Below are 57671 nucleotides of genomic sequence, written 5' to 3' on the forward strand. Positions count from 1 at the left end.
GCCAGAATGGTGCCGTCCAGATCGCGTGCATTGCTGCCGCGCAGACGATAGCCGTTCAGCTGAGCGCCCTGGCCGCGTACGGCGGAGAAAAGTTCGTTACGCATCGGATCGTAAACCACCGCGACTTCAGTACGGCCTTTAATGCGCACGGCAATAGAGATCGCGAAATGCGGTAAGCGTTTAATAAAGTTGGTGGTGCCATCCAGCGGATCGATAATCCATTGTACATCCTGATCTTCTGCCGTCAGTTCACCACTCTCTTCACCGATAATAGTGTGCTGCGGATAAGATTTGCGAATCACCTCAATAATCAGGCGCTCGGCGTCGCGGTCAACATTGGTCACAAAATCGTTGCTGCCTTTCTGGCTAGCTTCAACGGCGTCGGGAGTTTCGTAGTTTTTGGCGATTAAGTTGCCAGCCTTGCGCGCAGCGCGCACGGCGATGTTGAGCATCGGATGCATCAGTATCTCTCACTGGATGTTAAAGAACGGGAAAACGGCGCGGAGTATAGCAGGGAGTTCGGAAAATGTCCTGCATTTATGTTAGTATCGATAAATTATCTCACCGACCTCCTTGAGTTATATGCTGCAAAATATTCGTATTGTGCTGGTGGAAACCTCTCACACTGGCAATATGGGCTCCGTCGCGCGCGCGATGAAAACCATGGGGCTGACTAACCTTTACCTGGTTAATCCGCTGGTTAAACCTGATTCGCAGGCCATCTCGCTCGCCGCAGGCGCCAGCGATGTGATTGGCGATGCGGTGATTGTCGATTCGCTGGATGACGCTATCGCGGGCTGTAGCCTGGTGGTAGGCACCAGCGCCCGTTCACGTACGCTGCCCTGGCCGATGCTGGATGCGCGCGAATGCGGGGTAAAATGCGTGGAAGAGGGCGCGCAGGCGCCGGTCGCCATCGTGTTTGGCCGCGAGCGCGTCGGCCTGACCAACGACGAACTGCAAAAGTGCCACTATCACGTCGCGATCCCGGCTAACCCTGACTACAGCTCGCTGAACCTGGCGATGGCAGTGCAGATCCTGGCGTACGAAGTGCGCATGGCGTTCCTGCAAAGCGATCGCGTGGCCGCGCCGCAGTATGAAGAGAGCCCTTATCCGCTGGTCGACGACCTGGAACGCTTTTACCAGCATATGGAACAGATGATGGTAAACAGCGGCTTTATCCGTCAGGCGAATCCGGGACAGGTAATGAGCAAGCTGCGCCGTCTTTACACGCGTGCCCGTCCCGAGCGGGACGAGCTGAATATCCTGCGCGGCATGCTCTCCTCTTTTGAGAAAAAGCGCGGCGAAAACTAAGCATCGGCAGAGGCAAAGCGCAGCGGCGAATACTTGAGTGTTTTACCAGGTTAAATAGTTGACCAAAACACTCAGGAATGTCAGACTTGCGACCATCATATATCACGCCAAAACAGGGTATAACCGAGGGTCGCCAAGCTATGAGACTGACATCAAAAGGCCGTTACGCCGTTACTGCGATGCTTGACGTTGCACTGCACTCACACGAAGGGCCGGTGCCGCTGGCCGATATTTCAGAGCGTCAGGGGATCTCTCTTTCTTACCTTGAACAGCTTTTTTCGCGCCTGCGTAAAAATGGCCTGGTGGCCAGCGTACGTGGGCCGGGCGGTGGTTATCTGCTGGGCAAAAGCGCGGCTGAAATTGCCGTTGGCGCAGTGATTACCGCGGTCGATGAGTCGGTTGACGCAACGCGCTGCCAGGGCAAAGAAGGCTGCCAGGGCGGTGACCGCTGCCTGACTCACGTGCTGTGGCACGATTTAAGCGTACGTATCAGCGATTTCCTCAATAACATTACGCTGGCTGAGCTGGTGAATAATAAAGAGATTTTGGATATCGCCGATCGTCAGAATAACGAAACGCGCCGGATGGCGAATGGCCGCACGCAGGAAACCATAAATATAAATCTGCGGGCCTGATCATTTTGATTTGAAGCGATGTACGGAGCTTAAGAGCAATGAAATTACCGATTTACCTGGATTATTCCGCCACCACGCCGGCCGATCCGCGTGTGGCGGAAAAAATGATGCAGTATCTTACGTTGGACGGAACCTTCGGTAACCCGGCTTCCCGGTCCCACCGTTTTGGTTGGCAATCTGAAGAGGCGGTGGATGTTGCCCGCAACCAGATCGCCGAGCTGGTAGGCGCTGACCCACGTGAAATCGTCTTCACCTCCGGCGCGACGGAATCCGATAACCTGGCGATCAAAGGTGCTGCCCAGTTCTACCAGAAAAAAGGCAAGCACATCATTACCAGCAAAACCGAGCATAAAGCGGTGCTGGATACCTGTCGCCAGTTAGAGCGCGAAGGTTTTGACGTGACTTACCTGGCGCCGCAGAGCAACGGCATTATCGATTTGCAGGCGCTGGAAGCCGCCATGCGTGACGACACCGTACTGGTTTCCATCATGCATGTTAATAACGAAATCGGCGTGGTGCAGGATATCGCGACCATCGGTGAAATGTGCCGCGCGCGCGGGATCATTTACCACGTTGATGCCACGCAAAGCGTCGGCAAACTGCCAATTGACCTCAGCCAGCTGAAAGTGGATCTGATGTCCTTCTCCGCGCACAAACTCTACGGACCGAAAGGCATCGGCGCACTATATGTGCGTCGCAAGCCGCGTATTCGTCTGGAAGCGCAGATCCACGGCGGCGGTCACGAGCGCGGTATGCGTTCAGGTACGCTGCCGGTGCATCAGATCGTTGGCATGGGCGAAGCTTACCGCATTGCCAAAGAAGAGATGGAAAGCGAGATGGCGCGCCTGCGTACGCTGCGCAACCGTCTGTGGGATGGCCTGAAAGATATCGAAGAGGTCTATCTTAACGGCGATCTGGCGCAGGGCGCACCGAACATCCTTAACGTCAGCTTCAACTATGTCGAAGGCGAATCGCTGATCATGGCGCTGAAAGATCTGGCGGTCTCATCCGGCTCCGCCTGTACTTCCGCCAGCCTGGAACCCTCTTACGTGCTGCGCGCACTGGGCATGAGCGATGAACTGGCACACAGTTCCATTCGTTTCTCGCTGGGCCGCTTCACCACCGAAGAAGAGATTGATTACACCATTGCGCTGGTGCGCAAATCCATCGGCCGACTGCGTGAGCTTTCTCCTCTGTGGGAAATGTTTAAAGCGGGCGTGGATTTGAACAGCATTGAATGGGCGCATCACTAATTTCAGGTTTCAGGAGAACAGATCATGGCTTACAGCGAAAAAGTAATCGATCACTACGAAAATCCACGCAACGTCGGCTCTTTTGACAACAACGATGCCTCCGTAGGCAGCGGCATGGTCGGCGCGCCCGCGTGCGGCGACGTGATGAAGCTACAGATCAAGGTTAGCGAAAGCGGCATCATTGAAGATGCGCGTTTCAAAACCTACGGCTGCGGTTCCGCTATCGCCTCCAGTTCGCTGATTACCGAATGGGTAAAAGGCAAGTCGCTGGATGAAGCCGCCGCGATTAAAAACACCCAGATCGCCGACGAGCTGGAACTGCCGCCGGTGAAGATTCACTGCTCGATCCTGGCTGAAGACGCCATCAAGGCCGCCATCGCCGATTACAAGAGCAAGAAAGACGCACAGTAAGGGGGAGTTATGTCTATTACCCTGAGCGAGAGCGCAGCCTCCCGCGTGAACAGCTTTTTGCACCATCGCGGTAAAGGCTTCGGCTTGCGCCTTGGCGTGCGCACCTCCGGCTGTTCCGGCATGGCTTACGTGCTGGAGTTTGTCGATGCGCCCCAGCCGGAAGATACCGTCTTCGAAGATAAAGGCGTTAACGTGGTTATCGACGCAAAAAGCCTGGTTTATCTCGACGGGACCGAGCTTGATTTCGTGAAGGAAGGCCTGAACGAAGGATTCAAGTTCAATAACCCGAACATGAAAGATGAATGCGGCTGCGGAGAAAGCTTCAACGTTTAGCGTTGGCGCAGTAGCAGGATAAATCGCTCCGGGAACGGAGCGATTCTTTTTATGCGTTCCTCTGTTATCAACTGAGTCTGCTATGGATTACTTCACTCTTTTTGGCTTGTCGCCTACTTTTGAGATTGATGCGGCACAGCTAACCGCCCGTTTTCAGGAGCTGCAACGTCAGTTCCACCCCGATCGCTTCGCATCACAGCCGGAGCGTGAACGCCTTCAGGCCTTACAACAGGCCGCGACCATCAACCAGGGCTATCAGGCGCTGCGTCAGCCGCTGCCGCGCGCGGAATATCTGCTGTCGCTACACGGTTTCGATATTAATAATGAACAGCATACGATGCGCGACACCGCTTTTCTGATGGAGCAGCTGGCGCTGCGCGAAGAGCTGGACGCCATTGAGCAGGCACCCGACGCCGAAGCGAAGCTGCAAGCCTTTATGCAACGGCTGGAGGCGATGATGCAACAGCGCAGCCAGCAAATGCAGCAGGAGCTGGCCGCCACCCAGTGGGATGCGGCGGCGGATACGGTGCGCAAGCTGCGTTTTCTCGCTAAACTGCGCAGCCAGACAGAACAGCTGGAAGAGAAGCTGCTCGATTTCTAACCGGGAAAACTAACATGGCATTATTACAAATTAGTGAGCCGGGCCTGAGTGCCGCCCCGCACCAGCGTCGTCTGGCCGTGGGCATCGATCTGGGCACCACCAACTCTTTGGTCGCCACCGTGCGCAGCGGACAGGCTGAAACCCTGCCCGATGCGCAGGGCCGCGATCTTTTACCTTCGGTCGTGTGCTATCAGGCGCAGCAAAGCTATGTGGGATGGGAAGCGCGCCAGCAGGCGGCGGCCGATCCGGTTAACACCATTAGCTCTGTGAAGCGTCTGATGGGGCGATCGCTGGCTGATATTCAACAGCGTTATCCGCACCTGCCTTATCAGCTACAGCCGAGTGAAAACGGTCTGCCGATGATCCAGACCGCGGCGGGCAAGGTTAATCCGGTTCGCGTCTCTGCCGATATTCTGCAGGCGCTGGCCGTTCGCGCGCGCGAAAGTTTGCAGGGCGAGCTGGATGGCGTGGTGATTACCGTGCCCGCCTATTTTGATGATGCGCAGCGGCAGGGCACCAAAGATGCCGCCCGCCTGGCGGGATTGCAGGTGTTGCGTCTGCTGAACGAGCCCACCGCTGCGGCGATCGCCTATGGCCTGGATTCGGGTCAGGAAGGGGTGATTGCGGTTTACGATCTTGGCGGCGGCACCTTTGATATTTCCGTGCTGCGCCTGAGTCGCGGCGTGTTTGAAGTGCTGGCGACCGGCGGCGACTCGGCGCTGGGCGGTGATGATTTCGACCATCTGTTGGCCGACTGGCTGCGCGAGCAGGCCGGGCTGCACGACCGTGGCGATCATAGCGTACAGCGTCAGCTGCTGGACAAAGCCATTGCCGCCAAAATCGCCCTCAGCGAGCGCGATAGCGTTAGCGTCACGCTGGGCGACTGGCAGGGCACGGTAACACGCGCCGATTTCGATAACCTGATCGCCGGGCTGGTGAAGCGCACGCTGCTCTCCTGCCGTCGGGCATTGAAAGATGCGGGCGTTACGCCGGAAGAGGTGCTGGAAGTGGTGATGGTCGGCGGCTCGACGCGCGTTCCGCTGGTGCGCGAAAAGGTAGGCGAATTTTTTGGCCGTCAGCCGTTAACCACCATCGATCCGGATAAAGTGGTCGCTGTCGGTGCCGCCATTCAGGCTGATATTCTGGTGGGTAATAAACCCGACAGCGATATGCTGCTGCTGGATGTGATTCCGCTTTCGCTGGGGCTGGAAACCATGGGCGGTCTGGTGGAGAAAGTGATCCCGCGTAACACCACCATTCCGGTGGCGCGCGCGCAGGATTTTACCACCTTTAAAGATGGCCAGACGGCGATGAGCATCCACGTGCTGCAGGGCGAGCGCGAGCTGGTGTCCGATTGCCGCTCGCTGGCGCGCTTCGCGCTGCGTAACATTCCGGCGATGCCTGCTGGCGGCGCGCATATCCGCGTGACGTTTCAGGTGGATGCGGATGGTTTGCTAAGCGTAACGGCGATGGAAAAATCAACCGGCGTGGAAGCCTCGATTCAGGTTAAGCCCTCCTATGGCCTGACTGAAAACGAGATTGCCAGCATGATCACCGATTCCATGGCTTATGCGCAGCAGGATGTGATGGCGCGTAAACTGGCCGAGCAAAAGGTGGAAGGCCTGCGCGTGCTGGAAAGCCTGACCGGCGCGCTGGCGGAAGATGCCGCGCTGCTGAGCGCGGATGAACTGCAAAAAATTCAACAGGCGCAGCAGCAGCTGCAGGAAACCCTCCGCGCCGAAGAGGCCGATGCCATCAGCGCGGCGGTAAAACAACTCGATAAAGTAACCCAGGATTTTGCCGCCCGTCGTATGGACAACTCTGTCCGTCGCGCGCTGGCGGGCCAGTCTGTGGATGAGGTTTGATCAATGCCGAAGATTGTCTTTTTACCCCATAAGGATTTGCTGCCGGACGGCGGCGTATTTGATGCCGCTCAGGGCGAAACGATTCTTGACGTTGCGCTGCGCAACGGCATTGAGCTGGAGCATGCCTGTGAAAAATCCTGTGCCTGCACCACCTGCCATTGCGTGGTGCGTGAAGGCTTTGATTCACTGCCGGAAAGCAGCGAAGATGAGGATGATATGCTGGATAAAGCCTGGGGACTGGAGCCAGAAAGCCGTCTCAGCTGCCAGGCGCGCGTCACCGATGAAGACCTGGTGGTGGAAATTCCACGCTACACCATCAATCACGCACGCGAACATTAATGAAGCGGGCCGGCCTGAAAACCGGCCCGTTTTCTTCTAAGGAGTAATTGTGGGTCTAAAATGGACTGACAGCCGTGAAATCGGCGAAGCCTTATACGATGCTTATCCGGATACCGATCCAAAAACGGTACGCTTCACCGATATGCATCAATGGATTTGTCAGCTGGAAGGGTTTGATGATAATCCTGATGCATCCAGTGAGAAAATTCTTGAAGCGATACTGCTGGTTTGGCTGGATGAATTCGAGTAACTCCGGCAGCTTCCATTCTCGTTTCAGAAAAATATAAAGGGACACAATCAATGACGACTGAAAAGATGAATATTGCGCTGTCGAACACGGCAGCGGATGCGCGCTGGGGCGAAAAAGCGATCCTCAGCAGCAATGAAGACGGGATGACTATCCACCTGACCGGTGGCGATGCGCTGGCAACGATTCAGCGTGCGGCGCGTAAGATTGACGGACAGGGCATTCGTCGCGTCGCGTTAAGCGGCGACGGCTGGGATCTGGAAAAAAGCTGGGCTTTTTGGCAGGGCTATCGCGGACCGAAAGGCGAGCGCAGCGTCGAGTGGGCGTCGCTCAGCGACGGCGATCGCGAAGAGCTGGATCGTCGCCTGAACATCATCGACTGGGTGCGTAATGTTATTAACCAACCGGCCGAGGAGCTGGGACCGGAGCAGCTGGCGCGACGTGCGGTTGATCTGATCAGCAAATACGCGGGCGATGCAGTGAGCTACCGCATTACCAAAGGCGAAGATCTGCGCGAGCAGAACTATATGGGGCTGCATACCGTGGGGCGTGGCTCGTCGCGCAGCCCGGTGCTGCTGGCGCTGGACTATAACCCGGGCGGTGATGAAAACACCCCGGTTTACGCCTGCCTGGTAGGCAAAGGCATTACCTTTGATACCGGCGGATACAGCCTGAAGCAAAGCGCCTTTATGGACTCCATGAAATCCGATATGGGCGGTGCGGCCACCGTGACCGGCGCGTTAGGGCTGGCAATTGCGCGCGGCCTGAAAAAACGCGTCAAACTCTATCTCTGCTGTGCAGACAACATGGTCAGCGGCAACGCTTTCCGTCTGGGCGATATTATTCGTTATCGCAACGGCAAAACCGTTGAGGTGATGAACACCGATGCCGAAGGGCGTCTGGTGTTGGCGGATGGCCTGATCGACGCCAGCCAGCAGCAGCCGGAACTGCTGATTGATGCCGCTACGCTGACCGGTGCCGCCAAAACCGCGCTGGGCAACGATTATCATGCGCTGTTCACCTTCGACGATGCGCTGGCGCAGGCGCTGTTGAGCAGCGCCGCCAGCGAAAACGAGGCGTTCTGGCGTCTGCCGCTGGCCGAGTTCCATCGTACGCATCTGTCATCCAACTTTGCCGATCTGAACAATATTGCCGGTGCGGCGCATACCGCCGGTGCCAGCACTGCGGCGGCGTTTCTGTCGCACTTTGTCAGCAACTATCAGCAGGGCTGGTTGCATATTGACTGCTCCGCGACCTATCGCAAAGGCGCGGTTGAGCAGTGGTCGGCTGGCGCGACCGGGCTTGGCGTGCGCACCCTCGCCAATCTGCTGCTGAAATAAGCGCCTGGGGCCAGGGAAATCCTGGCCCCGTTAAACAAGACAGAAGAGCATGAATGACATGGAAACAAACGCGAACGCACGCCTGGAAAAAGTGCTGGAGCTGGCGGCAACCGAGCCTGCGCATCGGCCGGAATTTTTTACTCTGCTGATGGAAGCCAGCGTCTGGGTGCCGGGCAGCAGCAGCAGCGAACAGCTGGACGCCAACACGCCGGTCGAGCTACAGCACTGGGAAAAGGAAGATGGTACCAGCGTTATTCCTTTTTTCACCTCTGAAGCGGCGATGGCGGAAGCGACGGAAGGCGAACAGCCTTACGTGATGTTGCCGGTCCGCACGCTGTTTGAGATGACGCAGGGCGAAGTGCTGTTCCTGAATCCGAAACTGCCGACGGGCAAAGAGTTTTCTCCGCGCGAAATTGCTCATCTGCTGGGCGAAGAAGGCGATGCGTTAAGCCAGCAAACGGTGCTGGAGGGCGGTACGCCGCTGCTGTTATCTGACATTGCCGAGCCGCCCGCACAGATGATCGATTCTCTGACTCAGCTGCTAAGCAAATATAAGCAGGTGCGTCGGGCATTTGTTGCGCATATCAAAGAGCAGGCGGACGATCGGCCCAATCTGCTGATTGCCATCGAGGCGGATGACGATATTGATAAGATCATTCGCGCCGTCGGTGCGGTAGCGACCGATACGCTGCTGGAAGATGAGCCGGTCGATATTTGCCAAATCGTTGAAGGCGAAAAGGGCATCAGCCACTTTTTTATCGCACATATCACGCCGTTTTATGAGCGCCGCTGGGGAAGCTTCCTGCGTGAGTTCAAAGGCGGACAGCGTATTATTTAAGCTGGCTTCACTCAGGCGCCGGTGCGGAAATAATGCAAAGCCGCTGAATGATTAAAGGGTCGCCTGCCGACCCTTTTTTACTGGCTTCAGGCTGCTGAGATCGCGCCTTATAGCGGCATTGCCTGGCGAGGTAGCGACCCGCCCCAGGCAAACTGTCAGCTACGCGGTGGCGATGGGTAAATCGTCACGGCTGCCCCATTCGCTCCATGAGCCATCATAAAGCTGCACCTCTTTGATGCCGAGCGCCGTTAACGCCAGAATAGCCACCACCGCCGTAACGCCAGAGCCGCAGCTGGCAACGATAGGTTTAGTTAAGTCCACGCCCTGACGCTGAAAAATGGCGCGCAGCTCCGCGTCCGGCTTAAGTTGACCGTTAACCACCAGCTCGCCCCACGGCACATTCAGGCTGCCGGGAATATGCCCGCGCCGCAGGCCCGGACGCGGCTCGTCCACTTCGCCCGCAAAGCGATTGGCCGGACGCGCATCAATGATCTGCGCGGAGCCTTCATGGCTGATTAACAGCACATCGGTTACGCTTGTTACCCATTGCTGATCGTAATGTGCGTCAAATTCCGCCTCCGGCAGCGCGACGTCACCGGTTTGCAGCGCGTAGCCCGCCTGTTTCCAGCCCGCAAGGCCGCCCGCCAGCAGGGAAACCCGCTCAACGCCGAACGCGCGCAGCATCCACCAGGCGCGCGGAGCCGAAAACAGATTGCCTTCGTCATACACCACCAGATGTTTTCCACTGTCGACGCCCAGCTCACGCATCGCCACCGCAAAGGTTTCCGCGCGCGGCATCATATGCGGATAAGGACTGTTGCGATCGGAAAGCCGCTCAATATCAAAAAAAGGCGCATTGGGCAGATGGCCTGCTGCGTATTCAGCCTGCATATCGCGCAGATGTTCCTGTCCGGCTGGGGCCATGCGCGCGTCGATAATCTGCAAATCGGCATCGTTTTGATGTTCGGCTAACCACTGTGCGGTTACAAAGAGAGCGGATGTCATAACAACCTCAATATTCATTGATGTGCAGTGAGTGTCGACGATCTCGCACGCCAGCTCAAGACCTAATCTTTGATGCTGCGGCCCTGATTACAGATTCGGAAAAGCGGCCGCAAAAAGCGCAACGGCCTGTTTGGAATTTGCATTTATTTTGCGGCGCTCACAGCAATAACCACCTTTCACCGTGATAAGCGCTTGCCAAAATTTAGCAGCAGCGCAATAACGTGCCCCGAAGGAAATTAATTAGGGCTGTTAATTTTTCCCGCGGTTCAGGCGATAATGCCGCTCTGATTTTACAAGGCACTTTTGCCATGGAGTAACTATGTCCGGGTTAAGGTATAAAGCAGGCGCCGCCTGGCTGCTGTCGCTGATGCTGTTGAGCGGCTGTGATGATAACCAGCAGGACGCGCCGCCAAAAACAGCTGCCAGCCAACCGGCGGCGGTTAACAACCGCGCGCCGGGCCTCAGCGCAGAGCAGCGGGCCGCTCAGCAGGCGCGCGAGCAGGGCAAGCCGCTGCGGGTTATCGATGTTTCCGAAGTGCAGCTCGACGGCGCCAGCACGCTGGTTGCCACCTTTTCCGTTTCTCTGGATGAGCAGCAGAACGTTAACCAATATGCGCATGTGACAGACAGCAAAAGCGGCGCTTTAGAGGGCGGCTGGGAACTTTCACCTAACCGAAAAGAGCTGCGTTTCCGTCATCTGGAACCGGCAAGAGAACTGAAAGTACGCATCGATAGCGGGATCAAAGCCGCGAATGGCGCTGTGCTGGAAACCAGCACGGAACAGGCGCTGACCACGCGCGATATACAACCCATGGTGGGCTTCGCCAGCCGTGGCTCGCTGCTGCCGACGCGCATCACGACCGGGCTGCCGGTAATGGCGCTTAACGTTAAGCAGGTGGATGTCGATTTCTTTCGTATTAAAAATGCCTCTCTACCTGCCTTTATCGCCGACTGGCAGTATGGCAGCAGCCTGCAAACCTGGCAGTCCGAGTCGCTGCTGCAAAAGGCGGATCTGGTCTATACCGGCCGCTTCGATCTTAATCCGGCGCGCAATACCCGCGAACAATTCCAGCTGCCGCTGAGCGATATCAAACCGCTGGCGCAGCCGGGCGTCTATCTGGCCGTCATGAAGCAGGCGGGAACCTATAACTATAACAATGCCGCCACGCTGTTTACGCTCAGCGATATTGGTCTCTCGCTCCATCAGTTCCCACAGCAGGTAGATCTGTTTAGCCAGCGACTGGAAGATGGCGCGGCACTGGATGGCGTGACGCTGACCATGCTGGATGAAAAAGGGCATACGTTAAGCCAGGCGAACACGGATACCCAGGGGCATGCGGCGCTGCCCTGGCAGAGCAAAGCAAAATTGATCCTGGCGACAAAAAACGATCAAACCACGCTGCTCGATCTTAGTCGTCCGGCGCTGGATCTGGCGGAGTTTGCCGTTGCTGGCCCGGAAGGGTATGACAAACAACTGTTTATTTTTGGCCCACGCGATCTTTATCGCCCCGGCGAGACGCTGATTGCCAACGCGCTGCTGCGTGATGCGGATGGAAAGCCGTTACCGCCGCAGCCGGTGAAACTGGATATTGTGAAGCCGGACGGTGATACGGCGCGTACGCTGACCTGGCAGCCGGAAAACGGGCTGTGGCAGCTGCGTTACCCTCTGGCGAAAGATGCGCCGACCGGACGTTGGATGCTGCGCGTGGATGTGGGCGATGGCCGCTCGCGTCAGTGGCCGTTCAATGTCGAAGATTTTATGCCGGAGCGTATGGCGCTTAACCTGACGGCTGGCGAGCAGCCTGTTTCGCCAGAGAGCGAGGTAAGTTTTCACGCCAGCGGACGCTATCTGTACGGCGCGCCCGCCACGGGCAATCGACTGCAGGGGCAGCTGTTTTTACGTCCCGATCGCGAGGCAGTGAAAACCTTACCCGGCTATCAGTTTGGCGATATCAACGAGCAGGGGCTAAAACGTAATCTGGATGAAATTGACCTGACGCTGGATAAGCAAGGGGAAACGTCCGTTACTGCGCCCACTTCCTGGCAAGAAATACATTCGCCTGCCCGACTCATTCTGCAGGCGAGCCTGTTGGAGAGCGGTGGACGTCCGGTAACGCGACGCGTCAGTCAGGCTATCTGGCCTGCCGAGGTGTTGCCGGGCATTCGCCCGTTATTCGCCAGTAAAGAGATATACGATTATCGCAACGACACCACGCTTTCACAGCCGGTAGTGGAAGAGAACAGCAGCGCAGAGTTCAGTATTGTGCTGGCGAATGCTCGCGGTGAGAAAATCACCGACCGCCAGGTTGAGGTGCGGCTGATTCGCGAACGGCGTGACTATTACTGGAGCTTTGCTGAAGGCGAGGGTTGGCAATCACGTTTCGATCAAAAAGATCTGGTGGAGGAGACGCGCCAGATAACGCTTAATCAACAGGGAGAAGCCAGAGTCGCTTTCCCGGTGGAGTGGGGTTCGTATCGTATTGAGGCGATAGCGCCCGACAGCGATCTGCGCAGCAGCATACGCTTTTGGGCGGGCTATAGCTGGCAGGATAATACCGACGGCACCGGTGCGGTGCGGCCCGATCAGGTGAAGCTGAAGCTGGATAAAGCCAACTATCAGCCCGGCGAGCGGGCAATGGTGCAGATAGAAGCGCCTGCCGCAGGCAAAGGTTATTTGCTGGTGGAGTCGAGCAACGGCCCGCTCTGGTGGCAAACGATTGATGTACCTGCTGAAGGAACAACGGTGGCGGTGCCCATCGATAAAGCGTGGCATCGTCACGATCTTTACTTCAGCGCGTTGGTTATCCGTCCCGGCGATAAAGCGCAGGGCACTACGCCAAAACGTGCCGTGGGAATTTTACATTTACCCATGCAGGATGAAGCACGTCGACTAAACCTGACGCTGTCGTCGCCGCAAAAAATTCGCCCGAACCAAAACCTTACGGTGGAAGTGAAAGCATCAAGCGCAGGCGGCGATCTGCCGAAACAGATAAATGTGCTGCTCTCTGCGGTTGATAGCGGCGTGTTAAGCATCACGGATTATAAAACCCCCGACCCCTGGGCCGCCTTCTTTGGGCGTAAGCGCTATAACGCCGATCAGTATGATGTCTATGGACAGCTGATCGAAGGGCAGGGCAGGCTGGCCGCATTGCGCTTCGGTGGGGATGGCGATGAGGGCGATCCGTTAACGCGCGGCGGGCAGCCGCCGGTTAACCACGTCAACATTCTGGCAACGCAGCTACAGCCGGTGACGCTGGATGCCAATGGCGAAGGCACGCTCACCCTGCCGATACCGGAATTTAATGGCGAAATGCGGTTGATGGCTCAGGCATGGAGCGACGATCGCTTCGGTCAGAGCGAAAGCAAAGTGATTGTCGCCGCGCCGTTAATCACCCAGTTGGCAACGCCGCGTTTTCTGGCGGGCGGTGACAGCAGCCGTCTGGCGCTGGATATCACTAACCTGACCGAGAAGCCGCAAACGCTTATGGTCAGCCTGCAGGCCAACGGGCTTGTGACGCTGGAGGACACCTCATCGCGTCAGGTGAGGTTGCAGCCGGGCCAGCGCACCACGCTTTATGTGCCGGTCAGCGCCGCGATGGGCTATGGCGAAGGCAGCATTGATGCGCTGATTACCGGTGTCGAGATCCCCGGCGAAACCGTAGCGCCGGGTAAAGGCCACTGGACGGTAGGCGTGCGGCCCGCCTGGCCTGCCCAGACGCGCAGCTTTAACGGCGTTGTGCGCCCGGATATGCCGTGGCAGATGCCTGCGGAAATGTTCAGCGGACTGGTGCCTGCAACGATACAGAGCCAGCTGGCGCTGAGTGGTCGTCCGCCGCTAAATATTGCGCGTTATATCAGTGAGCTTTACGCCTGGCCTTACGGTTGTCTGGAGCAAACCATCAGCGGCCTGTGGCCTTCGCTTTATACCAACCATGCTCAGTTGACGGCGCTGGGGATCAAAAGCGGTAGCGATAGCGAACGGCGGGCGGCAATTGATACCGGTATCGCGCGTATCATTCAGATGCAGCGCTATAACGGCGGCTTTGGCTTGTGGGGGAAAGAGAGCGCTGAAGAGTTCTGGCTTACCGCCTATGCGATGGATTTCCTGACGCGTGCAGGCGAGCAGGGTTATAGCCTCGATAAGGCGGTGCTGGATAAAGGCAATCAGCGCCTGCTGCGCTATCTGCAGGATGGCAGCCAGATTGAGGTCTATTACAGCACCGACGCCGCCGCGACGCGTTTCAACGTACAGGCTTACGCCGCGCTGGTGCTGGCGCGTCAGCAAAAAGCGCCACTGGGTGCCTTGCGTGCGCTATATGAACAGCGCGCGCAGGCTAAATCGGGCCTGGCGCAGGTGCAGCTGGGCATTGCGCTAAAACTGATGGGCGACACGCCGCGAGCCAATACGCTGCTGAAGCAGGGCGTCAACAGCGAGCGACCCGCGCAGCTTTACTGGTTGGAGGATTATGGCAGTCCATTGCGCGACAGCGCGCAAATCCTGACGTTACTGCGTGAATATCAGCTGCTGCCGGAAACACAGGACAAATTAATCATTGCCCTGGCACAGCAGCTGAATGGCAAACAGTGGCTGTCAACGCAGGAAAATAACGCGCTGTTTCTTGCCGGACATTCGCTGGAACAGGATGAAAGCGCGACGTGGCAGGTCAGCCTTAGCGGGCAGGCGCAGCCGCTAAGCGGTAACAAAACCCATATCCTGCCGCTAAGCGAGCCTCAGCTTGCCGCTGGCATCACGGTTAACAATCCTGGGCAAGCGCCGGTCTATGGCCGGCTCGATGTGGTGGGTTATCCGCAGACGCCGCCGCCAGCCTCCAGCCATAAGCTGGCGGTGCGCCGTGAATATCTCGATCTTAACGGCCATCCTCTCTCTTTGGCTGGCCTGAAGAGCGGACAGCTGATGCTGGTGCATCTCACCGTTACCGCTACCGATCGCGTACCGGACGCGCTGGTTACCGATCTGCTTCCCGCTGGGCTGGAACTGGAGAATCAAAACCTTGCTAACGCCAGCGCCAGCCTGGGCGAAAGTGCGGCGAACGTGCAGGAGCTGTTGAATGATATGCAGCAGGTCAGCATCAAGCATATGGAGTTCCGGGACGATCGTTTTGTTGCCGCCATTGATGTCGATAGCTACCGGCCCGCCGAACTGCTCTATTTAGCGCGCGCGGTTACGCCAGGCAGCTATCAGGTTCCGGCACCGCAGGTGGAATCAATGTATGTTCCGCAATGGCGAGCAATCGGCGAGACGCCGACGCGTCTGACGGTTCGCTAACTGAGCGCCCGGCTAAAACCGGGCGTTATTTTTATGAAACCTTTTGTACGTTACGTAAGAGTTTTGCTGTTGAGCTTACTTATTCTGTTGGCTCTGCTGTGGCTGGCGGATCGCTTATTTCCTTTACCGTTGCGGCAGGTTACACCGGCGCGCGTCGTGGTCGCGGAAGATGGCACGCCGCTCTGGCGCTTTGCAGATAAGAATGGCATTTGGCGTTATCCGGTAACGCCGGAAGAGGTCTCGCCCTGGTATCTGCAGGCATTGCTAACATATGAAGATCGCTGGTTCTGGCATCATCCCGGCATCAATACTTTAGCGCTGCTGCGCGCGGCCTGGCAGGATTTACGCGGCGGAGAAATTATCTCTGGCGGCAGTACCCTTACCATGCAGGTCGCGCGCCTCATCGATCCGCAGCCGCGAACCTTTATCGGCAAGCTGCATCAGGCCTGGCGTGCATTGCAGCTGGAATGGCATCTCTCCAAGCGAGAGATATTAACGCTCTATCTGAACCGCGCACCCTTTGGCGGAACGCTGGAAGGCGTGGGCGCCGCCAGCTGGAGCTGGTTGGGCAAGCCGCCCGCGCAGCTTACGCGCGGCGAAGCGGCGCTGCTGGCAGTATTGCCGCAGGCGCCGAGCCGTTTACGGCCGGACCGCTGGCCAGAGCGGGCGCAGGCAGCTCGCGATAAAGTATTGTTGCGACTGGCGGATTATGGCGTCTGGCCGCGCGCCGCCGTTAATGAAATATTGCAGGAGCCGGTTTGGCTGGCGCCGCGGCAGATGCCGCAGCTGGCGCCGTTGCTGGCGCGGCGCGTGCTGTCGCTCTCAAAGCAGAGCAAAATCACCACCACGATTAACGCCTCGCTACAACGTCAGATCGAAGCGTTAGCGCAGGGCTGGAAAGGATCCTTGCCGCCGCGTACATCAATGGCGGTGCTGGTGGTGGATCATACCACCATGCAGGTTCGTGCCTGGATGGGCTCGGTCGATCTTGATGATGACAGCCGCTTTGGCCATGTCGATATGATCGGCAGCGTGCGATCGCCGGGATCGGTGCTGAAGCCCTTTTTGTACGGGCTGGCGTTAGATGATGGACTGATTGCCGCTGAGTCATTGCTACAGGACGTGCCGCGCCGCTTTGGCGATTATCGGCCCGGCAACTTTGATACGGGTTTTCATGGTCCGGTAAGCGCCAGCGAAGCGCTGGTGCGTTCGCTAAATCTACCGGCGGTGCAGCTGCTGGAGGCCTACGGTCCGAAACGTTTAACTGCGGCGCTGCGTAATGCCGGGCTGACCCTGCGTTTTCCCGCTGCGGCGGAGCCTAACCTGGCGCTGATCCTTGGTGGCACGGGCGCACGCATGGATGAGATTGTGGCGGCATACAGCGCTTTCGCCCGGCACGGTCAGGCGGCCCGCCTGCGTTTGCTGGCGCAAGATCCGTTAGTCGAACGGCCTCTGCTGTCGCCCGGCGCGGCATGGATTGTAAGGCGCATTCTGGCGGGGGAAGCGCAGCCTCAGCCTGACGCCGCGTTGCCTGCGGTGGTGCCGCTGGCCTGGAAAACTGGCACCAGCTATGGCTATCGCGATGCCTGGGCTATCGGGATTGATGCGCGTTATCTGATTGGTGTGTGGGTCGGGCGTCCCGATGGTACGCCGGTGGCAGGGCAGTACGGAGCGGCCAGCGCGACGCCGGTGCTTAATCAATTGCATCATCTGCTGATGGCGTCGCCGCAGCTGCGTGGGAATATGCTGCCTGCCGATCCGCGTCCCGCCAGCGTAAACGCGTTAACGTTATGCTGGCCGGGCGGGCAGCCGTTGCCTGCGGGCGACAGCAACTGTCGCCAGCGCCGACAAAGCTGGGTTTTGAACGGCACCACGCCACCCACGTTGCTTGCTGATGGGCAGGAAGGGATGTTCGGCCTGCAGCAAACCGTTTGGCTCAATGCGCAAGGGGAGCGGGTGGCCGCAGATTGCGACGGCGCAACATCACAGCGGGTAGCGTTATGGCCGGTGCCGCTGGAGCCATGGCTACAGCCCGGCGAGCGGCGCGCACAGCGTTTGCCGCCGGTTTCGGCGCTTTGTCCGCCAGCGATGGAAAGCAACGCGCCACCGCTGCTGCTAACCGGCATACGGGATGGACAGATTTTGCATCGCCTGCCGGGAAAATCTGAATTATCGCTTAGCGTAACGGCGCAGGGAGGTAAAGGGGAGGCGCGCTGGTGGTTTCTGGATGGCGAGGTGCTGAGCGCTGCCGACGGCGGGCTGACACAGCGGTTGGTTTTTCATCGTGCCGGGCGCTACCAGCTCAGCGTGCTGGATAATGCCGGCCAGGTCGCCGCCGCATCTTTCACCGTGGAATAAATTACGGTAGGGTCAGAATGAGTATTAATGAAGCAGCAATGCGAGAAGGATCAGACTTTTTCGCTAAATTGCTGAATCTAAGATAGGCAAGCTGGCTCTGCGCCCCTATAATCGGCGCCGTTTTCACAGGCCGGTATCAATATATTCACAACCGGCTTAACCTGGAAGTTAAGACAGAGGTCAAAATGACAGTAGAACGTACCTTTTCCATCGTAAAACCGAACGCGGTGGCAAAAAACGTAATTGGTGCAATTTATAACCGTTTCGAAGCCGCAGGTTTCAAAATTGTTGCTGCAAAAATGCTGCACCTGACCAAGGAGCAGGCGGAAGGTTTTTATGCTGAGCATAAAGGCAAACCTTTCTTCGACGGTCTGGTTGAGTTCATGACCTCCGGCCCGATCGTTGTTTCCGTACTGGAAGGCGAAAACGCCGTTCAGCGTCACCGCGATCTGATGGGCGCAACCAACCCGGCCAACGCGCTGGCTGGTACGCTGCGTGCAGATTACGCTGACAGCTTCACCGAAAACGCGACTCACGGTTCTGACTCTCAAGAGTCTGCGGCTCGTGAAATCGCGTTCTTCTTCGGTGAAAACGAGATTTGCCCGCGCACCCGTTAATAACGGATGCGCCTGACCGCACAATGACAGTTACAAATTAATTGTCAGGTTCACCGGTCATGCAATAGCTTCGCGCTATAGTTATTTGTACAATAATGCGCCCTCATGAGTTTACTCAGCGAGGGCGCTTCTTTTTTTATCCCTAACCAGGGCCATAACGTGTAATAACGAGGCCAGAGAAAATTATGTCCGAACACATTGTGACGCCGTCGTCCGCATCTCCCGTTGTTGTTTCCCCAAAAAACGAAAAAATCAATCTGCTCGATCTTAATCGCCAGCAGATGCGTGAATTTTTCCTTTCTCTCGGCGAGAAACCTTTCCGCGCCGATCAGGTTATGAAATGGATGTATCACTACTGCTGTGATGATTTCGATGAAATGACCGACATCAATAAGGTGCTGCGCAACAAGCTCAAGCAGCTTACCGAAATCCGCGCGCCGGAAGTTGCCGAAGAAAAACGTTCTGCCGATGGCACGATTAAATGGGCAATTCGCGTTGGCGATCAGCTGGTGGAAACGGTTTATATTCCGGAGGACGACCGCGCTACGCTGTGCGTTTCTTCCCAGGTAGGCTGTGCGCTGGAGTGTAAATTCTGCTCAACCGCGCAGCAAGGTTTTAACCGCAATCTGCGCGTTTCTGAAATTATTGGCCAGGTGTGGCGCGCCGCTAAAATTATTGGCGCGGCGAGAGTCACCGGCCAGCGTCCCATTACCAATGTGGTAATGATGGGCATGGGCGAGCCGCTGTTGAACCTGAATAATGTCGTTCCGGCGATGGAAATCATGCTGGATGATTTCGGTTTTGGTCTGTCAAAACGCCGCGTCACGCTCTCTACTTCTGGCGTCGTCCCTGCGCTGGATAAACTGGGCGACGTCATCGACGTTGCGCTGGCAATCTCCCTGCATGCGCCGAACGATACCATTCGCGACGAAATCGTACCGATCAACAAAAAATATAATATCGAAACGTTCCTGAGCGCGGTACGCCGTTACCTGGAAAAATCTAATGCTAATCAGGGCCGCGTTACGATTGAATATGTCATGCTGGATCATATCAACGACAGCACCGACAACGCGCATGAGCTGGCCGAGCTGCTGAAGGATACCCCATGCAAGATCAACCTGATCCCATGGAACCCCTTCCCGGGCGCGCCTTATGGCCGCAGTTCAAACAGCCGCGTCGATCGCTTTTCCAAGGTGCTGATGAGCTATGGTTTTACCACCATCGTACGTAAAACGCGTGGCGACGATATTGATGCCGCCTGTGGACAGCTGGCGGGCGATGTTATTGACCGCACCAAGCGTACGCTGCGCAAAAAGATGGCCGGTGAACAAATATCTGTGAAGGCGCTCTGAAACCAAACAAGTAAAGTTTTTTTCAGGCGTTACAGGCTGCCTGCCTTGCTGAGTTTGGCGTAACATACCAGACTTCAGGTCACAGGGAGGCGGTATGCGTAAAGGATTACGATGCCTGATGGTATTAGCGGTATTTATGCTGGCGGGCTGCAGCGCACCAAAACAACCCAGCGCCAGCGCGCAGATTCGCCTGCAGCTTGGGCTAATTTATCTGTCGCAGGGAACGCTGCCCGCGGCACGCCGCAATCTGGAGCGAGCGTTACAGGACGCGCCAAAAGATTATCGGGTTCTGCTGGCGATGGCGCGTCTTTATCAACAGGAAAATGACAGCGCAACGGCGCACCGTTATTTCCAGACGGCGCTGAAATACGCGCCAGAAAATGGTTATGCGCTTAACAATTACGGTGCGTTTCTTTGCGGTTTAGGGCAGTATGATGCGGCGCATCAACAATTTACTCTGGCTGCGGTGCAAAATTCTGCTGTAGCGAGGGCGGATAGTCAGGAACGCGCCGGTTATTGCTGGCTGCAGCAGCAAGAGTATGCACTGGCACGACAGATGCTGCTCCTGGCGCTGCAGAACGATCGGCAGAAGGCGGATGCGTTGCTGAATGAAGCTAAAAAGCATCTTGAAAAACATGAGCTTGAGCAAACGCGGCTTTTGTTAGAGGTATATCATCACAGCGTGCCTGCGACAGCAGAAAGCCTGTGGTTGGAGATTCGTTTCGCTGCGCTGGAACAGCGGACCGTAGATAAAGCACGTTACGGTCAACAACTGGCGCAAAATTTTCCACAATCGATACAGTACCAGCATTTTCTAGCTAATGAATACTGAAGCCACTCAAGATACAACAGCAGCAAATTCAACAGGCACGCGCCTGCGTGCGGCCCGTGAGCAGATGGGGCTGACGCAGCAAAACGTCGCTGAGCGCTTGTGCCTGAAACTTTCCACTGTACGAGATATTGAAGAGGATAAAGCCCCCGCTGATTTAGCCTCGACCTTTTTACGCGGTTATATTCGTTCGTATGCACGTTTGGTTCATGTGCCTGAAGAGGAACTGCTGCCGATGATGGCGAAGCAGGCACCGGTGCGTGCGGCGAAGGTTGAGCCGATGCAGAGCTTCTCGCTGGGCAAACGGCGTAAAAAACGCGACGGCTGGCTGATGATTTTCACCTGGCTGGTGGTATTTGTGGTGGTGGGGTTGACCGGCGCCTGGTGGTGGCAGAATCATAAAGCCGCACAGAACGACCTGGTGTCGCTCTCCGATCAGAGCAGTACCGGCGACGACAATAGCCAGTCGATTCCGTTAACCGACAGCGGCAGCATCGACAGCACGCCGCAGACGGCAGCGCAGCCTGAAAATCAGGGCACCAGCGTGCCGTTAGAGAACGCGAATAACACCAACAGCGCTGCGGCTAACACCGCGGCGCCAGGCGCCAGCGCGCCTGCACCGAATACCACGGCACCAGCTGCCGCAGCACCTGCAGCAACCACCAGCGCTAATGATGCCAATGCGGTCGTGTCGCCGAGTCAGGCACCGGTAACCGATTCTGCGCCTGCGGCGAACAACGCTTCCGCTTTACCCACGGCCAGCGCCAGCGTTAGCCCGCCAGCCGCCGAAGCCAATACTATCGTGCTGAATTTTAATGCCGATTGCTGGCTGGAAGTGACCGATGCGGCAGGAAAAAAACTGTTCAGCGGAATGCAGCGTAGTGGTGGTAAACTCAGCCTCTCCGGTACAGCGCCGTATCGTCTGAAAATTGGCGCACCGGCAGCGGTACAGGTGCATTATCAAGGCCAACCCGTTGATTTAAGTCGTTTTATTCGTACCAACCAGGTTGCCCGCTTGACGCTTGGGGCGCAATAAGCCCCGGGCGCTGCTTCGCGGCGATTATGGAGAAACAACATGCATAACGAAGCACCCATTATCCGTCGCAAATCAACGCGTATTTATGTCGGCAAGGTGCCAGTGGGTGACGGCGCGCCTATCGCCGTACAATCCATGACCAATACGCGTACCACGGATGTGGAAGCGACGGTTAAACAAATTAAAGCGCTGGAGCGCGTCGGCGTTGATATCGTTCGGGTTTCTGTGCCCACGATGGACGCAGCGGAAGCCTTTAAACTTATCAAGCAACAGGTCAATGTTCCGCTGGTGGCGGATATTCACTTTGATTACCGTATTGCGCTGAAAGTGGCGGAGTATGGCGTTGACTGCCTGCGCATTAACCCAGGTAATATCGGCAACAATGAGCGTATCCGTCAGGTAGTGGATTGCGCGCGCGACCACAATATCCCTATTCGTATCGGCGTTAATGCCGGATCGCTGGAAAAAGATCTGCAGGAAAAGTATGGCGAACCGACGCCTCAGGCGCTGCTTGAGTCCGCCATGCGTCATGTCGATCACCTTGACCGTCTGAACTTTGATCAGTTTAAGGTGAGCGTGAAAGCGTCCGATGTTTTCCTCGCGGTTGAATCTTATCGCCTGCTGGCGAAGCAGATCGATCAACCTTTGCACCTCGGTATTACCGAGGCGGGCGGAGCGCGTGCCGGTTCGGTTAAATCCGCCATTGGTTTGGGGCTGCTGCTGTCAGAAGGGATTGGCGATACGCTGCGTATTTCGCTGGCGGCCGATCCGGTTGAAGAGGTCAAAGTTGGCTTCGATATCCTGAAGTCACTGCGTATCCGCTCCCGGGGCATTAATTTTATCGCCTGCCCAACCTGTTCCCGCCAGGAGTTCGATGTTATCGGCACCGTCAATGCGCTGGAGCAGCGGCTGGAAGATATTATTACGCCGATGGATGTGTCGATTATCGGCTGCGTGGTGAATGGCCCAGGCGAAGCGCTGGTCTCAACCTTAGGCGTCACCGGCAGCAATAAGAAAAGCGGCTTTTACGAAGATGGCGTGCGTCAGCGCGATCGTCTCGATAATGACGATATGATCGATCAGCTTGAAGCGCGCATTCGCGCCAAAGCGACCATGCTTGATGAAACCCGCCGCATTAATGTGATGCAGGTAGAAAAGTAACGGGCGGCGTCACGCTGGTGGCGCGCTGAATGAACCTGAACGGCTGATGCCGTACAGGTTTTTTTCTGTTTTACGTTTCTGGCTTTGTTACCAGAACGGCCAGGCACGATGCCTGGTGTAATTTACATATAGAGAGAAATGACGTGGCGAAGAACATCCAGGCCATCCGCGGCATGAACGACTATTTGCCGGCTGACACCGTTGTCTGGCAGCGTATCGAAGGGATCCTGAAACAGGTGCTGGCCAGCTATGGTTACAGCGAAATCCGCCTGCCGATCGTAGAGCATACGCCGCTGTTCAAGCGCGCCATCGGTGAAGTGACCGACGTGGTGGAGAAAGAGATGTACACCTTCGACGATCGCAACGGCGAAAGTCTGACGCTGCGTCCGGAAGGCACCGCAGGCTGCGTGCGTGCGGGCATTGAGCATGGGTTGCTCTATAACCAGGAACAGCGTCTGTGGTACATGGGTCCGATGTTCCGCTACGAGCGTCCGCAAAAAGGCCGCTACCGTCAGTTCCATCAGATTGGCGCTGAAGTATTTGGCCTGCAGGGCCCGGATATCGATGCTGAGCTGATCATGATGACCGCGCGCTGGTGGAAAGCGCTGGGCATTGCCGAGCATGTCACGCTGGAGCTGAACTCTATCGGTTCGCTGGAAGCGCGCGCCAACTATCGTGATGCGCTGGTGGCGTTTCTGGAACAGCATAAAGAAAAGCTGGATGAAGACTGCAAACGCCGCATGTACACCAACCCGCTGCGCGTGCTGGACAGCAAAAATCCAGAGGTGCAGGTTCTGTTAAACGATGCGCCTACGCTTGGCGATTATCTGGATGAGGCGTCGCGCGAGCATTTCAGCGGCCTGTGCGCCTTACTGGATAGCGTTGGCATTGCGTACAACATCAACCAGCGTCTGGTGCGCGGCCTTGATTACTATAACCGCACGGTGTTTGAGTGGGTCACCACCAGCCTGGGCGCGCAGGGTACGGTTTGCGCGGGCGGACGTTACGATGGCCTGGTTGAGCAGTTGGGCGGCCGTGCCACGCCGGGCGTTGGCTTTGCCATGGGCATGGAGCGGCTGGTGCTGCTGGTGCAGGCGGTAAACCCCGATTTTGAACCGTCGCGCATTGTTGATGTCTATGTTATCGCTTCAGGCCAGGGCGTACAGTCTGCCGCCATGCAGCTGGCTGAGCAGGTACGCGATGGCGCGCCTGAGCTAAAACTCATGACCAACTTCGGCGGCGGTAACTTTAAGAAGCAGTTTGCCCGTGCCGATAAGTGGGGCGCTCGCGTTGCGCTGGTGCTGGGTGAAGATGAAGTAAAAGCCGGGCAGGTAGTGGTAAAAGACCTGCGCAGCGGCGAGCAACAAACGCTGGCGCAAAACGATGTCGCAGCGGCGTTAGTGACGCTGCTGTCATAAGCGCTTACGGCAGGAACAGTGAAGGAGAAGGATGGCGTGGAAGTTTACAGCAACGAAAACGAACAGGTGGACGCGCTCCGTCGTTTTTTTGCCAATAACGGCAAAGCATTAGCGGTTGGCGTGGTGCTGGGCATCGGCGCCTTGGCCGGCTGGCGTTACTGGAGCGGTCATCAGGATACCTCCTCACGCGAGGTATCGGCGCATTATCAGCAGCTAACCAGCGCGCTGGACGGTAACAAACCGCAGACGCTGGAAGCAGTAGCTAAATTTGCCAATGACAACAGCAATACTTACGGTGCGCTGGCTTCGCTCGATCTGGCGAAGCAGTACGTTGATAAAAATGAGCTGGCAAAAGCGGCCACGCAGTTGCAGAGTGGAATAAAACACACGCAGAACGCCAATCTACAGGCGGTAATGAATCTGCGTCTGGCGCGTATTCAGCTACAGCAAAAGCAGGCTGATGAGGCGCTGAAAACCCTGGACAGCATTAAAGGCGAAGGCTGGACGGCTATCGTTGCGGATATTCGCGGCGAAGCGCTGCTGAGCAAGGGCGATAAGCAAGGCGCCCGTGATGCCTGGAGCAAAGGGATCGATTCCGAGGCGTCTCCGGCGCTGAAAGAAATGATGCAGATGAAAATGAATAACTTAGGTTAAGCCATTCAAGAGAGAGCGCATGGAATTACGTAAATACCTGCTGCCAGGACTGATTTCAGTCACTTTACTCAGCGGTTGCTCGCTGTTTAGCGGCGAAGAAGATGTCGTGAAAATGGCCCCGTTGCCGAAAGTAGAAAACCAGTTTGAGCCGCAGGAAGCGTGGAGCACCTCTGTCGGTAACGGCATTGGCGATTTTTATTCAAATCTGCATCCCGCCTGGCAGGATGGCACCGTTTATGCTGCCGATCGCTTTGGTATCGTGAAGGCGCTGGATGCCGCCGACGGTAAAGAAAAATGGAAGGTTAACCTTTCTGGCGATAACGGTTTCTTCGCGAAAAATACCCCGGCTCTGCTGTCGGGCGGCATTACCGCCGCTGGCGAGCATATCTATATTGGCAGCGAGCGCGCGCAGGTTTATGCGCTGAACAGCAGCGATGGCGCTGTGGCCTGGCAGACGAAAGTCGCAGGCGAGGCGCTTTCTCGTCCGGTAGTAAGCGATGGCCTGGTGCTGATTCATACCAGCAACGGCATGTTGCAGGGGCTGGATCAGAGCAGCGGCGTAGTTAAATGGACCGTTAACCTGGATATGCCCGCGCTGTCGCTGCGCGGCGAGTCTGCGCCTGCAACCGCGTTTGGCGGCGCTATCGTCGGCGGTGACAATGGCCGCGTGAGCGCGGTGATCCTGAATCAGGGTCAGATTATCTGGCAACAGCGTATTTCTCAGCCGAGCGGCGCAACCGAGATCGATCGTCTGAGCGACGTGGATACTACGCCGGTGATCGTTAACGGCGTGGTGTACGCGCTGGCTTATAACGGCAACCTGACGGCGCTGGATCTGCGTTCCGGTCAGATTTTATGGAAACGTGAAATCGGCTCGGTGAAAGATTTCATCGTCGATGCGGGTCGTATCTACCTGGTGGATCAGGATGACCGTATCGTGGCGCTTAACGCCGACGGCGGCGTTACTCTCTGGCGTCAGAGCGATTTGCTGCACCGTAACCTGACCTCGCCGGTGCTTTACAACGGTTACATCGTGGTTGGCGACAGCGAAGGATATTTGCACTGGCTGAATACCGACGACGGACGCTTTGTGGCGCAGCAGAAAGTTGACGGCTCTGGTTTGCAGACTGAACCGGTTGTTGCCAGCGATAAGCTGCTGATCCAGGCGAAAAACGGTGAGGTTTATTCCATCACCCGTTAACCCCTGGCGGCGAACGCAATGCTGATTAACGGCTCCTGGCTTTACAGGGGCCGTTTCGTTTTTTTGACGGCGTGTTATCCTTAGCGCCTTCAGCCCGATCGGGGCGGCTCTGACCGTATATACTAACCCGTTCAGGCTTCTGATTTTTCGTTTCGTAATGAGGCTTTATTTATGATACCTGTGGTCGCGCTGGTTGGGCGTCCTAACGTGGGCAAATCCACCCTGTTTAACCGTTTAACGCGCACCCGCGATGCGCTGGTGGCAGATTTCCCCGGACTGACGCGCGATCGTAAATACGGGCGCGCCGAGGTGGAAGGACGTGAGTTTATCGTCATTGATACCGGTGGTATTGACGGCACCGAAGATGGCGTGGAAACCCGCATGGCGGAGCAGTCGCTGTTGGCGATTGAAGAAGCGGACGTGGTGTTGTTCATGGTTGATGCCCGTGCTGGCCTGATGCCAGCCGATCAGGCTATTGCCAAACATCTGCGCTCACGTGAGAAAGCAACTTTCCTGGTCGCGAACAAAACCGACGGGATGGATGCTGACAGCGCCGTTGTCGATTTTTATGCGCTGGGTCTGGGCGAAATCCACTCGATCGCCGCATCGCACGGTCGTGGCGTGACCACGCTACTGGAAACCGCGCTGCTGCCGTGGATGGATGTAGCCGCACCGGCGGAACCGCTGACCGAAGAGCAAGAGAACGAAGCCTACTGGGCGGCGTTAGAGGCGAAAGAGCGCGATGAAGATGCGGACGCGGAAGAGGAAGAAGAGTTCGACCCAACCGGCCTGCCGGTAAAAATCGCGATTGTCGGGCGTCCTAACGTTGGTAAGTCAACGCTTACTAACCGCATCCTCGGCGAAGACCGTGTGGTGGTGTATGACATGCCGGGAACCACGCGTGACAGCATCTATATTCCGATGGAACGTGACGATCGTGAATATATTCTGATCGACACCGCTGGCGTACGTAAACGCGGCAAAGTCACCGAGACCGTAGAGAAATTTTCGGTGATCAAGACGCTGCAAGCGATTGAAGATGCCAACGTTGTGCTGCTGGTTATCGACGCTCATCAGGGGATTTCCGATCAGGATCTCTCGCTGCTCGGCTTTATCCTGAATAGTGGGCGCTCGCTGGTTATTGTGGTTAACAAGTGGGATGGCCTGTCGCAGGAAGTCAGAGACGAAGTGAAAGAGACGCTCGATTTCCGTCTGGGCTTTATCGATTTCGCCCGCGTTCACTTTATCTCAGCGCTGCACGGCAGCGGCGTTGGCAACCTGTTTGAATCCATCAACGAAGCCTACGATTGTTCTACGCGCCGCGTTGGCACCTCAATGCTGACGCGCATTATGAACATGGCTTCTGAAGATCATCAGCCGCCGCTGGTGCGTGGACGTCGCGTTAAGCTGAAATATGCGCACGCCGGTGGTTATAACCCGCCGATCGTGGTGATTCATGGTAACCAGGTAAAAGATCTGCCTGATTCCTATAAGCGTTACCTGATGAACTATTTCCGCCGCTCGCTGAACGTGATGGGTACGCCGATCCGTATTCAGTTTAAAGAGGGCGATAACCCGTTTGCCGGTAAGCGTAACCTGCTGACGCCAAATCAGCAGCGCAAACGTAAACGCCTGCTATCGCATCTGAAAAAGAACAAGCGTTAACAGAACAGAGGCCGCGGAAACGCGGCCTTTTTTTTGTCTTCTTCCTTATCGCGCATTGCTTGCCAGATTGCCTCGTTAAAATATTTCAGCAAAAAGAAGCAATTTTTGCTGTGTTGTTAAGTTTTTGTTTATTTAATTACGTACCGATTGGTACAATTCTCGCTGTTGGTCTACTTTCTTTTTTAGTCGCGCATCAGGCGTTGACGCTGAGTTCCACCAGGAGAATTTTACTATGGTTCAAACAACGGCCCGGTCATCGAAAGGCCTGGCGATATGGTGCATCTTATTGGGGCTGGTGCTGCTTGCTACCGGCCTGTTCTTTGCTATCGGCGGCGGTAAACTCGCTATGCTTGGCGGTAGCAAGTACTTCCTGATTGCCGGGATTGTCACCGTGCTGTCGGCGATTCAGTTTTTCCGCCGCAAAACCTCAGCGGTGCTGCTGTTTGCACTGGTGTTTATCGGCTCGCTGATTTGGGCGCCGATCGATGGCGGCTTTGATTTCTGGCCGTTGGTTTCGCGCCTGATGGTGCCCACCGGCTTTATGATCCTTGCACTGCTGACCTTACCCGCACTGCGTAAACGAGAGCACAAGCCCGCCGCCGCGAAAGCCGCCTATGGTGCCAGCGCGCTGCTGGCGGTCGCGATGCTGGTAACGCTGGTGCAGATGTTTCAGCCGCACCCGCCGGTAGCTTTTGCTGGTCAGCAGCTGCCGCTGGTGCCGGTTGATGAAGGCAAGGCGCAGAAAAACTGGGAAAACTACGGCAACACTGCTGGCGGAAGCCGCTTTGTCGCGCTGGATCAGATTACCCGTGACAACGTTAAAGATTTAAAAGTGGCCTGGACTTTCCACACCGGTGATATCCCAGAGAGCCCGACCGGCAACGGCGCAGAGGATCAGCAAACGCCGCTACAGGTAGGTAATCGCCTTTATATGTGTACCCCGCATAACAACGTGATTGCGGTAGATGCCGACAGCGGTAAGCAGATCTGGAAGCATGAGGTCAACGCGCAGGCAGAAGTCTGGAACCGTTGTCGTGGTCTGGCCTATTTCGATATCAATAAGCCGCTGCCTCAGCCAACGCTGCCAGGCTCCACGCCGGTTACTGCGGTAACGCTGCCAGCGGGCGAGAGCTGCCAGCGCCGTATTCTGATGAATACCATTGATGCGCGTCTGATCGCGATCAACGCCGATAACGGTGAAATTTGCCAGCAGTTTGGTGATAAAGGTACGGTCGATCTGAAAGCGGGTCTCGGCGAGGCACAGGATCCTAAATATCAGCTGACCTCCGCGCCAACGCTGGCAGGCACCACCGTGGTAGTGGGCGGCCGCGTGGCGGATAACGTACAGACTGATATGCCGGGCGGCGTGCTGCGCGGCTTCGATGTGGTCACCGGTCAGATGCGCTGGGCGTTCGATCCAGGTAATCCGCAGCCGAATGCACAGTTAGATTCAGGTCAGTCTTACGCCCGTAGTACGCCAAACTCCTGGGCGCCGATGTCCTGGGACGCCGCAACCAACACCATCTTTATTCCTATGGGCAGTTCCTCAGTGGATCTGTGGGGCGCTAATCGTACGCCGCTGGACCACAAATATGGCGCCTCGATCCTTGCCCTGGATGCCACCACCGGTAAAGAGAAGTGGGTTTATCAAACGGTACACAACGATCTGTGGGATTTCGATATCCCGATGCAGCCGAGCCTGATTGATTTTCCGCAGAAAGATGGCAGCACTAAGCCTGCGGTGGTATTTGGCACCAAGGCCGGGCAGATTTTTGTGCTGGATCGTTTAACCGGTCAGCCATTGACGAAAGTCGAAGAGCTGCCGATGAAGCAGGGCACTATCCCGAACGAGCAGTACACCAAAACGCAGCCGCACTCTACCGGTATGCCGCAAATCGGCGCGCAAACCCTGAAAGAGGGCGATATGTGGGGCGCGACGCCGTTCGATCAGCTGGTATGTCGTATCGCGTTTAAATCGATGCGTTATGACGGTCTGTTTACCGTACCGGGTACTGATAAATCCCTGAGCTTCCCAGGTTCGCTGGGCGGCATGAACTGGGGCAGCCTCTCTACCGATCCGAATAATCATTACATTTTCGTTAATGATATGCGTCTGGGTCTGTGGGTGCAGATGATTCCGGCGAATACCGATAAGATTTCTCGCGGCAGCAACGGCGGCGAAGCGATCAATACCGGTATGGGTGCCGTACCGCTGAAGGGCACGCCCTATGCGGTTAATAAAAACCGCTTTATGTCGCCGCTGGGCATTCCTTGCCAGGCTCCGCCGTTCGGTACGCTCTCGGCGATTGATTTGAAAACGCAGAAAATCGTCTGGCAGATGCCGGTAGGCACCGTGCAGGATACCGGCCCGTTCGGCATTAAAATGGGCGTGCAGATGCCGATTGGCATGCCGACGCTGGGTGGCACGCTGGCAACGCAGGGTGGTTTAGTGTTTATTGCCGGGACGCAGGATTACTATCTGCGCGCCTTTGACAGCTCCACCGGTAAAGAGGTGTGGAAAGCGCGCCTGCCGGTCGGTAGCCAGGGTGGCCCGATAAGCTATGTTTCGCCAACCACCGGCAAGCAGTACATCCTGATTTCGGCGGGCGGCGCACGCCAGTCGCCGGATCGTGGCGATTACGTGATTGCTTTCGCGCTGGATAAATAATTCAGCCGTCAGCAGCAAAAAGGCCCCGTAAGGGGCCTTTTTTTATGGCGTTACTCGCCTTCTTTCCACAGTGCCTTCAGCTCCGGCGGCGCGAGGCTGTCAGGAATAACAATCACAATATCGCCGGAGTGATGCTGTGTATCGTAGCTAATCTGGATACGGTAATAGTATTGATCGCCACGCCCGGCCTGCTGCGGCTTATCGGCTGGTTCTCCCAGCGGCAACGAATGTCGCAGGATCTCACAGACGCGCTCTTTTTGCGGATTTGCCAGCTGCCCCAGGGCGATACGGCGCTGACCGGCCAGCTTCGGGATATAAGCAAAACCGCCTTCACGCGCCAGATCGATCACGGCATCGTCGGTCAGTTCCGGTAGCTCTTTCATGATAAAACGCCCGTTTCTTTCCACGCATTCTCAATCGCCTGCGCGGTAGCCCGGTTAAAACGTTGCTGCGCATGGCGGATGGTAAACTGCGCAAAAGTGTCAAAATCGGCATCCTGCGGCAGCTCTTTATCACACACCGTATCATACCAGGCGTGGCCCGCCAGCTCCCAGGCATAGCCGCCCAGCGCTTTCGCCGCCAGATAGAAGGCCCGATTGGGAATGCCGGAGTTCAGATGCACGCCGCCGTTATCTTCACGCGTCTTGATATAGTCGCGCATATGCCCCGGCTGCGGATCTTTGCCCAGCATGGGATCATCATAGGCGGTGCCCGGCTCGGACATAGAACGCAGCCCGCGGCCGTTAATGCCTTCCGCCAACAAACCTTCGCCAATCAGCCAGTCGGCCTGATCCGCCGTCTGCTTGAGGTGGAACTGCTTAACCAGCGAGCCAAAGACATCGGAAACGGATTCATTCAGCGCGCCCGCCTGTTCAAAATAGATCAGGCCCGCTTCCGTTTCCGTGACGCCATGCGCCAGCTCATGCGCCACGATATCAATGGCGATAGTGAAGCGGTTAAAAATTTCGCCGTCGCCATCGCCAAACACCATTTGTTGGCCGTTCCAGAAGGCGTTTTGATACTCTTTGCCGTAGTGAACGGTGCCCATCAGCGTCAGGCCCTGGTTATCCAGCGAATTACGCTGATAAGCCTGCCAGAAAAAATCATAGGTCACGCCCAGATAATCCCAGGCTTCAGTGGCGGCAATGTCGTTGTTGTCAGGCTGGCCTTCTTTGCGCACCAGCGTTCCAGGCAGGCTTTCATTTTGTTGCGCATCGTAAATTTCACGATCCACATGACCACCGACCGCGTTTTTCGGTGCGGTCGGCTGGTGCCAGTTATGCGCCATCAGATGCTGAACGTGGGTTAAGGTACGGCGAGCGTAATCTTGCTGATGCCCTGAGCTGTTATCGATAATTTTACGCAGCATATAGGGAGGAATAACCGAGCGGACAGGCGTGTGAATCATAATGGCTCTCCTTAGGCTGAAATAACCCTTATGGGTGAAAGATTAATCAGCTAAGTGTAGCTCAGATATTAACGGGCTCTGGCTTCCGCTTCGATTGTTTATTCATCAAAAAAGCCTGTGTTACAGACGGTCATCATAGAGCTGCGGATGATGGGTGCTGAGCGCAGGTTTTACCTTGTGCGCGCTGAAACGCCGTACCGATTCCCGTACCGCCAGCTTGCCCTGAAGCAACAAATTGCAGGGCGAAGCGGCGGGGCGCAGCAGCCGACGCTGCAACAGCTGAATTGCCTCAAATCCCAGTTCATCACGCGGCACCTGCACCGAGGTCAAAGGGATATCGTGGATTTCGGCCAGATTCGAGCTGTCGGTGCTCATGACGGAAATATCGCCCGGTACGGACAAGCCCTGTTTCTTTATCGCCGTTACCGCGCCCATCGCCATAAAGTCACCGCCCGCAAGGATGGCGCTGGGGCGAAAACGGCGATCGGGCAGGGCGCTGAGCCAATTGGTGACGGCCTGTTCCGCTTCTTCCGCGCCGAAGCCCGCGGTAGCGATCAGATGCTGGCTGGCCTCAAAAGTGAGATTTTGCCGCATCCATGCCTGACGGATGCCAGCCAGACGCAGTTCCATCGTGGCGCGTCGCAGGCACTGTAGATTAAGAATGTCGCGGTGCCCCTGCTGAAACAGATAGCTGGCGGAAAATTCCCCTATCAGCTGATGATCGGGACAAACGCTGTCGAGGCGCATTTCACGGTCGGTGCAGTTGATTAACACGCAGGGCTTATTCAGATCCGCCGCCAGCGAATGAATATGCGGATCGTCGATACCGATAATCAGCGCCGCCTGCGTCTGCGGATGATTCATTCTTTCAACAAACAGCGCGCTATCGCTCTGCTCCTCTGCCAGCCCGCAAGAGGTGATACGCACCTCATACGGCCTGAGCGCCTCAATTACGCTCTGAATGACTTTGTAATAAAAGATATCGGTGCGAACGGAAAAGGCACGCGGCGGGGCAAAAATCACCAGGCTGTTTAACATCAGGCGGCCCTGCGACAGATCCTGCAAAATCCCGAGCTGGCGCGCGCAGGCCATCACCTTCTGACGGGCGGCGTCGCTGGTATTGGCTTTTCCTGCCAGCACGCGCGAAACCGTGCTAATCGACAGCCCGGTTTGATGGGCAATCAGGCTGATTTTTAACTTTCCATTCATTTTGTGATCCCGTTCAAATCAGGCAATGAAAATTTTTTCATGGCGCGCGAATAGTGGAGTGATGCTGGTAAAGCGCAGAATAGTTTTAACATTCTGCTAACGAATGAAAATAGTTGCAAAAAACGCGGTTTCCCCCGGCACGGCCGCTGGCTAGTCTGCAACGGTATCCCTGCTGGTCAGGCGCGAAACGTCACTATGCTGACGATTTCACGAAAAAATCAACTGATAATCATAGGGTTAAGCGGGGGACGGCCTTTTTTTGTGAAAGCTGTCGCATTGCACCGCTGTTGTAGCCTTCGATACCGCAACTGACGCGCCTGTGGGCGAGCCGCATAACAGGCGGCAACGGAGAAAACAGATGAGTATTGAAACAGAACAGGCAACCGCGACCCGTTCCGCATCAAAATTCAAATCGCTGCGCTGGTGGATGCTGGCGCTGTTCCTGTTGGGCATCACCATCAACTACATCACCCGCAATTCGCTGGGAATTCTGGCACCGGAACTGAAAGTCAGCCTGAATATGTCCACTGAGCAGTATTCATGGGTCGTGGCGGCATTTCAGCTTGCCTATACCCTGTTCCAGCCGTTGTGCGGCTGGCTAATTGATGTCATTGGCCTGAAAACCGGCTTTATGATCTGCGCCATTATCTGGGCGCTGGTCTGTATGCTGCACGCCGGAGCGGGGAGCTGGGTACAGCTGGCGCTGCTGCGCTTTTTTATGGGCGGCGCCGAAGCGGCCGCCACGCCCGCTAACGCCCGCGCTATCGCTGACTGGTTTCCGAAAAGGGAACGTCCGGTGGCCGCCGGTTGGGCGGGTGTCGGCTTCTCTGTTGGCGCGATGCTGGCTCCGCCGATTATTGTTGTCACGCATTTGACGCTGGGCTGGCAGGGCGCTTTTCTCTTTTCCGGTGCGCTGGGCCTGGTCTGGGTGGTGCTGTGGTGGCGCCTTTACCATGCCCCGCAGCAGCACCCGCGTCTTAGCCAGCAGGAGCTGGATCTGATCCGCGAAGATAATGAACCTGATCTGCCAAAGCTCTCATTTTTTACTTCGCTGGCACGCCTCTGCCGCGATAAAAAGTTTTATGGCATTGCTATTCCAGCCTTTCTCGCTGAACCGGCGTGGGCGGTGTTCAGTTTCTGGGTGCCGCTCTATCTCGCCACCGAGCGCGGCATGGACCTCAAACAGATTGCGCTGTTCGCCTGGCTGCCTTTTCTGGCCGCCGATCTTGGCAGCGTCGCCAGCGGATATCTCACTAATCTCTATCGCAAATGGTTCGGCTTCCGACGCATTAACTCGGTGATCGCCAGCTCGGTTACCGGCGCTTTCCTGATGCTTTCGCTGACGCTGGTGGCGGTAACCAAAGATCCGCTGCTGGCAATCGCGCTGATCTCCGTTGGCGGCTTCGGGCATCAGGTGATCTCCTGCATGTTGAGCGCGCTGGTGGTGGAGTCGTTTGATAAAAATCAGATGGCGACGGTTAACGGTATGCGCGGCTCCTGCGCCTGGATCGCCAGCTTCCTGTTTTCCCTGCTCATCGGTGCCGTTTCCGACACCCTCGGCTTCGGCCCACTCTTCGTGGCGATGGGCTTTTTCGACCTGATCGGCGCGCTGTTCCTGATCGCGCTTTTGGCCGAGCGCCGCGCCAAACAACGTTAAATGCTGGAGTAGATATGAAGACGCTAAAAAACTGGACGCTGGCGGGAAAGTACCACGACAGGATTGAACTGCGGGTAGATGAACAGCATCTGTTCTGCCTTTATGTGCTGGAGGAGTCGCTGTTTCGCGTTCTGATTAAACGCCATGGCGAGCTGGCGCTGGATCGTACCTGGAGCATTGCTCCGCAAGAGGATGTGCCCTGGGAAGGGCGCGATCGCCTGAGCGTAGCGGGCTTCAGTCTGCCGGGTTATCATCTGCAACCCCATGACGATCGGCTGGTTATCAGCAGCCCGCGGCTGCGCGTGACCATTCATCAGCCGCTTTGGCTGGAGTGGGAATATTTTGACGAAGATCGGCAGTGGCGCTTGTTGACGGAAGATCGTCGCACCAGCGCCTATTTGCTGAATACAAACGGTGACGGCGTCGCGCACTATCAACGACGTTTCGCCGAGGATCGCTACTATGGGCTGGGCGAAAAGTCGGGCGATCTTGAGCGCAGCGGGCGGCGCCTTGAGATGCGTAACCTCGACGCGATGGGCTATAACGCCGCCAGCACCGATCCGCTCTATAAGCATATTCCCTTTACCATTACCCGCCATGAGCAGGTCAGCTTCGGTCTGTTTTACGACAATCTGAGCAGCTGCTGGCTCGATCTCGGCAATGAACTGGATAACTATCATCAGCCTTACCGGCGTTATCAGGCGGAGGCAGGGGATCTCGACTATTACCTGTTTTTCGGCCCGCAGGTGCTGGGTGTCACCAAAGCTTTTGTGCGGCTTACCGGAAAAACTTGTTTCAGCCCTAAATGGAGCCTGGGCTACAGCGGCTCGACAATGCATTACACCGATGCGCCGGACGCGCAGCAGCAGCTACAGCAGTTTATTCAGCTCTGCCGTCAGCATGCGATTCCGTGTGACTCGTTCCAGCTCTCCTCCGGCTACACCTCCATCAATAACAAGCGTTACGTATTTAACTGGAACTATGAAAAAGTGCCGCAGCCGCGCCAGCTGAGCCAGGCATTTCATGACGCAGGCCTGCGTCTGGCGGCCAATATCAAGCCTTGCCTGCTACAGGATCACCCGCTTTATGAAGAAGTGGCGGCGCAGGGGCTATTTGTACGCGATTCAGAGCGTGATGCGCCGGAGCGCTCTTGCTTTTGGGATGATGAGGGTTCCCATCTCGATTTTACCCATCCGGCAGCTATTCGCTGGTGGCAGCAGGGCGTCACGCGCCAGTTGCTGGAAATGGGCATCGATTCCACCTGGAATGACAACAATGAATATGAGATCTGGGACGGCGAGGCGCGCTGTCACGGCTTTGGTCGTCCGGTGGCGATCAAGCATATTCGTCCGGTGATGCCTTTGCTGATGATGCGCGCGTCGCTGGAGGCGCAGCAGCAGTTTGCGCCACAGCGGCGGCCTTACCTGATCTCGCGCTCCGGCTGCGCCGGGATGCAGCGCTACGTGCAGACCTGGAGCGGCGACAATCGCACCAGCTGGCAGACGCTGCGCTACAACATCCGCATGGGGCTGGGCATGAGCCTTTCCGGCCTATATAACGTTGGGCACGATGTCGGCGGTTTTTCCGGCGACAGGCCCGATGCGGAACTGTTTGCTCGCTGGGTGCAAAACGGCGTGATGCATCCGCGCTTTACCATTCACTCCTGGAATGATGACGGCACGGTGAATGAGCCATGGATGTATCCTGGCGTAACGGCGATCGTGCGCGAGGCGATTCGGCTACGCTATCGCCTGCTGCCTTATTTTTACACGCTGCTGTGGCAGGCCAGCGCCTGCGATGAGCCGATGCTGCGGCCTACCTTCCTCGACCACGAACATGACGCGCAAACCTGGCAGGAAACGGACGATTTTCTTATCGGGCGCGATCTGCTGGTGGCCAGCGTTGTCGAACCGGGCCAGCGGCAACGCGCAGTCTGGCTGCCGGATAACAGCACGGGCTGGTATTGCTTCTGGAGCGGACAGTGGTTTAGCGGCGGGCAGAGGATCACGCTGGATGCGCCGCTGGAACGGCTGCCGCTGCTGGTGCGCGCTGGGGCAGGGCTGCCGCTGTCGCAGCGGATGGAGCACGTAGACGCGGCGGCGGACGATCGACGCGAGCTGCTGCTGTTCCCGCTGTCGCAAGGGCAGAGCGAAGGGATGATTTTTGAGGATGACGGCGAAAGCCATGGCTGGCGTCAGGGCGATGCGCTTTGGTTACGCTGGCAAATGCGCTGTAGCGCAACGCGTATTGAACTGAACATTCAGCAGGAAGGGCGCTATCAGCCTGCCTGGCGGTGTTTACAGATTACGCTGCCGCCCGGCGAGCAGCGCGAGCTGTGGATTAACGATGCGCAGGCCACGGAGTATCGCCTGTAGCCAACAACCCGTCGGCCGCGCATTTCCTGCGCGGCTTTTCAGCGACCAGCGTTCTCGCTTTCTTTCCTCCCCGGCGTAACGCAAAATTCTGGCGCCACACCGCATCGATTGTTTTAATTAAGGCGGGCATCTTTCCGGAAAGGAATTTAAGTCGCCTGTATCAAAGCATGATATTTTCTTATCGTTCTTAATGCGCCATTAATATGAATGGGTAGGCCGATATTTGCTCAACATTATAAATATGGACGCTTTCTTAAGTGCGAGCGAGAGGCATTGGCAACGCATTAGAGGCCTTGTAAAACACAACATTTCCGCCTGGTGGTGTGCTCCGCTTATTAGTATCTGTTGTTGCTGCCTTAAGATGATCGTTTTCCACTTCAGATTAGACATGCTGTCATAATGGTTTTTTTCGCGGGCAGCGGTTAACAACATCCCGTCAGCGCGAGCGATTAATTCTTCGGGGCCGACGAGTGTTCCCTTAATGTTACAATTAAAAAAACATTCATTCCCTGTTTAACAGGGAAGTTTTCTTATTTGATAAGATCCGTTTTCAATTTGTTTGCGTAATTTGCTAACTTTTACAAGCCTACCTGCTTGTCGCAGGATGGTGTCACCGAGGGGAATAGGTTAGACGCCAAATAACTATCAAACGGCTAATTCGGACGCAATATCAATCCCCTGTTGCTGGCGGCAAAGTTTAAAACAATGTTAAGGGAATATGAATATGGATATAAAAAAGCCAGGAATAAAGCAGAAAGGAAAGTTATTGTTATCATTATTGATTTCTTTTTCTGCCTGCAATAGCTTTGCTGGTGAATTTACTTCAACAGATGTCGGTGCGAAATATGTGATTATGGCCGATCCGCAAGCATGGCGTATGGGCCAGGGAGCCGGTTATCCCGATCCTAATTCTTCAGGCACGGCAGGGAAGTGGGTGAAGTTTAATCAGATGGTAGCCAGGGGAATAAATGCTAAGACAGACGAATTAAAACTGCGGTTTGGCATTATCAATGGCGATATCACTGAATTTGGCAGGGATGCTCAGCTGGCTTCGTTCAAAAAATCCTATGGTTTTTTAAAAGTCCCGGTATATCTTGGCTATGGCAATCATGATTATCAAAAAAACGTCAGAGACTGTACCCGCTGGGAAGATTTAGATTTCGATAGTAATGCCTGCGCCTATTATATGCTGAAGCATATGGTAAGCCTGACAAATAACTATAAATCCAAATTGAAGAATTTTAACGTAGACTATTCTCGCAAAAATGGCTCGTTAGATATGGGGAGTTATTCATACTCCTGGGATGACTTTTCACCTGAAAGCGGCACCAGCCATTTTGTGCAACTTCAACTGGCGCCGACCTACAGAGAAAAACTTTATTATTATGGCCCGATGGACGATCGCCACATTGAAATTGCTGATTCGATCGCATGGTTGACACATGATCTGGAAATGGCCCGAAAGCGTGGTGTGCGCAATATTTTTATTAATTTCCATGCGCTCGAAATTGTTAAAGATGGCACTGCATGGCAAAAAAGTGCGCTAAAAGCCCTGTTCAATGAGTATAAGATTTCTGCGGTTTTTGTTGGTCATACACATAGTCCCTATGAGCAAAAATATCGAGAGGTATTTGGTAACGTGCCAGTCTATACAACCGGCGCGCTCTATTCTGGCTATTTTGACATTCTGAAAGTGACATGGGATGGCTTTCAGGTGCAAAGTTATCAGGTAAAAGATAATAAGGTGGTAATGGTAGAAGAGCGCGCACCTGTGGCTACGCCAAAAGCTCCTCTTACTTGCCTGAAACCCGACGATAACATCCAGCGTGGCGATATCGTGAAAAGCAAGCTGATTAAAAATTCACAGCAAGTCTTTATGTTAAGGCAGGTGAAAACATCAAAAGCGCTCGATGCCAATTCTGATGGTGATGTCTATACCAACAAAGCAGCAAACAATAACCCCTATATGCGCTGGAGAATGGAATATCTGTCAACCAATGCGATTGGACAAGATTTTTACAAAATAATCCATAATAAATATGGGAAAGTTCTGGATGGGAACAGTGCTGGTAATATTTACACCGAAAAATGGAACGGTGGCCCTTATCAACAATGGGAAGTATTGAAATATGACGGCAGCGGTATTATCCAACTACGCAACCGCGCTACCGGCCGTATACTGGATGCTAACACGGCGGGAACGGTTTCTGGTGCCAGGACTACCCTGAGCCATGGTAATAATTATCAGAACTGGAATATAACCGACACCTATGGTAACAGCATATCTAACGTGCGCTACTTTAAGGCGAAAAGCGATAATTCACGTGGTAAATCATTACCGGCAGGCAATAACAGTAATGGCTATTGGGAATATATCGGTGAAAGGAGCCGTACATCTGCTGCCCCCTGTGTTGATAAGGTAAATGATGGTTTTTCCTCATTTACGGAAGTACCAATCACAAACGATATGGACTTACCTGAAAAGAGTATTATTAACGTTTTGCAAAAAAATGATACGGCCGTTATTCACTTACGCAATGGCGGTTGGGCGCCAAACATCAATTTCCCTGCTCCCGGCGCGTTTAAAGGAAAAACGATTTTAATAAAGCATGATGCTTATTACAGTTCAAAAATCAAAGTGAGTGGCGGTAATGTAACGACGGTGACGAAAGATCAGCGCCTGGCTTATATATCCAATGGTAGAGAGTGGATAATGCAAAACCTTGATTAATTTGGCTTGCCGATTAATTATTTAACCACACCGTCAACGCATCCAGTTTATCGAAGCGTCGGGTTAGCAGATTCGACGCTTCAGGGAGAAAAGATGGCTCATGCAGCAATGAGCCATTCTGAATAACGCGTTGGCGGTATATTTGATTACTTCTTCACTGCGCCCGTAAGTGGCAAAATCGCTTTCACTTCACTTTCCACCCAACCATCCTGCAGACGGGTTTGCAGCTTATCGCCTGGCTGTAGCTGACGCGTTTTTTTCAGCACTGCGCCCTGCGAGGTTTGCGTCACGCTAAAGCCGCGCGCCAGCGTCGCCAGCGGGCTGACGCCTTCCAGATGCGCCGCCAGTATGCCAAAGCGCTGTTTCTCTTCGCTCAGCCGCTGCTGCATCGCCTGCGTCAGGCGATAATGCCATTGCTGAAGCTGCTGCTGCGCCTGGTTAATATTGCGCTGCGGCTGCTGTGCCGCCAGACGCTGCGTCAGGCGATCCTGCTGTCGCGTGGCGTTACGCAGCCGTAGCTGCATCGCTTCATCCAGTCGTCGCTGCAGCCGGAATAGGGTGGTTTGCTGGCGCGCCAGCCGCAGCTGCGGATGCTGCTGTTGCAAACGATGCTGCAAGCGGGTAAACGTGCGCTGCTGCTGGGCGAGATAGTAATCCATCGCCATTTCCAGCCGCGTCTGCTGCGACTGAAGCTGACGCAGCAGTTCTACCTGATTGCGGCTGATGATTTCCGCCGCGGCCGAAGGCGTTGGCGCACGCAGGTCAGCAACAAAATCAGCAATGGTGACGTCGGTTTCATGGCCCACGGCGCTGACAATTGGAATTCGGCTGGCAAAGATAGCGCGCGCCACGCGCTCATCGTTGAAACACCACAAATCCTCCAGCGAGCCGCCGCCGCGCCCGACAATCAGCACGTCGCACTCATTGCGCCGGTTAGCCAACTCAATGGCACGCACAATGGCGGCGGGCGCCTCGTTACCCTGCACCACCGTGGGGTAGATGATTACCGGCAGCGAGGGATCGCGGCGATGCAGTACACGCAACACGTCATGCAGCGCCGCACCGGTGGCGGAGGTGATAACGCCTACCTGGCGCGCCGGATCGGGCAGCGGCTGCTTATGCTGTTGCTCGAACAGGCCCTCCGCCGCCAGCCGCTGTTTCAGCTGTTCAAATTGCTGTTGCAGCAGCCCTTCGCCAGCGGGATGCATGCTCTCGACTATTAGCTGATAATCGCCGCGCGGCTCATAAAGCGTGACCGTGGCGCGCACCAGCACCTGTTGCCCGTGCTGCGGACGAAAGGTGACGCGCCGGTTGCTGTTACGAAACATCGCGCTGCGCACCTGGGCGGTATCGTCTTTGAGCGTAAAGTACCAGTGACCGGAAGCCGGCTGCGTAAAGTTGGAGATCTCTGCGCTGAGCCAGATATGACCCATTTCGCCTTCCAGCAGCTGACGCACCGTGGTGTTAAGGCGGCTAACGGTAAAAATATTGGCGGAAGGAGGTAGCGACATGTGATAGGGATCAAATAATAAATCAGCGAGTTAATCAGTCGATACTACATGGCTGATAACGAGGATCAAGACATTTACTGAAAAAAAGCTGGAGGCAACCGATTACGCCCTGTATAATGCCGCGGCAATATTTTATCTGTTCTCATTCACCCCAGGTTGAGATATTGCCATGCTACGAATCGCTAAAGAAGCACTCACTTTTGACGACGTTTTGCTCGTTCCTGCTCACTCTACTGTCCTGCCTAACACGGCTGACCTCAGTACCCAACTGACCAAAAAAATTCGTCTGAACATTCCAATGCTCTCTGCTGCTATGGATACCGTGACCGAAGCGGGTCTGGCTATCGCACTGGCGCAGGAAGGCGGGCTGGGCTTTATCCACAAAAATATGTCCATTGAGCGCCAGGCGGAAGAAGTGCGCAAGGTGAAGAAACATGAAAGCGGCGTGGTGACCGATCCACAAACCGTTCTGCCGACCACTACGCTGCGCGAAGTAAAAGAACTCACCGAGCGTAACGGTTTTGCCGGTTATCCGGTGGTGAGTGATGATAACCGCCTGGTGGGCATTATCACCGGTCGCGACGTGCGTTTCGTTACCGATCTGAACCTGCCGGTCACGGCGGTAATGACGCCGAAAGAGCGCCTGGTGACGGTGAAAGAGGGTGAGGCGCGTGAAGTCGTGCTGCAGAAAATGCACGAGAAGCGCGTAGAAAAAGCGCTGGTAGTGGATGACAGCTTCTGCCTGCTGGGCATGATCACCGTAAAAGATTTCCAGAAGGCAGAGCGTAAACCGCTGGCCTGTAAAGATGAGCATGGCCGCCTGCGCGTTGGCGCGGCGGTAGGCGCGGGTGCCGGTAACGAAGCGCGCGTGGATGCGCTGGTTGCCGCAGGCGTTGACGTGCTGCTGATTGACTCTTCTCATGGCCATTCCGAAGGCGTGCTGCAGCGCATTCGCGAAACCCGCGCTAAATATCCCGATCTGCAAATCATTGGCGGCAACGTGGCCACCGGCGCAGGCGCACGTGCGCTGGCCGAGGCGGGCGTAAGCGCGGTGAAAGTGGGTATTGGTCCTGGCTCTATCTGTACCACGCGTATCGTGACCGGCGTTGGCGTGCCGCAGATCACCGCAGTTTCTGACGCGGTAGAAGCGCTGGAAGGCACCGGCGTGCCGGTGATTGCCGATGGCGGCATTCGTTTCTCCGGCGATATCGCTAAAGCGATTGCTGCGGGCGCCGCCTGCGTGATGGTGGGCTCGATGCTGGCCGGAACGGAAGAATCACCGGGCGAAATCGAACTCTATCAGGGTCGTGCGTTTAAATCCTATCGCGGTATGGGTTCGCTGGGCGCGATGTCCAAAGGCTCTTCCGATCGTTATTTCCAGAGCGATAACGCGGCAGATAAACTGGTGCCGGAAGGGATCGAAGGCCGCGTGGCTTATAAAGGCCGCCTGAAAGAGATCGTTCATCAGCAGATGGGCGGCCTGCGCTCTTGTATGGGGCTGACCGGTTGCGCCACCATCGACGAGCTGCGCACCAAAGCAGAATTTGTTCGCATCAGCGGCGCTGGCATTTCGGAAAGCCACGTTCATGACGTGACCATCACGAAAGAGTCGCCGAACTACCGCATGGGATCTTAATCCCGAACCTTTCTCGCCCGGCCTTAGCCGGGCGCTTTTGTTAAGTCTATCGCCCTGGAATTGCCTTAATGACGACGGAAAATATTCATAAGCACCGTATTTTAATCCTCGATTTTGGTTCGCAGTATACCCAGCTGGTTGCGCGTCGCGTGCGTGAGCTGGGCGTTTACTGTGAGCTTTGGGCGTGGGATGTTACCGAAGAACAGATCCGCGGATTTAAGCCGAGCGGCATCATTCTTTCCGGCGGCCCGGAAAGCACCACCGAACTGGATAGCCCGCGCGCGCCGGAGTATGTCTTTAACGCTGGCGTCCCGGTTCTGGGCGTTTGCTATGGCATGCAGACCATGGCGATGCAGCTGGGCGGGTCGGTTGAAGGCTCCCACGAACGCGAGTTCGGCTATGCGCAGGTAGAAGTCAGAACCGACAGCGCGCTGGTGCGCGGTATTGAAGATTCTGTCAGCGCTGCTGGCCTGCCGCTGCTGGATGTCTGGATGAGCCACGGTGATAAAGTCACTGCGATTCCGTCTGACTTTGTTACCGTCGCCAGCACCGAGACCTGTCCGTTTGCCATTATGGCCAACGAAGAAAAACGCTTTTATGGCGTACAGTTCCACCCGGAAGTGACCCATACCCGTCAGGGTCTGCGTATGCTGGAGCGTTTTGTGCGCGACATCTGCCAGTGCGAAGCGCTGTGGACGCCAGCAAAAATCATTGAGGATATCGTTGATCGTCTGCGCGATCAGGTGGGCGACGATAAGGTGATCCTTGGCCTTTCCGGCGGCGTCGATTCCTCCGTGACGGCGATGCTGCTGCATCGCGCCATCGGCGATCGTCTGACTTGCGTATTCGTTGATAACGGTCTGCTGCGTCTCAACGAAGCCGAGCAGGTAATGGATATGTTCGGCGATCATTTCGGCCTGAATATTATCCACGTACCGGCGGAGGCGCGCTTCCTGGATGCGCTGGCGGGCATTGATGAGCCGGAAGCCAAACGTAAAACCATCGGCCGTGTGTTTGTTGAAGTGTTTGATGAGCAGGCGACCCATCTCACCGAGGTGAAATGGCTGGCGCAGGGCACCATCTATCCGGACGTGATCGAATCCGCCGCCTCCGCAACCGGCAAGGCGCACGTGATTAAATCGCACCACAACGTGGGCGGTTTGCCGAAAGAGATGAAGCTGGGCCTGGTAGAGCCGCTGAAAGAGCTGTTCAAGGATGAAGTGCGTAAGATTGGCCTGGAGCTGGGCCTGCCTTACGATATGCTTTACCGCCATCCGTTCCCAGGGCCGGGCCTTGGCGTGCGCGTATTGGGCGAAGTGAAGAAAGAGTATTGCGATCTGCTGCGTCGCGCTGACGCTATCTTTATTGAAGAGCTGCGTAAAGCCGATCTCTATAACAAGGTGAGCCAGGCCTTTACCGTCTTCCTGCCGGTACGCTCGGTGGGCGTGATGGGCGACGGGCGTAAATATGACTGGGTGGTTTCACTGCGTGCGGTAGAAACCATCGACTTTATGACCGCGCACTGGGCGCATCTGCCATATGAGTTCCTCGGCCGCGTCTCTAACCGTATCATCAATGAAGTGAACGGCATTTCCCGCGTGGTTTACGATATTTCCGGTAAGCCGCCCGCCACGATTGAGTGGGAATGATTTAACGTCTGGCAACAGCCTGCACGTATAAGCAGTAAAAAATCTCTAAGCCCGCGTAACTGCGGGCTTTTTTGTGCCTGATATTTTCTGATGCCTTCTTCAGCCAGACTGACACCAAAGGCGTAGTCTACGCAGAGATTGTGTTTTACACTGCGCGCTGCAAAAATTGAGTAGATAAACGGTTAATCAGGCGGTAATGGCGATGAAAGGAACGATCACAACGTGGTTTGAAGATAAAGGTTTTGGGTTTATCAAAGATGAGAACGGTGACAACCGTTATTTTCATGTGATTAAGGTCGCCAATCCTGAGCTGATCAAGAAAGATGCGGCGGTGACTTTTGAACCCACAACCAATAACAAGGGCCTGTCAGCCTATGCGGTAAAAGTCATCCCCGAGAGTAAATACATCTATATTGCGGGCGAGCGCCTTAAGCTGACGGCGATCAAATCTTATCTGGTGTATAGCGAGGAAGTGCCTGCCGATACCCGCATCGATAAAGAAAACACGGTGCTGTCGGTTGGGGGGCTGATGAACAATATCAGGCCGAAAACCAATGTGAAGCCTGGTGACATGCGCTCGCTGAAGAAGCTGGCGATTACCACCTTTCAGGGAACGACATTAATCTTCACCGAAGATGAAATCGACATCGAAGAGACGGTAAAACTGCTTAAGCTAAAATAAGTTGGTGTGACGTTGTGCCGACAAACGGTGCAAGCAGCAACTGACATAGACCTTAACCCCTGGGGATCACCTATGAACAACGACATACCGCTGAAATATTATGACATCGTGGATGAGTACGCGACGGAAACCGCAAAGCCGCTGGGCGAGTCAGAGCCGGACGCGCTGGCGCGCTACTTCCAGCTGCTGCTGACCCGCCTGATGAACAACGAAGAGATCAGTGAGAGCGCGCAGCAGGAGATGGCCGCTGAAGCCGGGATTGATGCCGGGCGCATCGATGAAATAGCGGAGTTCCTGAATCAATGGGGCAATGAGTAGCGCCTGATTTTATGTCAGCGCGTAAGCAGCCTGTAGAGCAGAGCCGGGAAGACTGGCATAACGGCTAAAAATGTCGTTATGCCTTTTACCAAAAATTCAGCCTTTAACCTTCAGCCTTCCGGCTGCTCCAGCGCCATCGGCTTCAGCTGCTTTTTAATCCGCCAAAAGTAGAATACCGTCAGCATCGCCAGCCATACCAGACCGGCGATCAGCGCCAGCCGGGTTTCCGCCACCGCGCCCAGCACGCCAATCACCAACAGCATAAACAGCAGCGTTATCACCGGTGCGACCGGCCAGAACGGAACGGGAAAGCGTATCTCCTGACGCTGCTGCGCAGATAAACTGCGGCGCATCGCGAAATGGGATAACAGGATCATCAGCCAGACCCAGATGGTGGCAAAAGCCGCCAGCGACGCGATCAACACAAACACCTGCTCAGGGATCAAATAGTTAAGTACTACCGCCGCCAGCAACGCCACCATCAGCACCACCACCGTCATCCAGGGCACGCCGTTACTGGCGATACGCAGGAAACTTTTTGGCGCCATGCCTTCCTTCGCCATGCCGTACATCATGCGTCCGGCCCCGAAAATATCGCTGTTAATCGCTGAAATCGTTGCGCTAATCACAATGATATTCAGCACGCTGGCGGCGGCGGGCAGCCCCAGCCCATCAAAAATCAATACGAACGGGCTCCCCTGTTGACCGATGCCGTTCCACGGGAAGATCGCCATCAGGATCAGCAGGGTACAGACGTAAAACAGAATAATACGCAGCGGAATAGTATTAATCGCCTGAGGAATCACCTTCTGCGGATCGCGCGCTTCCGCAGCGGTAATGCCGATAATTTCGATGCCGCCAAAGGCAAACATCACGATGCCAAGCGAGGCGATCACGCCGCCCAGACCATCGGGCGCGAAGCCGCCGTGCGACCAGAGGTTTGCCACGCCGGTAGCCGGGAAGCTGTCGCCAAAACCAAACAGAATAATACCGGCCCCGGCGACAATCATGGCGAAAATCGCTGTAACTTTAATCAGCGACAGCCAAAACTCCATCTCGCCAAATACCCGCACGTGACAGAGGTTCAGCGCGCCAATAAAGCAGATGATGCTTAATACCCAGATCCAGCGCGGCACGTCGGGATACCAAAGCCCCATATAAACGCCGAACGCGGTGACATCCGCCAGGCAGACAATGATCATCTCAAAGGTATAGGTCCAGCCGGTAATAAAACCCGCCAGCGGGCCTAAATAGTGGCGGGCATAGCTGCTGAAGGAGCCGGAGATCGGATGGCGCACCGCCATTTCACCCAGCGCGCGCATAACGATGAATACCGCCGCGCCGCCCGCCAGATAAGCCAATAACACGGCGGGCCCGGCCATTTGAATGGCGGCGGCGGAACCATAAAACAGCCCGGTGCCAATCGCCGAACCCAGCGCGATAAAGCGGATGTGGCGCGCGCTAAGGCCGCGCAGCAGATGTGACGTAGGTTGTTGCATATCAAAGCCCTGAAAAGAGTGGAATATGCGCATAGCTGCCGGGAACATTTTCCCGGCAGAGCAGGGGGACAACGATTACAGATAGCTGGGCAGGATGGCAGGCAGCAGTGCCGTCAGATGACGCGCGCTTAATAGCTCAGCGGCGCGCTCGATATCCGGCGCAAAGAAACGATCCTGCGTATAGTGGGTGACCTGTTCGCGCAGCAGATGGCGGGCCTTCTCCAGCGTCGGGCTGGTTTTTAACCCCTCACGCAAGTCGATGCCCTGACAGGCCGCAAGCCACTCTACGGCAACCACACCGCGCGTGTTAGCGGCCATCTCCCACAGACGCCGACCGGCAGCGGGTGCCATCGAAACGTGATCTTCCTGATTGGCGGAGGTCGGCAAGCTATCGACGCTGTGCGGGTGCGCCAGCGCTTTGTTCTCACTGGCCAGCGCGGCAGCGGTAACCTGCGCGATCATAAAGCCGGAGTTAACGCCGCCGTTTTTTACCAGGAAGGGCGGGAGCTGCGACATATGTTTATCCATCATCAGCGCGACGCGTCGTTCGGAAAGCGCGCCAATCTCCGCAATCGCCAGCGCGATATTGTCTGCCGCCATTGCCACCGGCTCGGCGTGGAAGTTGCCGCCCGATATCACTTCGTTTTCCTCAGCAAACACCAGCGGGTTATCAGAAACCGCGTTTGCCTCAATCAATAACACTTCTGCGGCCTGGCGCAGCTGGGTCAGGCAGGCGCCCATCACCTGGGGCTGGCAACGCAGCGAATAAGGATCCTGAACTTTGCTGCAATGTTGATGTGACTGAGCGATCTCGCTGCTATCGGTTAACAGCGCACGGAACAGCGTGGCGGTATCGATTTGCCCACGCTGGCCGCGTGCCTCATGGATACGCGCATCGAACGGACGGCGCGAGCCCAGCACTGCTTCGGTGGTGAGCGCGCCGCAGACCACCGCCGAGGCGAACAGATCTTCTGCTTCAAACAGGCCGCGCAGCGCAAAGGCGGTAGACGTCTGGGTGCCGTTAAGCAGCGCCAGCCCCTCTTTAGCCGCCAGCGTAAGCGGCTCCAGCCCGGCTTTTTTCAGCGCTTCCGCCGAAGGCAGCCACTCGCCCTGGTAACGCGCCTGGCCTTCACCCAGTAACGTTAACGACATATGCGCCAGCGGCGCAAGATCGCCCGATGCCCCTACCGATCCTTTCGCGGGAATCAAGGGATAAACCTGTGCATTCACCAGCGCGATCAGTGCCTGAATCACGCTGATGCGAATGCCGGAAAAGCCGCGTGCCAGGCTGTTGATTTTCAATACCATCATCAGGCGAACCAGGCTATCGTCCAGCGGCGCGCCAATGCCCGCCGCATGAGAAAGCACCAGCGAACGCTGAAGATTTTCCAGATCCTCCGCCGGGATACGCGTCTGCGCCAACAGACCAAAACCGGTATTAATACCGTAGGCGGTACGGCCTTCTGCAAGAATCGTATTAACGCTGCGTACGCTGTTGTCGATCGCCGGTATCGCGCGCTCATCCAACGTAATAAAAACCGGATGGCTGTAGATCTCACGCAGTTGGGCAAGCGTCAGCGTGCCGGGGTTAAGGGTGAGGTTCATATCAACGTTTCTCCTGAGTCGCCGCGATCATCGGCAGGTTAAGCTGTTGTTCTACCGCGCAATCAATAGCGATGTCGTAACCGGCATCGGCATGGCGCATTACGCCGGTGGCCGGATCGTTATGCAGCACGCGGGCGATACGGGCGGCCGCCTCGTCGCTGCCGTCGCACACAATCACCATGCCAGCATGCTGAGAAAAGCCCATGCCCACGCCGCCGCCATGATGCAGGGAAACCCAGGTCGCGCCGCTGGCGGTATTCAGCAGCGCATTCAACAGCGGCCAGTCAGACACCGCATCAGAACCATCACGCATGGCTTCGGTTTCGCGGTTAGGGCTGGCGACCGAACCTGAATCAAGATGGTCGCGGCCAATAACGATGGGCGCGGAAACCTCGCCGCTGCGCACCATTTCGTTAAATGCCAGACCCAGCTTCTGCCGCCATTCCAGGCCTACCCAGCAAATGCGCGCAGGCAAACCCTGAAAGCTGATGCGCTCGCGTGCCATATCCAGCCAGTGGTGCAGATGCTTATCATCGTTAATCAGTTCTTTGACTTTGGCGTCGGTTTTATAAATGTCCTGCGGATCGCCGGAAAGGGCGGCCCAGCGGAACGGGCCGATACCACGGCAGAACAGCGGGCGGATATAGGCAGGCACAAAACCAGGGAAATCGAAGGCGTTGGCTACGCCCATCTCTTTAGCCATTTGACGAATATTGTTGCCGTAATCGAAAACCGGAATGCCCAGCGCTTTAAATGCCAGCATCGCACGCACGTGGTCGGCCATAGAGCGTTTAGCCGCCTCGATAACCGCCTGCGGCTCGCTTTGCGCCCGTTGCTGATATTCTTCCCAGCGCCAGCCCTGCGGCAGATAACCGTGCAGCGGATCGTGCGCGCTGGTTTGATCGGTGACCATATCGGGACGCACGCCGCGCTTGACCAGCTCCGGCAGGATCTCCGCTGCGTTAGCGCACAGCGCCACCGACACCGCCCGACCTTCCGCGGTATATTTCTGTATGCGATTGAGCGCATCATCCAGCGAATCGGCCTGCTCATCGACATAGCGCGTACGCAGACGGAAATCGATACGGCTTTGCTGGCATTCAATATTCAGCGAGCAGGCCCCCGCCAGCGTCGCCGCCATCGGCTGCGCGCCGCCCATTCCGCCCAGTCCGGCAGTCAGGATCCAGCGCCCCTGCAGATTGCCGTGGTAATGCTGACGGCCCGCTTCGACAAAGGTCTCGTAGGTGCCCTGCACGATGCCCTGGCTGCCGATATAGATCCAGCTTCCCGCCGTCATCTGGCCATACATCGCCAGCCCTTTGGCATCCAGCTCATTGAAATGCTCCCAGCTGGCCCAGTGCGGCACCAGGTTTGAGTTGGCGATCAGCACGCGCGGCGCGTTTTCATGGGTTTTAAACACCCCAACCGGCTTGCCGGACTGAATCAGCAGCGTCTCATCGTTTTCCAGCTTTTTAAGCGTGGCGACGATGGCGTCAAAGCACTCCCAGTTACGCGCCGCTCGGCCAATACCGCCGTATACCACCAGCTCGTACGGATTCTCCGCCACGTCCGGATCGAGGTTATTCATCAACATACGCAGCGGCGCTTCGGTGAGCCAGCTTTTGGCATTCAGCGTGGTGCCACGCGGGGCGCGGATCTCCTGCTCGCGGTATTTGCTTTGCGACATCGCGGTTAACTCCTGATGGTTGCATTCAATAAATTAGCTGTTCGACGGGGCGAAACAGATAAGGATTGCAAACACATATACTTGTATAGACAAATACGCGCAAGTTGATATTTAACAAATAATACACATTTTAAACCATTATAAATCAATAAGATAAATAAACGGACGGAAGGCGGCAGACAAGGTTTTTTAATTTTTTCTTTTAATTATCAAAGGGTAATCGAGGAAATGAATTTTAGAGGAATTTGCGTTAGCCATCACGGATTTCACAGCGCTTTTACACAAATTTCGCCGGTAACGTTGACCGGCGTTAAGACATAAAATGACCCTGTAAACGATAGCGCGAACCAGGAAAGAGCAGGCGAGCGTGGGAAACAATATGCTGCGTTGACCAGGTGCGGCGGTGAATCAACAGGCAAGGTTCATGGTCATCCATTTGCAGCAGCGCTTGCTCTTCCGGGGTGCATTTTACCGCCTCGACAATATGCTCGCCTTCGGTAAGCGGCGCGACCAGCGAGAGATAGGCGTGAGGGGTGGTGGCGGTAAAATCCTGTTGCAGGTAATCGGGCGCAACCGCCGCATTCACGCAGCGATCTTCAATTTGTACCGGCACGTCGTTTTCAAAGTGCACCATCACCGAATGAAAAATCGGCGTGCCTTCTTCCACGCCCAGCGCGGCGGCCAGCGTAAAATCTGCGGCAATCTGTTCCAGCTTCAATACCTGACAACGATGCTGATGATGGCGTGCGGCGATCTCATCAGCGATGCTACGAATCTCAAACAGCGCCGACTGGCCTTTAGGCTCGGCGACAAAGGTGCCCACGCCCTGCAGGCGCACCAGCAGGCCTTCATCGGTCAGCTCGCGCAGCGCGCGGTTAATGGTCATCCGGCTGAAGCCAAACTGCGCCACCAGTTCCGCCTCGGAAGGAATACGATCGTGAGGACGCCAGTCGCCCGCGCTGATTTTTTTACTGATCGCCTGTTTCACCTTCACGTAAAAGGGCACAGGCGCGCTGGCGGCGTTGGCGCGGGAGCGAGATAAAAACATGCGGATATTCCTTACGGCTGCCTGGCTGTGTGAGGTAAGTATACCCAATTCCATCCCGGATTCAGTAATTTATCCCCACCAGCGCACCACCTGCCAGGCGATTCGCGCCGCCACGCTGGCCGCATATCCATCCCGATCGCGCGAGGGATTAAACTCCACCAGATCCACCGCCTGAAGTTTTCCGCTGCGGCAAATCGGCGCCAGCAGTTGCAGCAAAATCGCACAGGGAACGCCGAGCGCGGCGGGCGCGGAAACCGCGGGCATCTCCCATGCGGGCAGCACGTCTACATCGATGGTCAGGTAGATGCGGTCCAGCTGCGCCATAAATTGCTCAAGCTGCGCAATGGCCTGCGCGGGCGAGCTCAGGCAGTGCAAATCCTCTATGATCAGAACATTGCAGCGCGCTGCTTCATCCAGCAGCGCCTGAGTATTTGCCGCCATGCTTAAACCGCAGCAGGCGTAATGGAAGTCACGCTGTTGCGCGGCGCAATAGCGCGCCAGCTGACGAAACGGCGTGCCTGAGGTGGCCTGCGGCGCAGAGCGTAAATCAAGATGCGCATCCAGATTAATCACGCCTACTTTATCCTGTGGGAAAGCGTCAAGCACACCCAGACCGTGGCCCCAGGCGGTTTCATGGCCGCCACCCAGCACCAGCGTGCGCTTTCCGGCGCGCTGGCAAGCGATCACCGCCTCGCTCAGCGCCTGCTGCGCCTGCTCAAGGTCTTGGTGCTCAACAAAAATATCGCCGAGATCGTTCAGGCGTGGATGTTGCGGTTGGCTGGCCATATTGGCCAGCGCGCGCCGCAACACCACGGGAGCCTCTGCCGCGCCGGTTTGTCCGCGGTTACGCCGCACGCCTTCATCGCAGGCGAATCCTAACAGCGCGATATCGCCGGGTTGCTGCGCCGGACAAAAGTAGCTGCTGCGGCTGATGGTCTGGAACAGACGCAGGGCGTTATCTGCCTCGGCGCTATCATCGCGACCTTGCCAGATCTCGGGTGACGTGGGGCGCCACTGTTTCATAAGACGCTCCCGTGCGTGATATCACCGCGAAATATACGCGCATAAAGCGGATTGCGGCCTGGCTCGTAAATCATCTCTACCGGCTGCTCCGCCTGCCAAATCGCAAGGTCGGCGATAAAGCCCGCCTTTAGCTGACCGTGGGTGCGTTCACGGCCCAGCGCCTGTGCCGCATGACGCGTGACGCCTGCCCAGGCCTCTTCCGGCGTCAGCCCGAACTCGACGCAGGCCATATTCATCGCCATATGCAGGCTGGTAAAGGGGCTGGTGCCGGGATTGTAATCGGTGGCGACGGCGATCGGCACCTGATAGCGGCGCAGTATCTCCACCGGCGGGCGCTGGGTTTCACGCAAAAAATAGTACGCACCTGGCAGCAGCACCGCCACCGTGCCGCTGGCGCGCATCGCCTGGACGCCTTGTTCATCCAGATACTCCAGATGATCCGCCGACAGCCCCTGATAGCGGCTCACCAGTTGCGCGCCGTTTAATAAAGAGAGCTGCTCAACATGGCCTTTAACCGGAATGGCGTAGCGCTGCGCAGTGGCAAACACGCGTTCGCACTGCTGCGGCGAAAAGCCGACGCTTTCACAAAACACATCCACCGCCTCGAACAGGCCTTCCTGCCACAGCTGCGGCAACAGCGTTTCACAGATAAGATCAATGTAAGCCTCTTTGTTGTGACGATATTCCGCCGGGGCGGCATGGGCGGCAAGCAATGTCGGGCTGATCTCTACCGGATGCCGCGCCGCCAGCTCACGTGCCACCCGCAGCATTTTCGCTTCATCCTCCAGCGTCAGCCCGTAGCCAGATTTTATTTCCAGCGTGGTCACGCCCTCATTTAGCATGCGCTGTAAGCGCGTTGTCGCCCGTTGCAGCAGCTCCTGCTCGCTAGCCTGACGCGTCGCAGCAACCGTGGCGTTAATGCCGCCGCCCTGCGCGCTGATTTCCTGGTAGGAGACGCCGTTCATGCGCTGCTCCCATTCTGCGGCGCGGTTGCCGCCAAACACTAAATGGGTATGGCAGTCGATTAAACCCGGCGTCACCAGCCGTCCTTTGAGATCGTGAACGATGCCGCCCGCAGCGCTACCCGCAGGTAAGATAGCCAGAATCTGGTCCTTACGGATCACCAGATCGTGATTGTCCAGCAGGCCATAGGGCGTTGAGCGTTCAGGATCGAGCGTTGCCAGTCGGGCATTACGCCAGACCACATCGTCAGCGGCGAGGTTCACGGTTTACCTTCCAGTTGTCATGAGTTGTCTATACATTTATTTTCACCATGGACAAATTGTCAATTAAACCCTGCGAGAATATTGGCTATTTGTGACGGTTAACGGCCAATCAGCAAGAAGATGCAACAGAAGTGCAGGAAGCAACAGAAGTGCAGGAAGCAGCGGAAGCGCAGGAAGCAACAGAAGTGAGGGAAACAGAAGAAACGAAAGAGGCCACGCAGGAGGCCGGAAAAAAAAGGCCTGCGCTAAGCGCAGGCTGGTAAGCATCCGATCACGCCGCTGGCATCAGTGCAGCAGGAAGAGTGTCGCCAGACCGAGGAAAATAAAGAAGCCGCCGGTATCGGTCAGCGCGGTAATCATCACGCTGGAACCAATCGCGGGATCGCGTTTCAGTTTGGTCATCACCAGCGGAATCAGTACGCCGACCACCGCCGCCAGCAGCAGGTTCAGGATCATCGCCAGCATCATCACGCCGCCCAGCGCCAGGTTGTCATACATCAGCCAGGTAATGCCGCCCATGATGCTGCCCCAAAACAGGCCGTTGATCAGCGCCACGCCCAGCTCGCGCATAAACAGAAAGCTAAAGTTGCCCGGCTCTACCTGATGCAGCGCCAGCGCGCGCACAATCATGGTAATGGTCTGGTTGCCGGTATTGCCGCCGATACCCGCCACAATCGGCATCAGCGTCGCCAGCGCCACCAGCTGCGAAATCGTCTCCTCGAACAGGCCAATCACCCGCGAGGCGATAAACGCCGTACAGAGGTTAACAGCCAGCCAGGTCCAGCGCGTACGCACCGCCTTTTTTACCGGCGCGAAAACCTCCTCTTCCTGACTCAGGCCGCCCATTTTACGAATATTGCTTTCGTTCTCCTCGTTAACGAGGTCGATGACGTCTTCAATGGTGACGCGGCCAATCAGCTTGCCCTGAGCATCAATCACTGCTGCTGAAATCAGGTTATAACGTTCAAACGCACCGGCGGCATCTTCCGCCTGATCGTCCAGGCGAAACGTTGTCGGTTGATCGTTCATCACGGAAAAAACCGGCGTATTGGGCTGATGCAGCAAAATAGCGGTAAGCGGCAGCTCGCCCAGCAACACATTGTTTTTATCGGTGATAAACAGCTTATCGGTGCCTTCCGGGATAACGCGTCTGCGCCGTAAAAAGCGTTGCACCGTGGCCAGATCGACGTCGGCGCGCACGGTAATAAAATTAAAGTCCATGATGCGGCCAACGCGATCGCGGTCGAAATGCACCACATTCAGCACGCGGGCGCGCAGCGTTGGATCCAGCGAGGTCAGCAGCCGTCCGGTGAGATCGCGCGGCAGGTATTTCGCCAGATAAGCCTGATCGTCAATATCCAGCGGCGCAATGGCCTGCAAAATATCTTTATCGCTCATCGCTTCGGTCAGGCTTTCCCAGACCGTTTCCGACGCTTCGACCAGCACCTGACCGCGGCGGGCGTTGTCTACCAGCCGCCACAGCGCCTGACGCTCCTCTTCCGGCAGCGCCTCAAGAATATCGGCGATATCGGCGGCGTGTAGCAGGCTAAGATCCTGACGCAGGCTCTCAACCTGCGCAGATATTTCTGCTGAGAGCAGCGAGTGCGCCTGTAGCAGGCTGGTTACCAGTTCTGGTTCATTAAGCAGAAGGGTCAGAATACGGCTGCGAATATCGGCGAGCTGCTGTGCGTGGGATGGAGCGTGGGATACAGACATAAAAAGTCCCTTGTGTCTGGAAGCATAGGCAAAGCGAGCCCAGCGTTCTGCAGGCATGGAGAGAGGGTAAGTTGTCTCAATTAAGGGTTAAGGCAACTTAACGCTCGCGTCATTACTCTTTACTGGCAGGCTGGATGATCATGGGTAGCTCAGCGTTTACCTTTTTATCCTGATGGTGTTGAAAGGCGCTGGGCAATACAAACAGCAAACGACCAAACAATAGTATGAAGCTGATTAACAACACAATGCGGGTCATTCGGCCAGTTTTATGGCGTTTTCGCAATGAGGTGATGCTGTTCACGCAGAGATTCCTTTAGCAGGCCCGAAGGCGGTAAAACAATTTAGGCACAGGGTTACCGTCAGGTCAATGTCGTGCTGCTGCCAAATAGCGGAAAGCTGTCCAGGGTCATTCCTTTGCCGCAGCAACAATCGTCATATCGCTGCGGTTTTAATCAGGATGTTTGACACATATCAAGTCCGAAAGCCCGATGGAACTTAGTATGAGTGCGTTTTGCTTAATGCAGCCGGTGCTGCGCGCGATCATTTTCAAAGAGGCCGTTTTTGTTTACCGGATATCACATCTCCTTGTTCAGGCAATTCCGCCGCCGCTGGTGGGGCGTTCCTTTATGGCTGGCGCTGGTGCTGATGCCGCTTTCCGGCATGTTATCGGTTAAGCTGCCGCTGCCTGACGGGCCGGTTTATCTGCTGTTTTTACCGGTGACATTAACAGTGGCATTGTTAATGGTGTTTGACTGGGCAGCGCTGCCCGGCATCACGCTGGCGATTTTTTGGCACTACTTAACGATTTTTTCGCCGGGGCAGGCGCTGATCTGCTGCACGCTGTTTATCTGCGGCATCAGTAGCTGCTGGCTGGGCTACCGCATCTGGGCGGGGCGGCAGTGGGGGGCGACGCCGGGTACGCAAGGGCTTGGCGTAATGCGCCTGTTATGGATTGGTTTGCTGCTGCCGACGCTGTTGGTGTTTTTGCTGCAAACCATGGTGACGTTAAAAATCGTTCCTGCTTCTCTCTCTATTTTTAACCGCAACCCGCTGACGCTGCGTACCCTGATTAACTATCAGGCTATTTTAATCTCCTGCATAGCAATTCTGCCGCTTTACTATGTCGCAATCCGCTGCTTTCGCCATGGACGCTATTTTTCCCGCCAGGTTAACCTACTACGTCAGCAGATTGCGGAAAACGTCAGCCAGGTAGAAATACGCATCTGGCTGGTCTGGCTGACGATGCTGGTGATCGTGCTGATGGTTCTGCACAGCAGGGAGCAAAATCAGGCAATCAGCGATTTTGCCTTATTGCTGTTGCTGCCAACCATGCTCTGGGCGGCGGCCCGCTTTGGTTATTTGCTTTCCGCACTGGCGTGGTCGCTGGTGCTGATTCTGCTCTATCAGTTTCGTACCCAGCCCGAGCTGTCGCTGCATCTGGCGGTGAATACCACCAGTCTGCTGATATGGTCGTTGATTCTCTACTTTATCGGCATCAACGGCGTACGCCAGCGCCGGTTAATTAAGAAATCACGTGAGGCGGCGCTGGTCGATCCGGTGGTGGATCTCCCGAATCTGCGCGCGTTACAGGCCATGCTGGCGCAGCAGGCATCCTCCACGCTCTGTTTTTTACGTATTCCCGATCTCGATCGCCTTAGTCGCACCTGGGGGCTGGATCTGCGCATCGAATATAAGCGTCGGCTGGCGGCGCATTTACAGCCGCTGCTACAGCCCAAAGAGGAAATTTATCATCTGCCTGGCTTTGCGCTGGCGCTGCGTCTGGATAAAGCGACCCATGAAAAACGCATTGAACAGATCAGCGCTCACAGCGATCGCTACAGCTTGCGCTGGCAGGGCTTGCCGTTGCAGCCCGATATCGGCATCAGCTATTGCCACGTGGTGCCGCCGGTGAATAATCTGCCACGGCTGCTGGGACAGCTTAGCGAGATGGCCGAGGTTTCGCTGCACAGTCATCAGCCGGAAAGTTTGCAGCAGGACAACATGCACGCGCAGCGGCAGGCGAAAGAGAAACTGGCGCAGCTGGATGAGGTGCAGCAGGCGCTGGATAACGAACGCTTTGTGATGCTGGCGCAGCGCATTGAGGGCCTGCGCGGTGATGATTACCATGAGTTGCTGCTCAGGCTGGTGGATGCGCAGGGAGAGCAGCTGACGCCAGCGCATTTTTTACCGATTGTGCAGGAGTTCGGCCTGACCTGGGAGATGGATCGCTGGGTGTTGCAGCATGCGCTGAGCTTTATCGACCG

General features: G+C 56.0%; 45 protein-coding genes (2 of these 45 only partly in view). 31 read left to right on the plus strand and 14 right to left on the minus strand.

Annotation, left to right across the window (positions count from 1 at the left end):
• A protein-coding gene (gene suhB, locus J2X14_RS16355) for an inositol-1-monophosphatase (protein ID WP_352412241.1) crosses the window boundary here: on the minus strand, positions 1-461 show its 5' portion. 343 nt of this gene lie to the left of the window's left edge; 461 of the gene's 804 nt are visible here — the first part of the coding sequence; the start codon lies at positions 459-461; its stop codon lies off the left edge, out of view.
• A 121-nt stretch (positions 462-582) separates the two neighbouring features.
• Here suhB and trmJ point away from each other — a divergent pair, with 121 nt between their 5' ends.
• From trmJ to sseB, 11 genes are all read left to right on the plus strand, one after another.
• The gene (gene trmJ, locus J2X14_RS16360; protein WP_352412242.1) at positions 583-1311 is read left to right on the plus strand and encodes a tRNA (cytosine(32)/uridine(32)-2'-O)-methyltransferase TrmJ; all 729 of its coding nucleotides are present in this window, start codon (positions 583-585) and stop codon (positions 1309-1311) included.
• Between the two features lie 140 nt (positions 1312-1451).
• A complete protein-coding gene (gene iscR, locus J2X14_RS16365) occupies positions 1452-1946 on the plus strand; it encodes a Fe-S cluster assembly transcriptional regulator IscR (RefSeq protein ID WP_352412243.1) in 495 nt (164 codons plus the stop codon).
• Between the two features lie 38 nt (positions 1947-1984).
• Entirely contained in the window at positions 1985-3199 is a 1215-nt protein-coding gene (locus J2X14_RS16370) for an IscS subfamily cysteine desulfurase (RefSeq protein WP_352412244.1), read from the plus strand.
• Between the two features lie 24 nt (positions 3200-3223).
• Positions 3224-3610 (plus strand): Fe-S cluster assembly scaffold IscU, encoded by a 387-nt coding sequence (gene iscU / locus J2X14_RS16375; RefSeq protein WP_352412245.1) that lies wholly within the window; start codon positions 3224-3226, stop codon positions 3608-3610.
• A gap of 9 nt (positions 3611-3619) precedes the next feature.
• Entirely contained in the window at positions 3620-3943 is a 324-nt protein-coding gene (iscA, locus tag J2X14_RS16380) for an iron-sulfur cluster assembly protein IscA (RefSeq protein ID WP_352412246.1), read from the plus strand.
• A gap of 82 nt (positions 3944-4025) precedes the next feature.
• Positions 4026-4544, plus strand: coding sequence for a co-chaperone HscB (hscB, locus tag J2X14_RS16385; protein WP_352412247.1), 519 nt, complete (start codon positions 4026-4028; stop codon positions 4542-4544).
• Positions 4545-4558: 14 nt separating this feature from the next.
• Positions 4559-6409 carry a Fe-S protein assembly chaperone HscA gene (gene hscA, locus J2X14_RS16390; protein ID WP_352412248.1) on the plus strand — a complete coding sequence of 617 codons (1851 nt, stop codon included), beginning with the start codon at positions 4559-4561 and terminating at the stop codon, positions 6407-6409.
• Between the two features lie 3 nt (positions 6410-6412).
• On the plus strand, positions 6413-6748 hold the full coding sequence (gene fdx / locus J2X14_RS16395; RefSeq protein WP_352412249.1) for an ISC system 2Fe-2S type ferredoxin: 336 nt from the start codon (positions 6413-6415) through the stop codon (positions 6746-6748).
• Positions 6749-6797: 49 nt separating this feature from the next.
• A complete protein-coding gene (gene iscX, locus J2X14_RS16400; RefSeq protein ID WP_085070708.1) occupies positions 6798-6998 on the plus strand; it encodes a Fe-S cluster assembly protein IscX in 201 nt (66 codons plus the stop codon).
• A gap of 50 nt (positions 6999-7048) precedes the next feature.
• Positions 7049-8335 (plus strand): aminopeptidase PepB, encoded by a 1287-nt coding sequence (gene pepB / locus J2X14_RS16405; protein ID WP_352412250.1) that lies wholly within the window; start codon positions 7049-7051, stop codon positions 8333-8335.
• A gap of 49 nt (positions 8336-8384) precedes the next feature.
• Complete coding sequence (gene sseB, locus J2X14_RS16410) at positions 8385-9173, plus strand: enhanced serine sensitivity protein SseB (protein WP_352412251.1); 789 nt, start codon at positions 8385-8387, stop codon at positions 9171-9173.
• A 159-nt stretch (positions 9174-9332) separates the two neighbouring features.
• Here sseB and sseA read toward each other — a convergent pair whose 3' ends face one another.
• Entirely contained in the window at positions 9333-10178 is an 846-nt protein-coding gene (gene sseA / locus J2X14_RS16415) for a 3-mercaptopyruvate sulfurtransferase (protein ID WP_352412252.1), read from the minus strand.
• A 319-nt stretch (positions 10179-10497) separates the two neighbouring features.
• On the opposite strand from sseA, the gene J2X14_RS16420 reads away from it, so the two are divergent.
• From J2X14_RS16420 to J2X14_RS16475, 12 genes are all read left to right on the plus strand, one after another.
• A complete protein-coding gene (locus J2X14_RS16420) occupies positions 10498-15465 on the plus strand; it encodes an alpha-2-macroglobulin family protein (protein WP_352412253.1) in 4968 nt (1655 codons plus the stop codon).
• A 33-nt stretch (positions 15466-15498) separates the two neighbouring features.
• On the plus strand, positions 15499-17823 hold the full coding sequence (gene pbpC, locus J2X14_RS16425; protein WP_352412254.1) for a peptidoglycan glycosyltransferase PbpC: 2325 nt from the start codon (positions 15499-15501) through the stop codon (positions 17821-17823).
• 185 nt (positions 17824-18008) lie between these two features.
• Positions 18009-18440 carry a nucleoside-diphosphate kinase gene (gene ndk, locus J2X14_RS16430; RefSeq protein WP_103060076.1) on the plus strand — a complete coding sequence of 144 codons (432 nt, stop codon included), beginning with the start codon at positions 18009-18011 and terminating at the stop codon, positions 18438-18440.
• A 185-nt stretch (positions 18441-18625) separates the two neighbouring features.
• Complete coding sequence (rlmN, locus tag J2X14_RS16435) at positions 18626-19795, plus strand: dual-specificity RNA methyltransferase RlmN (protein WP_352412255.1); 1170 nt, start codon at positions 18626-18628, stop codon at positions 19793-19795.
• Positions 19796-19889: 94 nt separating this feature from the next.
• Positions 19890-20627, plus strand: coding sequence for a type IV pilus biogenesis/stability protein PilW (gene pilW, locus J2X14_RS16440; RefSeq protein ID WP_352412256.1), 738 nt, complete (start codon positions 19890-19892; stop codon positions 20625-20627).
• A complete protein-coding gene (rodZ, locus tag J2X14_RS16445) occupies positions 20617-21660 on the plus strand; it encodes a cytoskeleton protein RodZ (RefSeq protein WP_352412257.1) in 1044 nt (347 codons plus the stop codon). The genes pilW and rodZ overlap by 11 nt, the downstream gene beginning before the upstream one ends.
• Positions 21661-21699: 39 nt before the next feature.
• Positions 21700-22821, plus strand: coding sequence for a flavodoxin-dependent (E)-4-hydroxy-3-methylbut-2-enyl-diphosphate synthase (ispG, locus tag J2X14_RS16450; protein ID WP_352412258.1), 1122 nt, complete (start codon positions 21700-21702; stop codon positions 22819-22821).
• Between the two features lie 143 nt (positions 22822-22964).
• On the plus strand, positions 22965-24239 hold the full coding sequence (hisS, locus tag J2X14_RS16455; RefSeq protein WP_352412259.1) for a histidine--tRNA ligase: 1275 nt from the start codon (positions 22965-22967) through the stop codon (positions 24237-24239).
• Positions 24240-24275: 36 nt separating this feature from the next.
• Entirely contained in the window at positions 24276-24893 is a 618-nt protein-coding gene (locus tag J2X14_RS16460) for a YfgM family protein (RefSeq protein ID WP_352412355.1), read from the plus strand.
• Positions 24894-24912: 19 nt separating this feature from the next.
• Positions 24913-26094, plus strand: a complete 1182-nt coding sequence (gene bamB / locus J2X14_RS16465; RefSeq protein ID WP_352412260.1) for an outer membrane protein assembly factor BamB — start codon at positions 24913-24915, stop codon at positions 26092-26094.
• Between the two features lie 171 nt (positions 26095-26265).
• A complete protein-coding gene (gene der, locus J2X14_RS16470) occupies positions 26266-27759 on the plus strand; it encodes a ribosome biogenesis GTPase Der (protein ID WP_352412261.1) in 1494 nt (497 codons plus the stop codon).
• Positions 27760-27991: 232 nt separating this feature from the next.
• The gene (locus J2X14_RS16475) at positions 27992-30427 is read left to right on the plus strand and encodes a glucose/quinate/shikimate family membrane-bound PQQ-dependent dehydrogenase (RefSeq protein WP_352412262.1); all 2436 of its coding nucleotides are present in this window, start codon (positions 27992-27994) and stop codon (positions 30425-30427) included.
• Between the two features lie 50 nt (positions 30428-30477).
• On the opposite strand, the gene J2X14_RS16480 is transcribed toward J2X14_RS16475, so the two are convergent.
• The 3 genes from J2X14_RS16480 to J2X14_RS16490 form a co-directional block, all read right to left on the minus strand.
• Positions 30478-30810, minus strand: coding sequence for a protealysin inhibitor emfourin (locus tag J2X14_RS16480; protein WP_352412263.1), 333 nt, complete (start codon positions 30808-30810; stop codon positions 30478-30480).
• Positions 30807-31835 carry a M4 family metallopeptidase gene (locus J2X14_RS16485; protein WP_352412264.1) on the minus strand — a complete coding sequence of 343 codons (1029 nt, stop codon included), beginning with the start codon at positions 31833-31835 and terminating at the stop codon, positions 30807-30809. Before J2X14_RS16485 ends, J2X14_RS16480 begins: the two co-directional genes overlap by 4 nt.
• Positions 31836-31955: 120 nt before the next feature.
• Entirely contained in the window at positions 31956-33044 is a 1089-nt protein-coding gene (locus J2X14_RS16490) for a LacI family DNA-binding transcriptional regulator (RefSeq protein ID WP_352412265.1), read from the minus strand.
• Positions 33045-33402: 358 nt separating this feature from the next.
• Here J2X14_RS16490 and J2X14_RS16495 point away from each other — a divergent pair, with 358 nt between their 5' ends.
• The 3 genes from J2X14_RS16495 to J2X14_RS16505 all read left to right on the plus strand — a co-directional run bounded on the left by J2X14_RS16495 (position 33403) and on the right by J2X14_RS16505 (position 39807).
• Positions 33403-34701, plus strand: a complete 1299-nt coding sequence (locus J2X14_RS16495; RefSeq protein ID WP_352412266.1) for an MFS transporter — start codon at positions 33403-33405, stop codon at positions 34699-34701.
• Between the two features lie 14 nt (positions 34702-34715).
• Positions 34716-37076 carry a glycoside hydrolase family 31 protein gene (locus J2X14_RS16500; protein WP_352412267.1) on the plus strand — a complete coding sequence of 787 codons (2361 nt, stop codon included), beginning with the start codon at positions 34716-34718 and terminating at the stop codon, positions 37074-37076.
• 724 nt (positions 37077-37800) lie between these two features.
• A complete protein-coding gene (locus J2X14_RS16505; protein WP_352412268.1) occupies positions 37801-39807 on the plus strand; it encodes an RICIN domain-containing protein in 2007 nt (668 codons plus the stop codon).
• A gap of 146 nt (positions 39808-39953) precedes the next feature.
• Here the strand turns inward: J2X14_RS16505 and xseA are convergent, their stop codons facing one another.
• Positions 39954-41318: an exodeoxyribonuclease VII large subunit gene (gene xseA, locus J2X14_RS16510; protein ID WP_352412269.1), complete on the minus strand. Its 1365-nt coding sequence runs from the start codon at positions 41316-41318 to the stop codon at positions 39954-39956.
• Between the two features lie 169 nt (positions 41319-41487).
• On the opposite strand from xseA, the gene guaB reads away from it, so the two are divergent.
• The 4 genes from guaB (at position 41488) to J2X14_RS16530 (ending at position 45603) form a co-directional block, all read left to right on the plus strand.
• A complete protein-coding gene (gene guaB, locus J2X14_RS16515) occupies positions 41488-42954 on the plus strand; it encodes an IMP dehydrogenase (RefSeq protein ID WP_352412270.1) in 1467 nt (488 codons plus the stop codon).
• Positions 42955-43022: 68 nt separating this feature from the next.
• On the plus strand, positions 43023-44603 hold the full coding sequence (gene guaA / locus J2X14_RS16520) for a glutamine-hydrolyzing GMP synthase (protein WP_352412271.1): 1581 nt from the start codon (positions 43023-43025) through the stop codon (positions 44601-44603).
• 196 nt (positions 44604-44799) lie between these two features.
• Positions 44800-45285 (plus strand): cold-shock protein, encoded by a 486-nt coding sequence (locus J2X14_RS16525; RefSeq protein WP_352412272.1) that lies wholly within the window; start codon positions 44800-44802, stop codon positions 45283-45285.
• Between the two features lie 72 nt (positions 45286-45357).
• Complete coding sequence (locus tag J2X14_RS16530; RefSeq protein ID WP_352412273.1) at positions 45358-45603, plus strand: YmjA family protein; 246 nt, start codon at positions 45358-45360, stop codon at positions 45601-45603.
• A gap of 110 nt (positions 45604-45713) precedes the next feature.
• Here the strand turns inward: J2X14_RS16530 and J2X14_RS16535 are convergent, their stop codons facing one another.
• From J2X14_RS16535 to J2X14_RS16570, 8 genes are all read right to left on the minus strand, one after another.
• A complete protein-coding gene (locus J2X14_RS16535) occupies positions 45714-47102 on the minus strand; it encodes an amino acid permease (RefSeq protein ID WP_352412274.1) in 1389 nt (462 codons plus the stop codon).
• A gap of 75 nt (positions 47103-47177) precedes the next feature.
• The gene (gene hutH, locus J2X14_RS16540) at positions 47178-48707 is read right to left on the minus strand and encodes a histidine ammonia-lyase (protein ID WP_352412275.1); all 1530 of its coding nucleotides are present in this window, start codon (positions 48705-48707) and stop codon (positions 47178-47180) included.
• Position 48708: 1 nt separating this feature from the next.
• Positions 48709-50394, minus strand: coding sequence for a urocanate hydratase (gene hutU, locus J2X14_RS16545; protein ID WP_352412276.1), 1686 nt, complete (start codon positions 50392-50394; stop codon positions 48709-48711).
• 310 nt (positions 50395-50704) lie between these two features.
• A complete protein-coding gene (locus J2X14_RS16550) occupies positions 50705-51442 on the minus strand; it encodes a histidine utilization repressor (protein ID WP_352412277.1) in 738 nt (245 codons plus the stop codon).
• Between the two features lie 69 nt (positions 51443-51511).
• Entirely contained in the window at positions 51512-52465 is a 954-nt protein-coding gene (hutG, locus tag J2X14_RS16555; protein ID WP_352412278.1) for a formimidoylglutamase, read from the minus strand.
• Positions 52462-53691, minus strand: a complete 1230-nt coding sequence (gene hutI, locus J2X14_RS16560; RefSeq protein ID WP_352412279.1) for an imidazolonepropionase — start codon at positions 53689-53691, stop codon at positions 52462-52464. Before hutI ends, hutG begins: the two co-directional genes overlap by 4 nt.
• Positions 53692-53976: 285 nt before the next feature.
• A complete protein-coding gene (mgtE, locus tag J2X14_RS16565) occupies positions 53977-55407 on the minus strand; it encodes a magnesium transporter (protein WP_352412280.1) in 1431 nt (476 codons plus the stop codon).
• Between the two features lie 112 nt (positions 55408-55519).
• Positions 55520-55708: a YfgG family protein gene (locus J2X14_RS16570; RefSeq protein ID WP_352412281.1), complete on the minus strand. Its 189-nt coding sequence runs from the start codon at positions 55706-55708 to the stop codon at positions 55520-55522.
• A 284-nt stretch (positions 55709-55992) separates the two neighbouring features.
• Here J2X14_RS16570 and J2X14_RS16575 point away from each other — a divergent pair, with 284 nt between their 5' ends.
• Positions 55993-57671, plus strand: the 5' portion of a protein-coding gene (locus tag J2X14_RS16575; RefSeq protein WP_352412282.1) for a sensor domain-containing phosphodiesterase. The gene runs 508 nt beyond the window's last position; only the first 1679 of its 2187 coding nucleotides appear in the window; it begins with the start codon at positions 55993-55995; its stop codon lies beyond the right edge, outside the window.

It is taken from the genome of Mixta sp. BE291, from assembly GCF_031457955.1.
Lineage (GTDB): Bacteria > Pseudomonadota > Gammaproteobacteria > Enterobacterales > Enterobacteriaceae > Mixta.

Coding starts and splice junctions, on each gene's coding strand:
- trmJ (WP_352412242.1), top strand. CDS start 583: ATGCTGCAAAATATTCGTATTGTGCTGGTGGAAACCTCTCACACTGGC.
- iscR (WP_352412243.1), top strand. CDS start 1,452: ATGAGACTGACATCAAAAGGCCGTTACGCCGTTACTGCGATGCTTGAC.
- J2X14_RS16370 (WP_352412244.1), top strand. CDS start 1,985: ATGAAATTACCGATTTACCTGGATTATTCCGCCACCACGCCGGCCGAT.
- iscU (WP_352412245.1), top strand. CDS start 3,224: ATGGCTTACAGCGAAAAAGTAATCGATCACTACGAAAATCCACGCAAC.
- iscA (WP_352412246.1), top strand. CDS start 3,620: ATGTCTATTACCCTGAGCGAGAGCGCAGCCTCCCGCGTGAACAGCTTT.
- hscB (WP_352412247.1), top strand. CDS start 4,026: ATGGATTACTTCACTCTTTTTGGCTTGTCGCCTACTTTTGAGATTGAT.
- hscA (WP_352412248.1), top strand. CDS start 4,559: ATGGCATTATTACAAATTAGTGAGCCGGGCCTGAGTGCCGCCCCGCAC.
- fdx (WP_352412249.1), top strand. CDS start 6,413: ATGCCGAAGATTGTCTTTTTACCCCATAAGGATTTGCTGCCGGACGGC.
- pepB (WP_352412250.1), top strand. CDS start 7,049: ATGACGACTGAAAAGATGAATATTGCGCTGTCGAACACGGCAGCGGAT.
- sseB (WP_352412251.1), top strand. CDS start 8,385: ATGAATGACATGGAAACAAACGCGAACGCACGCCTGGAAAAAGTGCTG.
- sseA (WP_352412252.1), bottom strand. CDS start 10,178: ATGACATCCGCTCTCTTTGTAACCGCACAGTGGTTAGCCGAACATCAA.
- J2X14_RS16420 (WP_352412253.1), top strand. CDS start 10,498: ATGTCCGGGTTAAGGTATAAAGCAGGCGCCGCCTGGCTGCTGTCGCTG.
- pbpC (WP_352412254.1), top strand. CDS start 15,499: ATGAAACCTTTTGTACGTTACGTAAGAGTTTTGCTGTTGAGCTTACTT.
- ndk (WP_103060076.1), top strand. CDS start 18,009: ATGACAGTAGAACGTACCTTTTCCATCGTAAAACCGAACGCGGTGGCA.
- rlmN (WP_352412255.1), top strand. CDS start 18,626: ATGTCCGAACACATTGTGACGCCGTCGTCCGCATCTCCCGTTGTTGTT.
- pilW (WP_352412256.1), top strand. CDS start 19,890: ATGCGTAAAGGATTACGATGCCTGATGGTATTAGCGGTATTTATGCTG.
- rodZ (WP_352412257.1), top strand. CDS start 20,617: ATGAATACTGAAGCCACTCAAGATACAACAGCAGCAAATTCAACAGGC.
- ispG (WP_352412258.1), top strand. CDS start 21,700: ATGCATAACGAAGCACCCATTATCCGTCGCAAATCAACGCGTATTTAT.
- bamB (WP_352412260.1), top strand. CDS start 24,913: ATGGAATTACGTAAATACCTGCTGCCAGGACTGATTTCAGTCACTTTA.
- der (WP_352412261.1), top strand. CDS start 26,266: ATGATACCTGTGGTCGCGCTGGTTGGGCGTCCTAACGTGGGCAAATCC.
- J2X14_RS16475 (WP_352412262.1), top strand. CDS start 27,992: ATGGTTCAAACAACGGCCCGGTCATCGAAAGGCCTGGCGATATGGTGC.
- J2X14_RS16480 (WP_352412263.1), bottom strand. CDS start 30,810: ATGAAAGAGCTACCGGAACTGACCGACGATGCCGTGATCGATCTGGCG.
- J2X14_RS16485 (WP_352412264.1), bottom strand. CDS start 31,835: ATGATTCACACGCCTGTCCGCTCGGTTATTCCTCCCTATATGCTGCGT.
- J2X14_RS16490 (WP_352412265.1), bottom strand. CDS start 33,044: ATGAATGGAAAGTTAAAAATCAGCCTGATTGCCCATCAAACCGGGCTG.
- J2X14_RS16495 (WP_352412266.1), top strand. CDS start 33,403: ATGAGTATTGAAACAGAACAGGCAACCGCGACCCGTTCCGCATCAAAA.
- J2X14_RS16500 (WP_352412267.1), top strand. CDS start 34,716: ATGAAGACGCTAAAAAACTGGACGCTGGCGGGAAAGTACCACGACAGG.
- J2X14_RS16505 (WP_352412268.1), top strand. CDS start 37,801: ATGGATATAAAAAAGCCAGGAATAAAGCAGAAAGGAAAGTTATTGTTA.
- xseA (WP_352412269.1), bottom strand. CDS start 41,318: ATGTCGCTACCTCCTTCCGCCAATATTTTTACCGTTAGCCGCCTTAAC.
- guaB (WP_352412270.1), top strand. CDS start 41,488: ATGCTACGAATCGCTAAAGAAGCACTCACTTTTGACGACGTTTTGCTC.
- guaA (WP_352412271.1), top strand. CDS start 43,023: ATGACGACGGAAAATATTCATAAGCACCGTATTTTAATCCTCGATTTT.
- J2X14_RS16525 (WP_352412272.1), top strand. CDS start 44,800: ATGGCGATGAAAGGAACGATCACAACGTGGTTTGAAGATAAAGGTTTT.
- J2X14_RS16530 (WP_352412273.1), top strand. CDS start 45,358: ATGAACAACGACATACCGCTGAAATATTATGACATCGTGGATGAGTAC.
- J2X14_RS16535 (WP_352412274.1), bottom strand. CDS start 47,102: ATGCAACAACCTACGTCACATCTGCTGCGCGGCCTTAGCGCGCGCCAC.
- hutH (WP_352412275.1), bottom strand. CDS start 48,707: ATGAACCTCACCCTTAACCCCGGCACGCTGACGCTTGCCCAACTGCGT.
- hutU (WP_352412276.1), bottom strand. CDS start 50,394: ATGTCGCAAAGCAAATACCGCGAGCAGGAGATCCGCGCCCCGCGTGGC.
- J2X14_RS16550 (WP_352412277.1), bottom strand. CDS start 51,442: ATGTTTTTATCTCGCTCCCGCGCCAACGCCGCCAGCGCGCCTGTGCCC.
- hutG (WP_352412278.1), bottom strand. CDS start 52,465: ATGAAACAGTGGCGCCCCACGTCACCCGAGATCTGGCAAGGTCGCGAT.
- mgtE (WP_352412280.1), bottom strand. CDS start 55,407: ATGTCTGTATCCCACGCTCCATCCCACGCACAGCAGCTCGCCGATATT.